This window comes from bacterium (assembly GCA_023150945.1).
Lineage (GTDB): Bacteria > Zhuqueibacterota > Zhuqueibacteria > Zhuqueibacterales > Zhuqueibacteraceae > Coneutiohabitans.
Window position 1 is genome coordinate 1 of the sequence record JAKLJX010000028.1, and the last position, 57,671, is coordinate 57,671.

38 protein-coding genes and 1 pseudogene (1 of these 39 running past the window's edge) are annotated in these 57,671 nt (G+C 57.4%); 6 read left to right on the forward strand and 33 right to left on the reverse strand.

Going from position 1 to position 57,671, the window contains the following annotated elements; genetic code table 11:
• Window positions 1-253: 253 nt before the first annotated feature.
• From cas4 to L6R21_24685, 15 genes are all read right to left on the reverse strand, one after another.
• Window positions 254-853 carry a CRISPR-associated protein Cas4 gene (gene cas4 / locus L6R21_24615; GenBank protein ID MCK6562395.1) on the reverse strand — a complete coding sequence of 200 codons (600 nt, stop codon included), beginning with the start codon at window positions 851-853 and terminating at the stop codon, window positions 254-256.
• 86 nt (window positions 854-939) lie between these two features.
• Window positions 940-1,230 (reverse strand): CRISPR-associated endonuclease Cas2, encoded by a 291-nt coding sequence (gene cas2, locus L6R21_24620; protein MCK6562396.1) that lies wholly within the window; start codon window positions 1,228-1,230, stop codon window positions 940-942.
• A gap of 69 nt (window positions 1,231-1,299) precedes the next feature.
• Window positions 1,300-2,364 (reverse strand): CRISPR-associated endonuclease Cas1, encoded by a 1,065-nt coding sequence (cas1, locus tag L6R21_24625; protein ID MCK6562397.1) that lies wholly within the window; start codon window positions 2,362-2,364, stop codon window positions 1,300-1,302.
• 380 nt (window positions 2,365-2,744) lie between these two features.
• Window positions 2,745-5,249 (reverse strand): CRISPR-associated helicase Cas3', encoded by a 2,505-nt coding sequence (gene cas3 / locus L6R21_24630; protein MCK6562398.1) that lies wholly within the window; start codon window positions 5,247-5,249, stop codon window positions 2,745-2,747.
• Between the two features lie 81 nt (window positions 5,250-5,330).
• Window positions 5,331-6,104: a CRISPR-associated protein Cas5 gene (cas5, locus tag L6R21_24635; protein MCK6562399.1), complete on the reverse strand. Its 774-nt coding sequence runs from the start codon at window positions 6,102-6,104 to the stop codon at window positions 5,331-5,333.
• Window positions 6,105-6,274: 170 nt separating this feature from the next.
• Window positions 6,275-7,183, reverse strand: coding sequence for a type I-B CRISPR-associated protein Cas7/Cst2/DevR (gene cas7i / locus L6R21_24640; GenBank protein MCK6562400.1), 909 nt, complete (start codon window positions 7,181-7,183; stop codon window positions 6,275-6,277).
• 2 nt (window positions 7,184-7,185) lie between these two features.
• Window positions 7,186-9,021, reverse strand: coding sequence for a hypothetical protein (locus L6R21_24645; GenBank protein MCK6562401.1), 1,836 nt, complete (start codon window positions 9,019-9,021; stop codon window positions 7,186-7,188).
• 257 nt (window positions 9,022-9,278) lie between these two features.
• A complete protein-coding gene (locus L6R21_24650; protein MCK6562402.1) occupies window positions 9,279-9,965 on the reverse strand; it encodes a hypothetical protein in 687 nt (228 codons plus the stop codon).
• A gap of 270 nt (window positions 9,966-10,235) precedes the next feature.
• Window positions 10,236-11,171 carry a WYL domain-containing protein gene (locus L6R21_24655; GenBank protein MCK6562403.1) on the reverse strand — a complete coding sequence of 312 codons (936 nt, stop codon included), beginning with the start codon at window positions 11,169-11,171 and terminating at the stop codon, window positions 10,236-10,238.
• A 465-nt stretch (window positions 11,172-11,636) separates the two neighbouring features.
• A complete protein-coding gene (locus tag L6R21_24660; protein MCK6562404.1) occupies window positions 11,637-12,275 on the reverse strand; it encodes an O-methyltransferase in 639 nt (212 codons plus the stop codon).
• A gap of 144 nt (window positions 12,276-12,419) precedes the next feature.
• On the reverse strand, window positions 12,420-14,504 hold the full coding sequence (locus L6R21_24665) for a carboxy terminal-processing peptidase (GenBank protein ID MCK6562405.1): 2,085 nt from the start codon (window positions 14,502-14,504) through the stop codon (window positions 12,420-12,422).
• A gap of 73 nt (window positions 14,505-14,577) precedes the next feature.
• On the reverse strand, window positions 14,578-14,880 hold the full coding sequence (locus L6R21_24670; protein ID MCK6562406.1) for a glutaredoxin family protein: 303 nt from the start codon (window positions 14,878-14,880) through the stop codon (window positions 14,578-14,580).
• Between the two features lie 8 nt (window positions 14,881-14,888).
• On the reverse strand, window positions 14,889-15,428 hold the full coding sequence (locus tag L6R21_24675) for a DUF255 domain-containing protein (protein MCK6562407.1): 540 nt from the start codon (window positions 15,426-15,428) through the stop codon (window positions 14,889-14,891).
• Window positions 15,429-15,546: 118 nt separating this feature from the next.
• Entirely contained in the window at window positions 15,547-19,575 is a 4,029-nt protein-coding gene (porU, locus tag L6R21_24680) for a type IX secretion system sortase PorU (protein ID MCK6562408.1), read from the reverse strand.
• Window positions 19,576-19,619: 44 nt separating this feature from the next.
• Window positions 19,620-19,811, reverse strand: coding sequence for a hypothetical protein (locus L6R21_24685; protein MCK6562409.1), 192 nt, complete (start codon window positions 19,809-19,811; stop codon window positions 19,620-19,622).
• Window positions 19,812-19,847: 36 nt separating this feature from the next.
• Here L6R21_24685 and L6R21_24690 point away from each other — a divergent pair, with 36 nt between their 5' ends.
• Complete coding sequence (locus tag L6R21_24690) at window positions 19,848-20,384, forward strand: hypothetical protein (GenBank protein ID MCK6562410.1); 537 nt, start codon at window positions 19,848-19,850, stop codon at window positions 20,382-20,384.
• Between the two features lie 415 nt (window positions 20,385-20,799).
• Here L6R21_24690 and L6R21_24695 read toward each other — a convergent pair whose 3' ends face one another.
• Entirely contained in the window at window positions 20,800-22,008 is a 1,209-nt protein-coding gene (locus tag L6R21_24695; protein MCK6562411.1) for an aspartate aminotransferase family protein, read from the reverse strand.
• Window positions 22,009-22,265: 257 nt separating this feature from the next.
• On the opposite strand from L6R21_24695, the gene L6R21_24700 reads away from it, so the two are divergent.
• Window positions 22,266-22,481, forward strand: a complete 216-nt coding sequence (locus L6R21_24700) for a hypothetical protein (GenBank protein MCK6562412.1) — start codon at window positions 22,266-22,268, stop codon at window positions 22,479-22,481.
• Complete coding sequence (locus L6R21_24705; protein ID MCK6562413.1) at window positions 22,481-22,921, forward strand: type II toxin-antitoxin system VapC family toxin; 441 nt, start codon at window positions 22,481-22,483, stop codon at window positions 22,919-22,921. The genes L6R21_24700 and L6R21_24705 overlap by 1 nt, the downstream gene beginning before the upstream one ends.
• A 138-nt stretch (window positions 22,922-23,059) precedes the next feature.
• On the opposite strand, the gene L6R21_24710 is transcribed toward L6R21_24705, so the two are convergent.
• The 4 genes and pseudogenes from L6R21_24710 to L6R21_24725 all read right to left on the reverse strand — a co-directional run bounded on the left by L6R21_24710 (window position 23,060) and on the right by L6R21_24725 (window position 28,674).
• Window positions 23,060-24,367 (reverse strand): ATP-binding protein, encoded by a 1,308-nt coding sequence (locus tag L6R21_24710; protein MCK6562414.1) that lies wholly within the window; start codon window positions 24,365-24,367, stop codon window positions 23,060-23,062.
• Entirely contained in the window at window positions 24,364-25,728 is a 1,365-nt protein-coding gene (locus L6R21_24715) for a sigma-54 dependent transcriptional regulator (GenBank protein MCK6562415.1), read from the reverse strand. Before L6R21_24715 ends, L6R21_24710 begins: the two co-directional genes overlap by 4 nt.
• Before the next feature lie 399 nt (window positions 25,729-26,127).
• Window positions 26,128-27,027: pseudogene (locus L6R21_24720) on the reverse strand (TerC family protein).
• 432 nt (window positions 27,028-27,459) lie between these two features.
• Window positions 27,460-28,674 carry a phosphoglycerate kinase gene (locus tag L6R21_24725; GenBank protein ID MCK6562416.1) on the reverse strand — a complete coding sequence of 405 codons (1,215 nt, stop codon included), beginning with the start codon at window positions 28,672-28,674 and terminating at the stop codon, window positions 27,460-27,462.
• A gap of 534 nt (window positions 28,675-29,208) precedes the next feature.
• On the opposite strand from L6R21_24725, the gene L6R21_24730 reads away from it, so the two are divergent.
• Entirely contained in the window at window positions 29,209-31,269 is a 2,061-nt protein-coding gene (locus L6R21_24730; protein ID MCK6562417.1) for a chloride channel protein, read from the forward strand.
• A 254-nt stretch (window positions 31,270-31,523) separates the two neighbouring features.
• Here L6R21_24730 and L6R21_24735 read toward each other — a convergent pair whose 3' ends face one another.
• Window positions 31,524-32,003, reverse strand: coding sequence for an RNA methyltransferase (locus tag L6R21_24735; GenBank protein MCK6562418.1), 480 nt, complete (start codon window positions 32,001-32,003; stop codon window positions 31,524-31,526).
• A gap of 746 nt (window positions 32,004-32,749) precedes the next feature.
• Between L6R21_24735 and L6R21_24740 the strand changes: the two genes are divergently transcribed.
• A complete protein-coding gene (locus tag L6R21_24740; GenBank protein MCK6562419.1) occupies window positions 32,750-33,859 on the forward strand; it encodes a leucine dehydrogenase in 1,110 nt (369 codons plus the stop codon).
• Window positions 33,860-33,945: 86 nt separating this feature from the next.
• Complete coding sequence (locus L6R21_24745) at window positions 33,946-35,340, forward strand: DUF2851 family protein (protein ID MCK6562420.1); 1,395 nt, start codon at window positions 33,946-33,948, stop codon at window positions 35,338-35,340.
• On the opposite strand, the gene L6R21_24750 is transcribed toward L6R21_24745, so the two are convergent.
• The 12 genes from L6R21_24750 to L6R21_24805 form a co-directional block, all read right to left on the reverse strand.
• The gene (locus L6R21_24750) at window positions 35,330-38,725 is read right to left on the reverse strand and encodes a T9SS type A sorting domain-containing protein (GenBank protein ID MCK6562421.1); all 3,396 of its coding nucleotides are present in this window, start codon (window positions 38,723-38,725) and stop codon (window positions 35,330-35,332) included. The genes L6R21_24745 and L6R21_24750 overlap by 11 nt on opposite strands.
• 198 nt (window positions 38,726-38,923) lie before the next feature.
• A complete protein-coding gene (locus L6R21_24755; protein MCK6562422.1) occupies window positions 38,924-40,723 on the reverse strand; it encodes a T9SS type A sorting domain-containing protein in 1,800 nt (599 codons plus the stop codon).
• A gap of 95 nt (window positions 40,724-40,818) precedes the next feature.
• A complete protein-coding gene (locus L6R21_24760) occupies window positions 40,819-41,916 on the reverse strand; it encodes a hypothetical protein (GenBank protein ID MCK6562423.1) in 1,098 nt (365 codons plus the stop codon).
• 288 nt (window positions 41,917-42,204) lie between these two features.
• The gene (locus L6R21_24765; protein MCK6562424.1) at window positions 42,205-44,004 is read right to left on the reverse strand and encodes a T9SS type A sorting domain-containing protein; all 1,800 of its coding nucleotides are present in this window, start codon (window positions 44,002-44,004) and stop codon (window positions 42,205-42,207) included.
• Window positions 44,005-44,417: 413 nt separating this feature from the next.
• Window positions 44,418-48,230 (reverse strand): right-handed parallel beta-helix repeat-containing protein, encoded by a 3,813-nt coding sequence (locus tag L6R21_24770; GenBank protein ID MCK6562425.1) that lies wholly within the window; start codon window positions 48,228-48,230, stop codon window positions 44,418-44,420.
• A 27-nt stretch (window positions 48,231-48,257) separates the two neighbouring features.
• The gene (locus L6R21_24775; protein MCK6562426.1) at window positions 48,258-49,892 is read right to left on the reverse strand and encodes an FG-GAP-like repeat-containing protein; all 1,635 of its coding nucleotides are present in this window, start codon (window positions 49,890-49,892) and stop codon (window positions 48,258-48,260) included.
• 139 nt (window positions 49,893-50,031) lie between these two features.
• Window positions 50,032-50,919 (reverse strand): hypothetical protein, encoded by an 888-nt coding sequence (locus tag L6R21_24780; GenBank protein MCK6562427.1) that lies wholly within the window; start codon window positions 50,917-50,919, stop codon window positions 50,032-50,034.
• Between the two features lie 35 nt (window positions 50,920-50,954).
• Window positions 50,955-52,592 carry an FG-GAP-like repeat-containing protein gene (locus L6R21_24785; protein MCK6562428.1) on the reverse strand — a complete coding sequence of 546 codons (1,638 nt, stop codon included), beginning with the start codon at window positions 52,590-52,592 and terminating at the stop codon, window positions 50,955-50,957.
• 469 nt (window positions 52,593-53,061) lie between these two features.
• Window positions 53,062-55,098 (reverse strand): Type 1 glutamine amidotransferase-like domain-containing protein, encoded by a 2,037-nt coding sequence (locus L6R21_24790; protein MCK6562429.1) that lies wholly within the window; start codon window positions 55,096-55,098, stop codon window positions 53,062-53,064.
• A gap of 218 nt (window positions 55,099-55,316) precedes the next feature.
• Entirely contained in the window at window positions 55,317-56,312 is a 996-nt protein-coding gene (locus L6R21_24795; GenBank protein ID MCK6562430.1) for a PorV/PorQ family protein, read from the reverse strand.
• A gap of 45 nt (window positions 56,313-56,357) precedes the next feature.
• Complete coding sequence (locus L6R21_24800) at window positions 56,358-56,765, reverse strand: four helix bundle protein (GenBank protein ID MCK6562431.1); 408 nt, start codon at window positions 56,763-56,765, stop codon at window positions 56,358-56,360.
• A gap of 145 nt (window positions 56,766-56,910) precedes the next feature.
• Window positions 56,911-57,671: the end of a hypothetical protein gene (locus L6R21_24805; protein MCK6562432.1), read on the reverse strand. The gene runs 1,783 nt beyond the window's last position; only the last 761 of its 2,544 coding nucleotides appear in the window; the start codon falls outside the window, past its right edge; it ends in the stop codon at window positions 56,911-56,913.

Consider the following 57,671-nt stretch of genomic DNA (forward strand, 5'->3'; position numbering starts at 1 on the left):
CGACACTGCAAAACAAATTCGCCTCATCAATCACAAGAACGTTTCAATCCTTGTTTTGATGGAAGGGGCTCACCGACTGCTCTGGCTCCAGCAAATCCCTGTTTTTTCGCCTCTAAACCTCCAAGTTTGCGCCGGCAAATGTGGTTCTTTACTCCGCCATTCTGTCACAAATAACCCCTCAACCGCACTCGTCCGCAGCAATCTCATCGGGCTCAACTCCTGTTCTGGCGGCAGCTTACCGCCGGCGGCCATGTTATACGCAGATATTTCGATAGCAGCAATCCACACAGCGGCTTTTGTGGGGCGTGCGCCGCGGCAAAAATCCAGTGCGCGAAATATCAAGAATCGCGGCCAGAATGTCAATCGCTTTTTCGAAATCATTCGTGGCAATGTCCACCGGCACCACCAGATTTTGGCTGCGGGTGTAAACCAGGAAACCGCGCTGCACCGGCTTGCCATAATTCTCCCGAAGCAGCAGGCCGTAGAGCACGAGCTGCATGCGGTAGCCCGCGTACAGCCGGTTTTTCCATTCGGCAAATTTATAATCCAGCGGCGCCAGGCTGCCGTCGGCCAGGGTGAGCACCTCATCCACCTGGCCGCGCAGGTGATAGCGCGGCGCAGAAAGGTAGACTTCAAACTCGCGCTTGACTACCCCCAGCTTCTTGCGCAAGTAGGCGCGGTTGCGAATTTGCTTCTGCCGGTGCACCTGCCGGCCCTGCACGACTTTGAAGCGCTTTGCCTCCTGTTGGGAAATGCCCAGTACATTCATGAAATAAATGTAGCGCGGGCAAAACAGGTATTCGAGTACCTCCGAAGGAGTGATGGTGACGCTGTCGCTTTCGAGCGTGGGCATGGGTGCTGCCTGCTGCAAGGTTGGTGGGGGAGATTCCTGGAGCGCGGGATGGTCACGCCCGCCTGTGCCAGGCCGGCAGTCTGCGCTCACAGGAACAACTCCCGAATTTCATTGGTGACCAGTTTTTTGTCAAACGCCTCGCCGAGCAGCCGCACTTTGGAGAAATCTTCCTTGCACATCGGAAAAATGTAAACCCGGTCGGTCTCCTCGTCGATGAGCGACTTGATTTTCAAGCCCAGTTCGTCGATTTCATTGGCGTTCAAATCGCCGAGAAAGACGGAATATTGCACGCGCATGATGCCGGCGCGCTGGCAGGTTTTGGCGACTTGCGTGCGCGGCTTGTCTTTGACGATGTCGTAGATGACCCAGGTGAGCATGCAAGTTGCAAGTTTGCAAGGGGCAAGTTCTTCTTTGTCTCCCCATTCCCCCATCCCGTTCATCTCCCATCATTCCGTTTCCGGTTCGCGTTCCAAATCGATCTTGAGCAGCTCCTGTGCGAAGGCTTGACAGTCGAACTGAATGATATTGCGCCGACTGATATTGCGGCCCTGGTGGCGGAGTGCGGCGTCCAGGCGCTCGTTGAATGCGGCGATCACCACTTGCTTGCCTTCTTTATTGAGCGTCATGCCGTTTTGAATTTTGTCGAACATCTCTTTTTTCACCTGGCGCTGGCTGAAAAGATAGACGGTGGTTTCTTCGGCCCAGATACGATAGGGCTCGATGAGGTCGAAGACCAGCGACTTTTTGTTGTAATTGTCGGCATGAAAGAAACCGAGATAGGGCTCGAGTCCGGCGAGCATGCAGCCGCGCTCGACCAGGCCATAGAGCACGCCGTAGCAGTAGTTGAGGATGCAATTAAACTCGTCTTTCGCGGGCTGGCGCGAGCGGCCGTGAAAGGGAAATTGTTCCGGCTGCACGAAGCTGAGTGCCTCGAAGTAAATGCGGCCGGCAGTGCCTTCGAGTCCGCGCAGGGAGTCGGCGGCGAGGGGCAAGGGGCAAGGCGCAAGGGGCAAATTGGAGGTGTTGGCCGAATCGGCTTGAGTAGGAGTGCTTTCATTTTTGATGTCAACGATTTTCAGCTTGTCGCGAATGACTTGGATTTGGCTGATATAAACGCCGAGCTGCTCCTGCTTGGCCGGGCGCTTGTTGGCGAGGGTGGTGAGAAAGTCGATTTGGTTGTCGAGCTTCTGCTGCACCCAGCGCATCGCATAGCCGAGGCCTTCGCTGCTGGTGCTGGCGACAAGCTGGCCGCGGCGAATGCGGGTGGTGGAGCCGAGCTTGGCATGCCAGAGCCGGCCAAACGGCGCGCCAAACTTGTCGAGAAACACGACGTCGATATTGTTCTCGACCGCGAGCTGCAAGGCCGCGGAGCTGAGCTTCACCGCCGAGCTGATGAGCATGCTCTCGACTTTCTTGGGCGAGACGAGCTTGCTTTCGTCTTCGACGGTGATGTGAAAGCAGCCGTCACGGATGCGCAGGTAGGCGCCGGGGCTGTTGAGAACGAGTTGCATGGGAGGCAAATGGCAAGGGGCAAGATGCAAGAAAGCAAACAGTTAAAATTGGTCTGTGCCGCAGCACCTTGGGAGGTGCCGGGTTTCAATTCTTGTTTTGGACGGCATTATCCTTCCGCTCGTTCCATCTCTCAATCTCCATCCTTGTTATGATCGAAATCAGCTCTACTTCCTAAAGTGACGCCCCAGTTCCGTGTTTTAATGCACTTTGTGCCTTGACGAGTGTGCCAACTGGTTAAGGGAGTCGCAATCCGGCATGGCGCGGCCGAAAGGAGGTGATGCCCTCTGAAACTATAGCGTAGCCCGTGGCTGAAGCTTGCGCAGGCTCGCTACGGGCCTTGTGGGGCAGTGCCGACGCTGCCCCTTTGTTTTTCAATCACTCAAAAAATCTCGGTGTGTTTGAGGCTCTCTTGCGCCGGTTTGGGCAATTGCAAACCCATTACTTCGTCGTAGGGTAAATCGACCCAGTAAAAGGACTCCAGCTTTTTTCCTTCGAATTCCAGTGGCATGGCGTTGCCCTGGCTGTGCAGGAGCTTGCGGCGCCAAAAGGGGATTTCGACGCTGTACATGGCGCGTTTGACGGGACTGGCAAAAAACTCGCGTTGCTCTTTCTTGCTGAAGCCGTACCAAATTCTTTGTGGAATGACCGGCACGCGCTCTTCTTTGATCCAGCGGGTTTCCAATTTTTCATCTTCGGCGCCGTGATCGAAAACATAACCCAGGCGGTGTTGTTGATGCTTGAAATCGCGTTCGGCTTCCTGATATTGCGATTGTGAGGAGAGATTGGTGGCGGCATACACTTCATTTACCCAATCCAGCAAATCCTGCTCGCTCATGCGACGCGGCGGCGTGAGCCGTTGCGACAGCGTTGCGGCGCTGCGCACGAGGATTTTGTCGACGCCGAATTTTTCCTGATAAACCTTGTGCGAAACCTCGTCGGCTGCCAACACGGTAATGGTGGCATTTTGCTTTTTGCGGGCGCGATTGCAGCGACCGGCGCGCTGCACCATGGCATCCGGCGGGCACAGCTCGCTGACGAGGTGATCGTAATCGATATCGAGACTAACCTCGACGATTTGCGTGGCGACCAGGCTGGTTTTGCTGCTGCTTTTTTCCGCTTTGAAAATGTCCTTTTCAATTTCGCGGCGATCTTTCTGCATGAATGCGGAGTGCAGCAGACGCACTGGCGCGTCGAACTCGCGCAATTGTTCGAATGTTTCCTGCGCGCCGCGCACGGTGTTGCGCACGATGAGAAAGCGCTCGCCCTGCATCCGGCGCGCGATTTTTCGCAGGAAGGATTTATCCGAGAAATCCGTATTGCCATGAAACTGCCATTGACCGCGCGCTTCGGCAAGCAGGCTGTGGTCTTGCACCTGCTGTGTTGCCGGAAACCAGTTTTCAAAAAGCCGGCGCAGCGGTTGCGGAAAAGTTGCCGAGAGCGCCAACACCGGCACGTGCAGCAAACGCAATTGCGGCGCAAATGCGCCGAGCAAACCCAGCGTGTACGGATCGAAGGCGTGCAGCTCATCGAGAATCACGGCAGATTGCGCCAGCGCATGATTGCGAAACACCCAATATTTACCGTGCAATCCGGCGAGGAGAAGTTGATCCAAAGTCGCGACCGTGATGGGAGGAAAGAAAGCGGCTTCGGACAGCACGTTTTGGCGCACCTCGCCATTATCTTCTTCGGACTCCCCTTCATTATCTTCGCGCAGCAGCTTGGCTTTGCTGTGGGCCAATCCGACGAGCGCCATTCCGAAAAGATCACTCAAGCGTTTGTGGATGGCATTGGCCGTGGTGGTCGTGGGCAGCAGATAGAGAATTTTGGAAAGATGCGGATGGTGGCGCATGCGGTTGAGCGCCCAAAGTATTGCGGCTTCGGTTTTGCCGCTACCCGTGGGCGCAATGCAATAGGCATAATCGTCCAAACCGGCTACGTGCTGTTGAAATTCGCGCCAGGAAATGTTGGCTGACTTGCTCGCCGCCGCGCTTTTCTTGGCGGTTTCGAGTTTTTCTTTCAGCCAGGTTTGCGGTTGATCTTGCGATTGAACCGGCGAAGCCGGCAGCTTGCCGAGGCCGTAGATTTCGCGGCGTTCCGCCGACGCCCACCAGTCACAAATTTGCAGATGCGCTTTGAAACTGGCGCCAAACCAACGGAGCAGAAAGCGCGCTTCGGGTGAATTGAAGTTTTGCAGGCTTTCGCGCAGCTTGTCTTTGCGGTCGACAAATTTGCCTGCCAAGCCATCTTGCGCCCATTTCGCACCTTCTTCCCAAAATCTCAACGGCAAATCGCGGCACGATTTCATGTCGTCGGTGAGATATGCGCTCACCCAATCCCATGCTTTGTTCTGCAATTGCGCCGGCTGCAACACGCCAAAAGCAGGTTTGAAGAGACGGGTGCGCTCGCGCTCGAACAACGTGTTGTCCAGCCGTTTGTGATGGCCCATCACCGCCACGGCTTCCCAGGGCAAATCGCACGGCAACGGGTTCATTGCTTGGGAGAGACGTTGCGCCAGGATCGCGGTGAAGGGCAAGCTCAGCAACTCGTGGCGAAAGTGCCAGTCGCGATTGACTGGTTTGTCATCGCGCGCGGCGCACATGTAAAGATGAAAGCCTTGATTGAGCTTGCCGATGTCATGCGTGGCGCAAGCCAGGCGCAGGCCGGCGTCGACACGCTTCATGAATGCCGGCAAATCCGCCGCAAACAGGCGCTGCGCAATCAGCAGCGTTCCGAGATGCGACCAATAATCTTGCGTCTGCGGCCACAATTCGAGATGTGCCTCCAGCACGCGCTGCACGTGTTGTCGATAGGTTTGGCGCGGCTTGGCGAGGGGTTCCTCGCTTGCGGGGAGAATCCAGAAATTCATATAATAGCTTCTCGCCATAAGCGTAGTCCTCGCCCCTTGTGGGCGAATGGTGTAGTCACGGAATTTTGCGGTGTGACTACGACCCACAAGGGGTCGCGACTACGAAGAACTGAACAGCCATTTGTCAAACGGCCCGAGCCACGGCAAGGCCAAAGCCTCGCCGGAGGGCCCGAGCTCGGTCTGCACACATGGGATTGGCTCCTGCAACTTCACGCTCGTCGTTAAGAAAGTGAACGGCGCGAAGGCCGCGGGCAAGCGCTCGCCTTTCTTGCCGATTTGCCAGGCGAGCGGCAGGTTCCAGCTATTGGGGCCAGCCACGGTTTCGAGCAGTGAGGTGTTTTTTAATGCTTCGGCTTCGATTTTGGCTTTGCCCCAGAGCGAGCCGGGCGCAATGCAATGATGCAAACGAACCGCCGGTTGCAGCGGCAGTTCATCCACAAACTCGGCGCGCATGACGGCAAGCAGATCGGCCGGCCCGGCGGAAATCGGATAATGCGGTGCATTCACCGCCTCGTGTAAAACCCGATCTTGTTCCGCCGTCGCGCATTGCACGACGATGCGACAGATGAGATCGACGTGCAATTCACGCAACAAGATGGTAGAGAATTCATTCGGTTTGATTTTGCCGCCGGCGCCGACTTTGCGGATGGTCATCAGCTCGTTGCCGCCGCCGTTGTATTTGCCGCCGATGCCGAGTCTGGGCTGGGCTTGCCGCAGCCAATGGTCGATGCCGGTTTCGTCCAAACCCATGGCCGCGCCGAGCATGCCGAGCACCGTCGTTGGGGGCGGCAACGGAAAACTGCGGTGATAATTGTGGTGCAACGGAATACGGAAACACGCCATGGGCGCGGAGAAATCTATGATGATGGGCATAACGTTCTCGTCAAATTATTGGTTCGTAGTAACTCCTTGAGGAGTCAACGCGTCTGGACGGGAGAATGCCTGAAGGCACCACTACGAACGCTTGATGTTCGTAATAACTCCTTGAGGAGTCAATTCGTCAGCACGAGAGGATGCCTAAAGGCATTACTACGAGCCATTATTCACTCAAACAATTTCGTCGTGATCCAGCCCGACATCTTCTCAAAAGCCTCGCCAACGGTCACCGGCTCGCATTCTTTGGGAATGAAGGGGCGATACTTTTCCGTGCCGCCAAAAATCTTCGAGACGATGATGTCTTTGCGGTCCGTCGCCGCTTCGGCCAAACCGTTGAGATTGAGCTTGCCGTCGCTGCCGATGAAAACTGCTTCGAGAAAGAGCGGCACTTTGGCGGTCATCAACGCGGCCGCCACGATTTTGGGCGTAAGATCGCCGAGAAAGCGGCTTTGCCGGCCCGAGAGCCAAAGATCGCGCGTGGCTTTCAACAACTTCTGAACGCGATCGACGCGCTTTTCAGGCTGGTCTTCTTTTCCTTTGGCATAGCCTTCATCGCAACCAATGCGATCCAACTCAACGAGCAACGTGCCACGGTAGAGGCCGCCGTCGATCTCCGTTTCAAACAAATTAGGTTTGCCGTCCACATCCATTTTTGAAAAGTTGGCGCCAAAATCGGTTTCGCCCTGCCACGGCGTAAGGCTCATCATGGGCGCGACGCGCACCGGCGCGGTGCGTTTGTTGGCGCTTTCCGCCTGGCCTTTGCGGGCGATCATGAAGCCGAAAAGATCGTCGTCGATGAACTCGGCCGGTTTGCCTTGGGTATGCGCGGTCTGTTTAGTGTCCTGACCTTCTTCCACATGCACCAGGCTCAGTTTTTCGCCCATGTCTTCCAGACGGTCACGCAACGCGCGGCGCACGGCCTGGCCGGAGATGTAAATGTATTGGCCGTCCTGGCGGGTGATTTTTTTCAAGCTTACGAGATTATCAGCTTCCTTGTCGCCGGCGTTGAAGGAGGCGAGGCTGGCTTCCGCAAGCCAGGTGATGGTGAGGCAATTGGGTTTTGCGGTGGGTTTCATGTTCAGGCTCCTTGTTTGGATTTGGCAAAACTCATTTTGTTGAATTTGTTCAGCGCGCTCAACAGACAAAAGCCGCGGAACTCATCGTAATTTTTTGGCGCCAGCAGGCCGGTGGTCAGTTCCTCCGGCACGGTGAGGCCAAAACGCTCTTGCAGCGTGTTGATCTCGCGCAGAAAATCCGGCAGCGTGAGCGCGCGGCGCAGCTTGTAGAGGCGGTTCTTGCGGCCATTGTCGTGTTGGTGCACGACGATGGCGACGTGCTCGCCCAACTCTTTCGCAGCTTTCAAGAATTGATCACGATTTTCGATCATGTCTTTGCTCCAAAATAATGGTTCGTAGATTTCGGCAAATTTTAGCAGCTCGGAAATCGATGCGGTTTTGCCCGACTCGCGGTTGATGGAGAACGCGTGTGTGACCAAAACCGGCAGCACGCGCTTTTTGCCGAGCAGATGGCGCAGCACCAACCGTCGCGTCAACAATGCCGGTGGTGTGCCGTCCTGGCCGCCGCGCTTGGTGTGTCGGGTCGGATCCCACAACTGCTGCAAAAAGCGGCTGAAGTTGAGTTGGACTTGCTGCCAATGCCGATCGTCGTTCTCTTCTGCATTTTCATTCAAAACGATTTCTTTTGCGTTGGGGTCGCGCACGTACATGCGGCTAAACAAACGCAAAAGATAAATGGGGTCTTGAAAAACCTCGCCGTGCTTGATGTCCCACTTGGCGCCTTTGTGTGCTTCGATCAAGAGAAACGCGGTAGGTGCGCCGTTGTTGATTTCTTCCGGCAAGGTGAAGAATTCGTAATCGCTGAAATTCTCCAGGGGCTCATCGTTGCGTGCTTGCAGGGTGAGATGAAAGAGCCGCTCGAAAAAGGCAATGAAGCGTTCTTCTGGCTCTTTAGAGAAGCGCAGGGCTTTGAGCTTGATCTCGAAATTGCCCTGCAAGCTCGGGTCCTCGTGGAGCATGGTTTGAAGATAGCGCACATTGCGCTGCAGGATTGTCAGGTCGCTGGCCACCGGCAGCGCGCCGATTAAATGTGGATCGCCGTGTCCGCCCTGCCAGAATGCGGCCACAGGCGCGAAGAGAGAAATGTAGGCTGTTTTCCAACCCACTTTTTCATTACCGCCCCAATCAGGAGTGAAATTGACATGACCGCTTTTGCCGACAGTGAAAGGGAAATTTTTCCCGTCGATATCAGAGAGAGCGCCGACTGCTTCTCCGGAAATACTGCACACGCCTTTGGTTTTGGCATCGACGGCCCACAGGTCAATATCAGGAATGCGCAAATTGGGCCGACCCCAGAGCATAACTTTGGTGCCGCTTTTCGGACGCGCTTTGTCCTTTTGCCACAAGCCAGATTCCAACAGAAAGCTGTCGAGCAGACTTTGCAGATCGCTTTTGAGGCCAGCTTTCTTTGCCCATTCGCGCGCTTGCGCCGGATCAAGCCGGGAAGTCTCCTGTCCCGTTTTGCCGTCACGATCTTTTTTTGAATCCCATGCCGGTCCTTCGTAGTCACGTGCCGCTGCATCGAACAACAGTGCAGCCAGGCCTTTGGGCAGAGATTTGCCAAAGCGTTGAAACTTGCGCTTATCCGGATCAAAGAAATAACCCGAAGATTCTTCCTGTTGTTTGGCGCTCGAGGCATTGTACCACTCTTCAACGAGCCGGCGGAATTGCGTTTCCAAAATGGCTTTGAGCGCCTCTTCTTCACCTTCCAGTTCGAGACGATCCGGCAACACGCGCAATGCCACCGCGGCCGGCACCTCAAGTTCGACGAATTGCGCAAACCCGATCATGCCGGCGTCAACCCACGGGTTGTGCGTTTGAGGAAATTTGAGAATCATCGCTTTTTCTCCTTAGTGAAAACCCGACGCCTAAAGGCGAAACTACGAACTTATTCCCGTAGCGCAGGTTTGCAGCCTGCGAGCGAGAACAACTTGGCAGCTTGCGCTACAAGGCCTTCATCGGCATGATAGTTTTTCCAAAGTAGTGCTCCTGTGATATACAACCTACCCCTGACAACTGCCGTCAGTTGAGTTATCCGCAACACCTCTGGCGAAGAATCGTCGGGTTGCCAATGCTGCCACGTTCCAACGCTCCGTCACTCCATTCTCTGGGTAATCACCACCCCATTCCCCCGGCTGGATTGCTTGCCGAGGCCCCACAGCGGCGGGGCGGAAAAGGTGATCTCGCCGTTGGCGGCGAAGCCGAGCAGCAGGCCGCTCTCCTCCTGCTTGGCGCGCACCGGCTCGGCGTGCCAGTTCTCGATACGGGCCTGCAATTGGGCGAGAATGCTGAGACCCAGGCCTTTGGCAAAACTGAGAACGTTGCCAATGAGAATGCGCTCGAGCAATTGCCGGATCGCGATGGTCTGGTCGTCGTCCCGAAAAAGGCGATAAAGCCTGTAATTGTCTTCATTGAGCGCAAGCCAGGGCGTGGCAAAGTGAAAACGACGCGGGGCGCTGAAGTCCGGTTCGTAAATTTCAGAAATCACGCGAACGTCCTTGAATTCGACCGGGGCATGATTCAGCACAAGCCGGCGCGGCGGCTCCAGCGCTGCCAAGAGTTCCGCCCCAACGCCGAGACCCACGGCCATGGGAATGCCGTTGATGACCTTGTATTGCACCAGCGGATGCTGATAAAGATACTGCCGGCCGAGGTGTTGGTGCATGATCGACCAATCGCGATAGAGGCTGGCAATTGCCCCGCGTACTTGATGCGCCTGAAAACGGCCGGGCGTCTCGGGCAGCAACTCCCAGCGCAGGTAGGGGATGATGGGGGTGATCATGTTTTGGGATCCTTTTTTTAGTGGAAATGTGACCTCGCAAGAGGGCGATGGCTTCCCGCCTGAGAATTTACCGCGCCCAGAACCGCCAATCAGTCCGCCGTGCGCCGCTGCTCGGGCGATTTCGACAGGGCGCTGGTTGGAGAAAACATAGGGAGAACCTCAGAGAAAGACACGCTTGACAACGTTGTCGCAATATAGTCTTCCCCCCTGACAACTACGGTCAGTCTTCTTTGCAGAGCGCATGGCGCAGAGGGCATAGCGCAACGAATGCTATGCGCTATGCACTTTGCGCTCTGCGACGTACATCTGCAAGCCCTCCCGCAGCATCGCCACCGCTTTCTCCCGCAGCGCTTGCGGCTCGAGGATTTCCGCCTCGCCGCCAAAGCCGAGAATCCAGCGCAGCCAGAGAATTTCACCCTGGATGGTCTTGTCGAGAATCAGCGCGCCGTGTTCTGCGCGCATTTCCGCGGGCGGGAAGCGGCCGTCTTTCTTCACGATTTCCCTGGCCAGGCCGGTGAAGCGCACGCGCAGGCGTTGCGGCGCATCGACGACGGCGCCGAACGCGCCGCGAAAATATTCGTCAGGATCGAACGGCCGCGGCGTGAACGTTTCTTTTTCGATCCGCAGTTTATCGATGCGGTCCAGGCGGTAGGTGCGAAAAGCATTGCGCTTGAAGCTCCACGCCACGAGATACCAGGCGCGATCCATGAAGCGGAGGTGATACGGCTCCAGGCGCAGGTCTTTTTCATCTTCGTCGGCGAGCTTGCGGTATTTGACGAAGGTCACCAGCCGGTGCTCGTCAATCGCCCGTTGCAGCCGCGCAAAGACACCGGCTTTGAGCGGCCCGGCTTTCGCCGTTTCGAGCGCAATGCCGCTGCTTTCCACCGGTTGCTCGAGCAACTTGTTGAGCACGCCGTTGGCAATTTCTTCGAGTTCTTTGTCGAGATGGAGCGGCAGATGGCGCAGCGCCAGGGTGACCACCAGTTGCTCGGCGCGGGTGAGATTGAGCTGCGGCAGCACGTCTTCCGCGATGACCTGATAGCCGCCGTTGCAGGCGAGCGTGACGCCCATTTCACCCAGGGCCTGCAGATCCCGGTAAATCGTGCGCTCATCGACGTCGCACATTCGAGCCAGCCGGGACGCCGTCATCATGCGTTTGTCGCGGCACAGTTTCCAGATTTTGAGGATTCTGATTGATTTTTGCATGGCGAGCATCTCCTGGAATTATCCTTGGCGAATTCGTGTCACCCAACGGGAGTACGCCCCTCTTCGCTACCCCTGCAATCCGCCGGGAGGTTCAAGGACATGAGTGAGACATCGAAAAAGCCGTTTCGTGCCACGGATTCCAGCCGTGGAGCTGTTGGATGGCCGGTGCTGCCCGATGTGGCGCAAGCTGGAAATCCGCACCTTTTTGTATAGTTGTCGAAATAGCTTGAAAAAACAGGGGAAGGTCCCGGCGCAAGTATATAGAAATTCCGCAGAAGTTCGCAAGCGATTTGTTGAATTGCGGACCGGCGAGCGCTGGTGAGGCGATTGAAAACCGCGGTGAGCAGGAAGCAGCCTGGAAATTGAAAAAGCCACGGTGCAACCGTGGCAGAACAAGGGGGACGTTGCTGTTCAAGGAGGGGCAAGCAGGTTGAGCGTAGCACGCTTGCATGAGCTGCCGGCGCGTTATGCGTTCTGCGGGATTTTCCAACTCACCGCCAAACCATCGCGCACGGGCAGGATGGTGGTCCACAGTGTGGGGGTGTGGAAGGCGGTTTGATTGTAAGCGATGATGCCGCGGGTGCCGCGATCGGGATGCTCCTGCGTCACGCGGCCGTGGAACAGGGCGTTGTCGCTGATCAGCACGCCGCCGGGCCGCAACTTGGGGAGCGCGATTGCCAGCGCGCGCGGGTAATCCTCCTTGTCGACATCGTTGAAGATGAGATCAAACGGCCCCTCGGCGTTGTGCAGCAGCTTGAGCGCATCGCCGGTTTGCAATTGCACTTTGGGCAACAGTCCGCCGGCTTTGAGATAATCTTCGGCGAGATCAACATTGTTTTGCGAAGCTTCGGAGCAAATGAGCTTGCCGTCCTCCGGCAGGGCCAGCGCCAGCCAAAAGGCGGAATAGCCAAAGCCGGATCCCATTTCGAAAACACGGCGCGCGTTGATGAGCTTGACATATTGATACAACACCCGGCCGGCTTGCGGACCAATGATCGGAAAGTTGCGCGTGCGGGCGAGGGCTTCCATCTCCAGCAATTTGGGATGGCGTTCCGGGAGGAGGGCGTCGAGGTAACGGTTGATTCCGGGGGAAATGATTTCCATGTTGTCATTCCGTGGCGTCATTCAGGTGTTGCAGTCAGGCTTTCTGCGATTGAATGCCGGATATCCGGCCAGGCAAGAAAAAAATCGGGCACAGAAATGCTTCCGTGCCCGATTCGAAATGAAACGCTTCCAGTCTGGCCGAGCTTATTGCTCAACCACTTTGCCGTGATACTGCGGCTGGGAGAGCAGCAGCAAATCCATCACGATATGCGCGCTTTCCTCGAGTTGCGGGTCCGGCGCGTTTTCGATGGTCGGAACTTTCTCGCCTTTTTTCAGCGGCGGCAGGTCGCGCAGCGCGCGCCGTCGGTTGACCAGCGCCAGTTCTTCGTCTTCCTGGGCTTCGCGCTCGCGCAGGCGCCGGCTCTCCTGCAGCGAAATGGTGGTCTTGGCGCGTTCACGCTGATAGCGTTCGATTTCTTCTTCCATCAGCCGGAACTCGGGATTTTTGGCGGTGCGTTGCTGCGAGCGTGTGCGCAACTGGGGCAGGAACTGCGCCACCACGTTCCAGCGGCTGAAACCGGTGGGCTGGATTTGATCCCAGGGCAGGGCGTTGCGTTCCGCGCTTTCGCCGGTTTCACTGTCTCCCGGGTCGCCGGGGAAGATCAGGTCCGGCGTCACGCCCTTGTGTTGCGTGGTGCCGCCGGCGATGCGATAGAATTTGGCGGTGGTGAGCTTGACCTGGCCGAGTTTGGCCTCCGCCGAGGGAATGAAGCGATCCAGGCTGATGAGTTGCTGCACTGTGCCCTTGCCGAAGGTTTGGCTGCCGATCACCAGGCCGCGATCATAATCTTGAATCGCGGCGGCAAAAATCTCGGAAGCGGAGGCGCTGCGGCGATTGACCAGCACTGCCAACGGCCCGTCATATGCCACTTCGTTGTCGTGATCCTTGAGCACTTTCACCGAGCCGTCGCTGTTGCGCACCTGCACCACCGGGCCGTTGTCGATGAACAGGCCGGTCAGCTCGACCGCCTCCTGCAGGGCACCGCCGCTGTTGTAGCGCAGATCAATGATCAAGCCGTCGATATTCGCTTTCTTCAGTTCTTCGATCTTCTGACGGACGTCGCGCGTGGTGCTCTTGTAGTCCTTTTCATCGCGCGCCTGCGCCGCCATGTCGGAATAGAATGTCGGCAGACTGATGATGCCGATGCGATAAGCGTGGCCTTCATGGGTGATTTCCAGGGTGTCGCTTTTGGCTTCGCGGTCGGTAAGCACGATCTTGTCGCGCACCAGGGTGAGTTTCTTCGGCGGACTGCCGGCCGACGCCTCGGCGGGAATGATTTCCAGGCGCACGGTGGTGCCCTTTTCGCCGCGAATCATTTGCACCACGTCATCCAGCCGCATGCCGACCACGTCGACCATCTTGCCGTCGCTGCCCTGGCCCACGCTCACGATCTTGTCGTTCGGCCACAGCTCCCGGCTGCGATCGGCCGGGCCGCCGGGCAGAATGCGCACCACCACGGTGTGTTCGCCCTCGGTGGTCAACTGCGCGCCGATGCCCTGCAGCGACAGGCTCATTTGAATGCCGAAATTCTCCGAGGCGATGGGCGACATGTAAGAGGTGTGGGGATCGTAGGCCTCGGAGATCGCATTCATGAAAATCTGAAACACGTCTTCTGAAGTATTCTGGTTGACGCGTTTTTGGAAATTGGTGTAACGGCTGGTGAGCGTGCCGGTGATGCCGGCGGCATCCTTGCCCGCGAGTTTCAGGTTCAAGGCCTCGCTCTTCAGGCGCAGCCGCCAGATCTCATTCAGTTCGGCCGTGGTTTTGGGCCACGGCGCGGCGCTGCGATCGGGCTGGTAGGACTCCTCAACGCTGAAGTCGAATTTCTGATGGGCGGGATTGAGGGCAAAGGCGATGCGGTCATCCACGCGATGGATGAAGGTGTTGTAGATCGCGAAGGCCGGCTGCAATTGCCCGCTGTTGACCGCTTCATCGAGCTGGTAGCGGTATTTCTCGAAAGCCGCGAGGTCGGAGGCCAGAAAGAAGCTGCGATTGGGATCGAGCGCCTGCAGGTAGTAGTCGAACGAATGGCTGGAAGCCGAATCATCGATCATCATTTGGCGATAATGATGATAGCTGAACAAGCGTGCAATCACTTTGCTGACCACAGGATGCTGCCGCTCCGGCAGCAGGTCTGCCGCCCAGGCGAGGCTCGCGTAAATGACGGTCCAACCCAGCCAAAAGATCATGTTCATGGTTCCAACCACGTGTCGAGAAGTTCTGTTCATGCTGCATTCGTCCTTTCAAGTGCAAAGCCGCTGCCGCTGGTGCTGGGAGAGACTTCGCCTTCGGGTAAAACGTTCATCGGCTCGCCCTGAGCTTTTGCAGGAAGGCCCTTTCTTCCACGCGATACTTGCAGGCGAGGCGGCCGTTGATCCACACCAGCGGAATGCGCGTGCCATATTCCGCCAGCAGCCGCGCATCGGCGCTGATGTCGACCTCACGCAGCGCAAAGCCATGCCGGCGCTGCAGCCGCCGGAGTTGCGCTTTCGCCTCCTCGCAAAGATGGCACTCCGGTTTGCCGTATACTTCGACCACGACCCCGGCGGCGTTGTGGCGCCGCAGCCCCCGGCGTGCCGCCCAGTTTTTGAGAAAAGCGAACACGCCGCGCCTCAACTCTTGCGCTGGTTCAAGAATTCCTCATACTTCATGCTTTTGTAATGGCCTTCTGCCAGGAATTCGAGAATCGGGAGAAACTGGTCCGGCGCGATGAAACCCGAAACCAGCGTGAGGAACTCGCCCTCCGGGCTGATGAAAACAGTGGCAGGATAACCGCGCACGCCGAACGCCAGGGCCAGTTGCTGGTAGGTCAGGCTCCGATCTTTGTAACGCGTCAGCGCACCGGATTCGGCATTGACTTTCGCCATCACCAGCCGCGCCTTGGCATACTTGACCACCTCGGCGTTGGCATAGGTGTCGCGATCCATCACCTTGCACCAACCGCACCAATCCGTGTAGAAATCGACCACCAACAACCGCCGTTCTTTCTTAGCGGTGGCAACGGCTTTCTCAAACTCGAGCCAGGCGATGCCGTCCTTCTTGTCCTTTTCATCTGCCACCAGCAGCGAGGCAGTCAGGGTCAGCAGGCTGAGCGTGAGGCCGGTGCGCGCCCGGCTGCGCCGTGAGGAAGTTTTCATTTGCGTGGTGGACATGATTGCTTCTCGCTGTTCAACTCTTGTGTCAAAAAGCGCGCCGCTGTCCCGGCTCCCGGAAAACACCTGCCGTCCTGGTGGTCTTCGAGGAATGACTTGGTGAGCATCAAAATCGCGTTCAGCGCTGCACCACCAGCTTGCCCAGTTCTTCTGCATGCAGGGTGCCGCCGCTGCCGTTGCTCGCGTGCGCGGCAATGACTTTGTAAAGGTAGACGCCGTTGGCGACCTCATCGCCGTCCTGATCGCGGCCGTCCCATTCCAAGCGGTTGAAGCCGGCGATCACTGCCGTGGGCGGCATCTCCAGCGTGCGGATCAAGCGGCCGGCGAGTGTGTAGATTTTGATTTTCACCTGCGCCGCCGGCTGATTGATCTCGAAGGTGAATTGCGTCTCGTTGCGGAAGGGATTGGGATAGTTCATGACTTCGCGCAACACCAGGCGGTCGGCCGGCGCAACCACGAATTCCGCCGCGGCGATGTTGGAGTTGTTGAAATTGTCCCACGCTTTCACTTCCACGGTGTGGCGGCCTTCCGAGAGGCCGCTGAGCGGGTACAAGAGAGTGCCGGCGGTGAAATCACCGGAATCGTAATTGAAGAAATCCGTCACGTCGATTTTGTTGTCGCTTTTGCCGTCCAGCGTGAGCGTGATTTTGTGGCCGATTTCGCCGGCGATATTGATGCCTGATATACTGTCTTTCAGGGCCACTTGCAAAACCGGTTCTGCGCCCACGTAACCACCCGAGACGAAATCTTTCACGCCCTGAAAGCCCAACTTGATTTCCGGGCCCTGGTTGTCGGCAAAACCGGCAGCGGTGCCGCCGATGGCGACATTGTTGCGATAGCCGTTGCCGTCGGTGGTGTCATTCCAGAAATACAGGCTGAAGCGGCCGCGCGTGCCGCCATAGGTGAGGTCTTTGGGCGCGATGAACTGCAAGTCAAACCTGCCGTTGGTGACCCGGGCTTCGCCGCGGAAGAGGGAATTGCCCGGCAGCGTGTAATTGATGCTGAAGCTCGGGCCGCTGCGATAGGTAACAAAGCGCTCGGAGTCGAACGCTTCCACCCGCACCTTGCCGTTGAAATCCTGCCAACGCTGGCCGTTGCGCAAAACCGTGCCGCTCACCGTGGCGACCGCCAGCGCCTTGATGGTGTCGGGTGTGGTCAGTTGCGCGCTGTAGCGCGGAATCGCCAGCCGCATGCTGGGATCGCCATACAAATGGAATTTCTCATCATTGACGGTGAAGCGGGTTTGCACGCGCGCATACACCAGCGCCGTGCCCAGGGCTTCGGAGACCTGCCCGGAGCGAAACAGCGAGCCGTAGTACGCCTGGTTGAGATTGGCATTGGCATTGGCGTACACCTGGCGCGAGGTGGCGAGCACGGCAATGGCACCGCGGCCCGGCACCAGCAGCAATTGCTCGCCGAAGCTTTGGCGGTCGATCAGATCGAACTGGCCGAAGGTGCAGGTGGCGGCAATCCAGACCGCCTGCAGGTCGCCGTTTTGGATGCGATCGAAATCCGAGGCATATTCCAGCAGGCGTTCGTGCGCCCACACGGTGGGGTTGCCGTGGCCGGCATAGTTGACGATCAGCGCGCCGCGGCGCAACTGCTGCATGAACGCGTCGGTGGCGGCGGGCTTGCGGATGCCGGAGATCGAGGCGCTTTGCACCGCGGGATATTCCGTCAGGTAGAGCTTGCGAATGTCGAAATAGTCCGGCGTGCGCAGGTTGATGAGATCTTCGATGTCGTTGATGTGAAACGCCTCCAGGCCGTAGGGCGAGTTTTCATCATCCGCGACCATGAGCAGGCTGTTGCGCCAGGCGCCGAACACCGGCGCGGTTTCGTATCTGACCAGTTTGTTCACGAATGCCTCGGCCTCGGCCAGCGTGCGCGCCGGAATGCGGCCAATGGCGAGATCCATCACCGCATCGTTGCCGCGCACGTAGGTGAACCAGGCATCGGTCACCCGGCTGTCGTCGAGGTTCAGCTCGTCCGTGTGATAGCTGGGGATCCAGTTCTTGTCGCTTTTGTTGCGCAGGTTTTTGGGATCGTAGTCGCTGTCGCCCATTAACAGCACGTAGGCCGGCGCCTTGCGCCAGTTTTCGTAGGCATATTTCAAAAAGTCGCGAATCGCGACCGGATCATACATGCCGCAGGAGAACTCATCGAACACGTCTTGGATGTTGGCGACTGCCACACTCAAGCGGGAGGTGGCGCTGCCGGGCTGCCAGTTTTCGCGCAGACTTTCCAGCCGCTGCGCCTGCGAGAGAAAATCCTCATGGGTGATGATGATCATGTCAGCTTCATGATCCGGCGAGCGCCAGTTGGAGGCGGCATCCTTCACGATCGCCTGCGGTTCGAGGTTCACGAAGCCGGCGGCGGTGCTGACCGCATAGCGCCGCGGCACCGGCGTGGCGGCAACATCGGCAAACGTGATCTGGCTGCCGCTCACCTGCCAATTCTCCGAACTCAACAAGCTGACGTTGCTGAAGTCGGAAATATCGAACAGCCACAAGCCGTTGGGATTGGCGTTCTCCAGCCGGTAAGCCACGGGTCCGGCGCTGGGCGTGCCCAAAAAGAACAGGCTCGGCCCGGGCAGGCGCAACTGCCGCGGATAACTCAGCTCGAAGTAGTCGATGTACATGTTGGCGGCATCGCCGCTGCCGGTGTAAGTGAGCAGCAGTTCGTTCTCACCGTTTTTCAGCACGCCGGTCCGCTGCAGGGTGTAGAACTGGCGGCGCGAGCCGTTGCCGGGAATGACGAACTCGGTGATCGGCTGCTGGTTGAAAGTGACGGCCATGCGGTGGGGAATGCCGGAGAAATATTGCGCATAGAAACCGAAGTACATCCGCGCGGTGGCATCGGTGACGGGATCGGGAAGCTGCAGTTTGTAGGTCTTGTTGCTGTTGCCGCGCGTGCCGAAATTGAAGCCGAACCACGATTGGGTGGATTCATAGAGCGGATTCTGTTCCTCTTCGACGAAAAGATACTGCTGAAAGCTGGTGGCGACGGTGGTGGCATTGGCGACCGGCAGCGGCGCGCGGCTGGCCATGCGTTTGCCGGTGCTGCCGTCGCTGGCGGGCGCGACCGAGAGGAAATAGTAGTTCTCGTAACCGTATTTGTTGAGATAATGCGCGGCCACGCCGTTGGTGGAATCGAAAGTGAAGCCGTCCACCCCGCGGCCATAGAACAGAATGTAATCACTCACATCAAACCGGCCGTCATTGCCGTCGGCAACGTAGATGGCGTTTTCGATCAACCCCTCGGGCCGCGACGCCGTGAGACTGCGCGGCAATTCCCGGCCGCCATTGTTGTACAGGCGAATCTGCGCCGGCTGCACGGAGGCAAGATCGATGCCGGCGCTTGCCAGGGTCTGGCCGGTGAGGCGATAGAGGCCTTCATTCCGTACGGCGATTTTGTAAAATGGGCCGACGGCAGACGGCGAACTGACCTTGCGCAGCGCCTGGCCGGTGCGCGGCGAGCGCAGCGGCCGCGCCGCTTCGTAGTTGAAAATCACCCCGCGATAGAAGGACTCTTCCACCGCCGCGGCCGGCGTGACTGCCGGCGCGTCGAAGGAGGCGCTGCTCACCGCTCGACCGGCGTGCCGCACCACCAGCCGCACTTCCCGGTGAACGCGCAGCGTCTTTTGCACGGGATTATATTGCACCGGCGCGACGGCCACGCGCACGATGCGCTGCTGGCGCAAATTCGCCGGCGGATCGAGCGTCACTAGTTCCGCTGGATAATAGGCATCGCGGCTGTAGATGGCAGCCTTGGGCAAATAGGCCGCCCCGGTTTCGCCTGCGCTCACTTGCGCCGTCGGAAACGGGGCCACACTCATCTCCCGCATTTCCTCGAAAGCGCCGGGCATTGCCACGGCCTCGACGGTCGCACCTTCCGGCACACCGAGCACAAAGACGCGCACCGGCAGATTGGGCGCACCGGCTTCAGCCAGGGAGAAACTGTTGGAGAATTTGGGAATGACGCTGTTCGGGCTGCCGGCGAGGTTGAGCGTATCGAGTTTGAATCCCGTGAGTTCGAAGGCGATGACGGTCTGTTGGGCGGTGGCTTGCACAAGGTGAGCATCAGTTTCGGCGGAAAACAGCGGATCGGCGGCAAACAGCAAAGCCAGCGAGCAAATGAATGGTCTCATAAAGGATAGGGAAGAGAGGTGTACGGCCATAGGGTGATTCAAGATCATGTTTCGTGACGTCGTTGGCGCAGGAGCAACGCGGTGACCATAATGATCCCGGCATAGCCTGCAATGAGGGGCCAGCGCACTGGCTCGACTTTGATGAATTCATACCCGATGCCAAACAGGCTGATCGCGATATACAGCAGCCGCAACAGCGTTTGGGCGGGAAACTTCGCGCGTGTTTGCTCTAACATGCCAGTGCGGGGGGCGTCAACAATCTTAGGAGCCTGATGCAACAGCCAAGCCGTTGCGGGAAAATTTTCTCAACAGCTCACAATTTCAAATGGATACGATCCAAATCTGACTCAGAGCCTGAAACGCCAACCGCGCAGCTTCACTGGGTCCACGAAAAGCGCAGCCACAATGTCGCCAGTGAACATAAAATCCCTCGCTCGATGGCTCCGCTGTCGAATCGCCGCAGTCTGAGCTTGCTGCCTGAGTGTCACAGCCAAGGCTTGCCGCTGATGCTCCGTTTTCTGGCAGGATCATCGCGCTGCGAAGCCGATACTCAACTGCTTCCGCCGTCAAGCGCAGTAAGTAAACAAGATTCTGATTTTAAATGTTCCGTTGCGAAAGCATTGGCGCTGCAATATAGCCAAAATGTGGGATTTTGGGCAAGCGAAAGTTCGTCTATATGGAGAGCAATTTCTTGCCAAGCCAGGAAGTGCTCTCAGATTTCAAGCCTTGGCTTCTCGCCTCAGCTTGCTTCTGCAGCAGAAATTGCACACAACTTATCCACACTCGATTTCCTTGGCTTTGCCTCCTGAAAATGCACATTGGTGATTTGCGGAAAGCGACCAGAAGAAAATTTCAGCCAAGAATACATTGGGTTGTGTGTCACGGCTCGGTAACCACAACGAATAGATATGACAGCAGAAGACAGACGCAAAATATTGATTTTAAACATATAATCCGGTTAGGATGTTGTTAACAAAGAGGCCTGAATTGCGGCAAAGTACCTTGGCGGAGGCCCAGCGGCACGAAGGCGGCAAAGTGAATTTTCTGCAACAAAGCGATTACGATTTTTGGCAACTACACTGCCCGAAAGTTATCCACATTCTAATCACATTCGAATATCGCAGCAACTCGGCTGGAGGCTGGCTGAAAACCGAACCCTCGGCTAAAATTGCCACCTAACTTGCGTATCTGGGTTGGTCAGCGAGATCGAAAAATTCATGAACCTCACTCCTGTTCACCACAGCTCGCTGCTGCTTGCAGCAGAATCTCGAGGCATTCGGTCAGTTCGTCTGCAGTCAAACAGAGCGGCGGGGCCGCGCGCACAACCGTGGTGTCGTGCAGAGTCCACCCGATGATCAGTCCGCGCTCCCGGCACTCGGCCACGAACCGTTGGGCGCAGGAGGCGTCGCGAAACTCGATGGCAAAGAAACCACCCAAGCCGCGAATATCCGTGACGAATTCTGCCTGCTGCAGGCCGGCGCGCAACTCCTGCAGGCAGCGGGCGCCGATTTGCGCGCTGTTTGCGATCATGTTTTCTGCGAGCAGCACTTCCAGAGCCGCCAAGCCGGCGGCGCAACTCAACGGATGCCCGCCGCAGGTGGTGACATGCGCCAGCGGCGGATCGTGCGAGAGCGTGTGCATGATTGCGCGGCGGCCGATGAAGGCACCGAGCGGCAATCCGCCGCCCAAGGCCTTGGCGAGACAAAGCAGATCGGGACGCACGTTCCAATGCTCGCACGCGAAGAGCCTGCCGGTACGGCCGAAACCGGTCATGACCTCATCGGCAATCAGCAGCGCGCCGGTTTCGTCGCAGCGTTGCCGCAGGCGGGGCAGAAAATCCGGCGCGGGAATGCGCACCCCGGCCTCACCCTGCACCGGCTCGAACAGCACGGCCGCAGTGTGGTGATCGATGCGCGCGAGGCCGGCGGGATCGTTGAAGGGAATGAATTCGAAGTCAGCGAGCAGCGGCTCGAAGGGGCGGCGATAGTATGCGCTCGACATCGCCGACAACGCGCCGTAGGTGTCGCCATGATAGCCGCCGGCGCAGGCGAGGTACTTTTTGCGGCCGGTGAATTTGCGCGCGGTTTTGAGCGCGCCTTCGATGGCTTCGGCGCCGCTGTTGCAGAAGAAGACCGTGCCCTCGGCCACCGGCGCGAGTTCGGCGAGGCGCCGGGCATAGTTGACTTGCGCCGCCTGCACGTATTCGCCATACACCATCACATGCAGATGTTTCTGTGTTTGCGCGGCGATGGCAGCCTGCACCTTGGGATGGCCGTGGCCGATGTTGGCCACGCCGATGCCGGAGATGAAATCAATATAGCGCCGGCCCGTGGGCGTGAAGAGATAAATGCCCTGCGCGCGCTCGATCTGCAGACCCAGCGGCGCAGGCGAAGTCTGGCAGACGTAGGTAAGAAAATCTTGCAGCATGTTCATGGCAGTGATCCGATGGTCGTTTTGGTGCAAGCTGCCAGCTTGCTCTTGGCGACAGGCTGGTCGCCTGTGCTACACAGCACGAACTGGCGGCCAAGGATTCGGTCTCCTTGACCAGCGCCTTCCATAATTCATGTTGACCGGGGCTCTCTCGGTGCTTATTTTTTGGTGAATTTATTCACACGGAGAAGTGTCGGACTGCTCCGGCGCACATTCATCCGTGCAAAAACAGACAATCGCCAAAGTGGAAGGCAAAAGCGATGTCCACAGTACAACTCATTCAAGCTGCCGAACGCTTGCCCCTCTCGGAGCGGCTTAATGTAATCGAGGCCCTTTATGCTTCCATCAAGCGTGAGTTGGCGCAACAGATGGCAGCGTTTCCCCCAAAAGAAGAGCCCTTTGAACTGATTACTTTCAATCTCGGTCAGGAAGTGCAGGTCGACCGCGACGAAATCTACGCCGAGCGAGGCCTGTAATGTTCACGCTTGACACGAATATTTTGATTTATGCGCACAACGAGGTCCCACCTTTTCACAAGCAAGCGGCGGCTTTTGTGAAGCAGGCCCTCGCTGAACGGGATGAGCAGGGCCGGCATGTTGCCGGGATAGCCGCGCTGGTGTATGCCGAGTTTATCAATGTGATTACGCGCCAGACGATTGAGCAGCCATTGTCTTTGGCGGACGCGGTGCTGGTGGTTGAAAAGTACCTCAAAGCCGGCACCCCGACGATTTACGCCCAATCCACTCAGATGCACACTTTTCTTGACTTGGCCAAATCCACAACCACGCGAAAAAAGATTTTTGATCTCTTCCTGGCAGCGACGTTGAAGGATAATGGTATCGATCGCCTGTATACCGTCAATGTCGATGACTTCAAAGATTTTGCCTTTTTGCAGGCTGCAAATCCTCTCGTCTAGTCGTCTAGCCCCTCGCGCACGGCGCGTTGCATGAGGCTGTGGAAGAGATGCTCCAGCTCTTGCTCGGACTGGCGCTGCCTGGCGGCCAGGGAGGCGACGCTCCCTCCAGCGCCGGGGGCTCGTCATGTTTGTGGCGTTTCAATCCAAATAAATCACAAACTGCGTCGGCTGGCCGGGCGGGGAATCGAGCGAGAATTCGAAGCCGTGCTGGCTCAGAATTTCCTGGATCATGGTCAAGCCCAGGCCCTGGCCGTTGGGTTTGGTGCTGAAGAACGGCGTGAAAAGCTGTTGCCGCACTTCCGGCGTGATGCCGCTGCCGCTGTCCGTGATGGCCACGAAAGTTTTGCCGTTTTGCCAGCCGCCGCGCACCGTGATCACGCCGTGTTCGCCGATCGCCTCCATCGCATTCTTGAAGATGTTGATGAAAACCTGCTCCATCTGCTGCTTGTCCATCGCGCGCGGCGGCAGGTTCGGCGCAAAGTCCCACTGCCAGCGAATGTCGCGCTGCCGGCTCTCGGCCTGCAGCAACAGCGCGATGCCCTCCAGTAGCGGGCGGAGCGCGCAGGGCTGAAGGTGCGGCGGCGGCAGCTTGATCACCTCCGCAAAACCGCGCATGAACATGTTGAGATGGTTGATGCGCGTGATCGCCACCTGCAGCGCGTTTTCGTAGTCCGGCTGATCGCCCGGCTGCAGTTGCGGCGTGTAGGTCAGGCAGGAATGCAGCAGCGATTGCACCGCGCCGGTGGAGTTGTTGATCTCGTGCGACATCATGCGAATGAGCTTTTCATAGGCGGCTTTTTCGGAGCGGCGCAATTCTTCCGTCAGTTCTTCCAGCAAGAAGAAGGCGCGCGGGAATCCCTGATCGAAAAACTGGGAGCGCTGGCATTTTACCCGGCGCCGGCCCTGCACCGCCAGCACGTGTGACTCCCCCGGCTGCAAGCGGCTGAGCGCCTCGGCCAGCCGGCTGTCCAACTCCGGGAGTTTTTTGCCCAGCAAAGCGTCCGTTGCCATCTGCAGGATTTTTTCGCCGGCGGGATTCACCAGGACGATGCGGCCGTCGAAGTCGCAGGTGAGGATGCCGGAGGGCGAAGCCTGCAAGATCCGTTCGAGAAAAAAGTGCTGCTCAGCCAGGCGCGTGCGCTCTTCGCGCAACTCGTCGATCATGCGATTGTAAAGCGCGATGAGCTGATCCGTTTCCTGCTGGCCGACGGCCAGGAACTTGGAAGAGAAGTCGCGCTCTTTCAGAAAGTCCGCGCCGGTGACAGCGAGCGCGAGCGGCTGAACGAGATTGTTGAGCAGGCGCACCGCCACGAAAAACGAGAGCACAAAGAACGCCTCGACCGCCAGCAGCCACGGCCGATGCTGCCACAGGCTGAAGGCCGCCAGGCCGGCAAACAGCAGGTGAATGGCGAGAAGATAAAGGATGAATTTGCGGCGCAGGCTCACAGGGGGATTCCGAATTTCTCGCAGCGGCGATAGAGCGCGGCACGGCTGAGGCCGAGCGCCTCCGCGGCTTTGCTGATGTTTCCGCCATGATGTTGCAGCGTCTTCGCGATCATGGCCTTTTCCATTTCTTCGAGCGTCATGCTGCCGACCGCGGGCAGACTTTCCTTTTCAGCGGCAGCCGGCTGCATCTCCAGGGCGGAGCGGAAGTCGGCGGCCGCGATTATGTCCGGGCCGTGCATCAACACCGTGCGCTCGATGACCTGGCGCAACTGCCGCACGTTGCCGGGCCAGGGCTGCGCGGTCAGCCATGCTTCTGCGTCCGCGCTCAGGCGCAACTGCGGCCGGCGGTAGACTTTGCCGAGCGCCTCCAGGAAATGATGCGCCAGCAGCGCGATGTCGCCCGGCCGTTCGCGCAGCGGCGGCACATGCACGGCGATCAGATTCAAGCGGTACAGCAAATCTTCGCGGAACTCGCCGCGGCTCACCATTTCGGCGAGGTTGCGGTTGGTGGCGGAGATGACGCGCACCTCGACGCGGCGGCTGTGGCTGGAGCCCAGCGGCTCGAAGGTGCGATCCTGCAGCACGCGCAGCAGCTTGACTTGCGCGCTCGGCTCGAGGTCGCCGATTTCATCGAGAAAGATCGTGCCGCCATCGGCCAGCTCGAAGCGACCTTTGCGGTCGTAGCGCGCATCGGTGAACGCGCCCTTGACGTGGCCGAACATCTCACTTTCAAACAACGCCGGCGAGATGCCGCCCAAATTCACCTTGACGAACGGCCCCTGGGCGCGGCTGCTGTTGCGGTGCAGCGCTTCGGCGAGCAACTCCTTGCCGGTGCCGCTTTCGCCGGTGAGCAGCACGGCGGCCTCGGTGGCGCTCACCCGGCCGATGATTTCCAGCACGCGCAGGAAATTCGGCGCGCGGCCGATGAGGCCGCTGAAGTCATAGCGCGCCTCCAACTCTTCCCGCGCGAGCGTGCCGCCGCCGGCGCCGGCCGCGGACAGTGCCAGCGCGGTTTTCACCGACTGCAGAAGCTGTTCGTTCGACCAGGGCTTGGTGATGAAATCGGAAGCGCCGGCTTGCATGCCCCGCACTGCCAGGCCGATCGAGCCCCACGCCGTGATCAGAATCACCGGCACCTGCGGCTGGCGCTGCTTGAGCGCGCGCAGCAAAGCCAGGCCTTCTTCGCCGCTGGTGCTGCGGGAGAAATTCATGTCCTGCAAGATGAGATCGAATTTCTCCTGCGCGATTTTCTGCAGCGCCTCGGCGGGCGCCGCCGCGGTGTGCGAGGCAAAGCCGGCCTGCTTGAGCAGCAAAGCCAGCGAAGCCGCGACGGAGAAATCATCGTCGATGATGAGAATCATGGGCATGTGGGATTGCTCGCGGTGCGTGGCAGGAATCGCCTGCTTGCCTCCCGGCGGTTCCTGGACCAGTATTCGTCCGAAGAGGTTTCACGCTCGGCCTGGCCGAGGTTTCCAAACTTCGGTGGGCGTGGAAATCCTGCCTGGATCGCACCGGCAAGCTACAGATTTTCGCGGGAAGATGCAACGCCGGCGTCACAGCGACGGCGGGGTGGAGGAGGGCTGGGCGAGCGCTTTCTCCGGCAATTGCTGCTCGACCCTGCCCGCTGGCGCGGGTTTCGGCATTTGGTATTTGCCGTTCACCGCGGCGTTGGGCTGCGCGGGAGTGATTGCCCCTCCCGCCTGGCCGGCGGCCGGTTGGGCGGCGGCGCGCCGGGCTGCGACCGCGGGGCGGCGGCGCCACAGCGAAGCCGCGATGGAAATGGCGAGCGTGAGGCCGATCACGCTGAGCGAAACCCATTCCGGCAGTTTCACCACGTCCGCCATCAGCATTTTCACTGCGACGAACAACAGAATGAAAATGATGCCGGGTTTGAGATATTCGAAATGCCGCGCCATGCCGGCCAGCACGAAATACAGCGCGCGCAGGCCCATGATCGCGAAGATGTTGGAGGAAAACACCAGGAAGGGATCGGTGGTGATGGCAAAGATGGCTGGAATCGAATCCAGGGCAAAGATCAAATCCGAGCTTTCGATCACCAGCAAGACGAGCAGCATGGGCGTGGCGTGCAGCACCCCGTTTTCGCGCACGACGAAGCGGTCGCCGGAGTAAGTGGTGGTGACGTGCATGAAGCGCCGTAGCAGCCGGATGAGGTTGTTGTTACTGGGATCAAAAGTCTCGCCGTCGAGAAAGATCATTTTGATGACGGTGTAGAGCAGCAGGCCGCCGAAGACGTACATCATCCAGTCGAAGTGATGAATCAACGCCGTGCCGGTGGCGATGAGCAGGCCGCGCATGATGATGGCGCCCAAAATGCCCCATTTCAAAATCCGCGGCTGATGCTCCGGCTTGACGTTGAAATAGGCAAAGATCATGATGAACACGAAAAGGTTGTCGGTGCTGAGCGATTTCTCCACCAGATAGCCGGTGAGAAACTCCGCGGCCGGTTTGGGGCCGAGGAAGAAACCGATGCCCACATTGAACAGCAGCGCCGATGCGATCCAGATGATCGACCAGATCGTCGCTTCTTTCATCGAGGGGGCGTGTGATTTGCGATTGACGATACCGAGGTCGATGAGCAGCATGACGATGACGGCCACGCTGAAGAGTCCCCACATGAAGATTTCGGAATGTGGTGCCATGATACTTCACTTCGGTGAGAATACTGCCTCCGGTTTCCGCCGATTTCGGGCAGACCGCCGGCCCAATGCTTTCCAAAACTGTACCAGCAAACGCAGCGGCTGCGGTTCCTGGTGCAAGCGGGTGGAAATGATCGAATTGCCTTCGCGAAGTAGCAGCCGGGCGGGAGGGGAGAGATTAGGTGATTTTATCAATATTGGGATGCGCTGCCTGGATTTGTTTCATTATTGAACACTACACGAGACCGCGGGCCCACAGCGCAAATCCAACTTGAGAGTTCAGCCAGACTCTCAAGCTGGATCGACGCGGGCTTTAGACAACCATTTTGTGTCGGTTCATCGCAACAAAGCAACCGCCCGGGCGCGCGCACAAGCCGAACAAAACGCTCACTTGCTCCTGACGAAGCGCCCGAGCGGGGCGTTTGGGGACGGACTCTATTTCGTCGGCGCCTTGGTCAGCGCCACCACGCCGGGCAGGTCCTTGCCACCGAGGAATTCCAGGGAAGCGCCGCCGCCGGTGGAGACGTGGGAGATTTTGTCGGTCAGCCCGGATTTGGCGAGCGCGGCCACGGAATCGCCGCCGCCCACCACGCTGAAAGCGCCCTTGCTCGTGGCCTCCGCCACGGCCTGCGCAACGCCCATGGTACCGGCCGCGAACGCGGCTTTCTCGAACACGCCCATTGGGCCGTTCCACAGGATGGTCTTGGCCTGCAAGATCAGCGCGCGGTAGCGTTCCAGCGTTTTCGGGCCGATATCGCCCGCCAGTTTGCCGGCGGGAATATCGACCGCGTCGAGCGGCGTGGCCTCGGCACCTTCCAGGTTGCCGGCGATGATATGATCGTTGGGCAGTTCCACGCGCAGCGGTTTGCGCGGATTGTGATACTCCGCCACCCGCAACACGTTCTTGGCCACCGCGAGCTTATCCTCTTCCAGGAGGGAATTGCCGATTTCATGGCCCTGTGCTTTGAGGAAGGTATAGGCCATGCCGCCGCCGATGAGCAGATGCGAAACTTTGGTGATGATGGTGTGAATGACTTCGATTTTGTCCGAAACTTTGGCGCCGCCCAGAATCGCGACGTAGGGCTTGGGCGGATCGCCCAGCATCCTGCCGAGGGCGCTGATTTCGGCTTTCATCAAGTAGCCGGCCACCGCGGTGTTTTTGAGGATTTTCGCGATGCCCTCGGTGGAGGCATGCGCGCGGTGGGCGGAACCGAAGGCGTCATTGACGTAGACCTCGCCCAGCGCCGTGAGTTGCTTGGCAAAGGCGGGATCGTTTTTCTCTTCCTCGGGATGGAAGCGGACGTTTTCCAGCATCAAAACGTCGCCCGGCTTCATTGCCTCCACCATCTTTTCCACGTCGCTGCCGACGCAATCCGGCGCCATTTCCACATTCTTGCCGAGAAGCTGGGTGAGACGGTTGGCCGCGGGCATGAGGGAGTATTTCGGGTCAGGCCCGCCCTTGGGCCGTCCGAGATGTGACATCAGAATTACTTTGGCGCTGGCTTGCAACAGCTTTTGAATGGTGGGGAGGGAGGCGCGAATGCGCGTGTCGTCGGTGACCACACCTTTTTCCAGGGGCACATTGAAATCAACCCGCACCAAAACCCGCTTTTCCTTCAGATCAATATCATCAATCGTCAACTTATCCATAGAAATCATCCTTCTGCATAATGGGAATCCATGACTGCAATCTGCGCGTTCGCGCTGTTACGCCCGCCGGGCCACGTCGGCGGCTTCGGGACTGGCAACAAAGCATGAAAAATAGGCTTTTTGGCCTGAATGTCAAGCCATTCTTCGCCGGCGCGCCAGCGTCATTTCAGTTGGAAATTACCCGTCCGGCAGCGGCCGGCAAGCCGGCCGGGCGAAAATTGTATAAACACAATGTTCCGCCAGAATCGCGGACGCTTGAGAAAATGTTCCTGCAACGGCCTGGCCGTTGCATAGGAATCCTCAGCGTTTTCGCCGACCCCGGAAAGGCGTGCAATCTCGGCCCAGCCGAGGCCGGAACTTTCTCGGCCAGACCCGAAATAAATCCGGAAAGGGAGTCGGGGCACTTGCCTCGCTCGCCAGAAATCTTATATTCTCATTTCACACAACGAACTCGACCATGGTTGAATCCCCTTGCCTCTCACTGTCCTATTCTCCCGTCGCCGTCAGGTCCGCCGCTTCTTGCAGCGTCTCCCCGTGCTCGGGCAACTCCGCTTGCAACGGCTGGTGCACCGCCTGAAATTGCCGGAATACACGCTCTTTGCGTTGGCCGCGGTAGTGACCGGTGGCTTGGCGGGCCTCACGGCGGTGGGTTTTCACAACGCGATTGAATTCTTCCGCGAGCTGTTCTTCAGCCGCAGCCGGGAAGTCATCGGCTTTCTCGGCAGTCTGCAAATCATCCTGCTGCCGGCGATCGGCATGTTGCTGCAGGCCGGCATGATCATGCTCTGGCCCAACCTGGCGGCGCGCAAAGGCGTGCTGGAGGTGATCAAGGCTGTCACCGCGTCGGGGTACTATATTCCGCTGCGCGTCACGCTGTTTCATTTGATTGCGCCGGCGATTTGCATGGGCTCGGGCGGCACCGTCGGTCCGGAGGGTCCGGCCGCGCAGATCGGCGCGGGTGTGGCTTCGCGCTTCGGCCGCGCCTTGCGGCTTTCCGACGTGCGGCGCCGCATTTTTACGGCTGCCGGCGCGGGTGCCGCGATTGCCGCGGTGTTCAACACTCCACTCGGCGGCGTGTTCTTCGCGCTCGAAATCGTCCTGCTCAACGACTTCCAAACCGGCACCTTCAGCGCCCTGCTGCTGGCTTCGGTCGCCGCCAGCGCGGTGTCGCGAACCTTGTTGGGCAACGAACCGGCGTTTGCGATCACGGATATCGCCATCGGCCCGGTTTGGCATCTCGCGCTGTACACACTGCTCGGCCTGTGCGCCGGCGTGCTGGCCGTGCTGTTCTTGCGCTATTCCGATTGGCTGCACAGCCGGCTGCGGCCGCATCTCAAAGGCTGGCGCCAGACCGCGATCATGACGGCCGCCGGATTGCTGGTGGGCATCGCCGGGTTCTTCCTTCTCGATTTGCTGGGCATCGGCTATGACGGCATCAACCGCGTGCTGCGCGGTGAAACCGTCTGGCAGGTGGCGCTCGCGCTGTTGGTATTGAAATTCCTTCTGGTGCCGCTGATGCTGGAATCCGGCGGCTTCGGCGGCGTGTTCGCGCCCTCGCTGTTTCTGGGCGCCATGCTGGGGCTGCTGTTTGCCACCGGTTGCAACCTGCTTGCGCCCGCTTTCGGTCTCCGGGTCGAAGTCGACGCCTTCGTGTTGGTGGGGATGGGCGCGATGTTGGCCGCCATCAACAGCATCCCGCTGGCGGCGATTCTGATTCTGTTCGAGATGACCAATGATTACAGCTTTATCCTGCCTTTGATCGTGGGCGTGGTGGCCAGCTCGACGATCGTGCATCTCGCGTGGAAGGACAATATCTACGCCCGCAAGCTGCGCAAGGCAGGCTACCGGCTGCAGTCGCCGCGCGCTGCGGACTTGCTGCAGGGCCTGACCGTGCGCGATCTCATGCGCCGTGAAAAGGTGGACATTTTGGAGGAAGATGCGCCGTTGCCGCAGGTCATCCGGTTTTGCGCCAACAGTCCGCGCGCGAGTTTTTATCTCAAGAACAAGCGGGGTGAATTGACCGGCACCATTACCATGAACGAGCTGCGGCAGATCATCACCGAGTATGAGAGCCTCAAACAGAGCCGTTTGATCGCCCGCGATATTGCGCTGCCGGGCGTGGTTACGGTGGCGGAGAATGATGAGCTTGATTACGTTTTGCGGCTGTTCGGCAGCCATCCACTGGAGGAGTTTCCAGTGGTGGCCCTTCACAATCCGCGCGAAATTCGCGGCAGCCTGCAGCGCCGTGACGTGATCAATGCCTTCAACAAGGCAAGCCTGCAGCAGAATCTCACCGCCGGTCTGGCGGGCAGCTTGCGCACGCTCGCAACCGTCAAGCACGTCAGCGTGGCCAAAGGTTATTCTCTGGTGGAAAAGATTGCGCCCGCCGCGTTTGTGGGCAAATCACTCGAGGAGCTGAGAGTACGCAGCCGTTTCGGCGTGGAGGTGATTTTGATCAAACCCGGCCGCGATCCGTTGCAACTGGAGGAAGACGGTGCCGCCCTCATGCCCACGGCCGGCTACCGGATTCGCGCAGGGGACGCGCTGGTGCTGTTCGGAGAGGATGAGAACATCGCGGCCCTGGAGCAGATGTGAGAGAAGTCGCGAGGACGAGAACGGGGCTTGGGGGAAAGGAGGTGGCCGCCGTTTTTGATGACGGCAGCGAGGTGGCAACGCCGGCGATTTCCTGCTGATGATCAAAGCAAGAGGTGAGGGCGGAATGGACTTGGGAAACGGTGAGCCGGGACCGGGTCGCGAGGATCTCATCGACTGCCATCCCCATTTGATAATCGCCTGCCATCGTGCGAATTGAGAATTTGATCCCCTCACAGATCGGCGCACCGCCGGCGTCATTTTTCCTCAGCACTCAGCCGGCCGGCGATTTCATACGCCGCGATGCCGAAGGCCACGGCCACATTGAGCGAATGTTTCCGGCCACGCATCGGCAACGCAATGACGCCGTCGCATTGCGCCAGGATTGCGGGACTGATGCCGTCGAATTCATGGCCGACGATCAACGCCAGCGGAAAGCGGTAGACGCAGGCGCGATAATCCCTGCTGGTGGCCGTGCTTTCCAGCGCCAGCAGCGCGTAGCCGGCGCGTTTCAGCGCGGCCAGTGCCTCCTGCGTCGTTGGGAAATACTCCCACGGCACGCTTTCCTCCGCGCCCAATGCCGCTTTGCGAATCTCGGCGCGCGGCGGGGTGGCGGTCATGCCGCAGAGATAGAGCTTGCGCACGCCGGCGCCATCGGCGGTGCGGAAAATGGCGCCGACATTGTGCAGGCTGCGAATGTTGTCGAGCACAGCGACGAATTCAGGCAAGGGGTTCATGGCGCAGGTTTTTGCATCAATTTACTGCGGTACATTCGGACTCGTTGCCCACGAAATACGCAAAAAGCACGAAAGGCTTGTCGGAGTCTTTCGGGTGCTCAAACTCTCTCCCAAAACCGTCCAATGATCCTGGTGCACTGTTGCCTTGATTTCCAGGAGTACTTTTTTGACGTGTTATCCTGGCAGGGTTCTATGATTTACCCGGCATCATGCCTGCAACTTCACAAGCTCCCTACCGGATGACAGGCACAAGCTGATAACCTCTTCAAACACAGAATTGAATTCTGAAAGATAATTGCCAACGAAGAGGACGCGAAGGCAGGAAGAAACAGAAGTCATGCCATCAAGCTTTTCTTGGTGACTTTGTGCCTTCGTGGTGTCCCAGATTCATCGAGTTCATTGAGGGCTTTAGATTGCAGCTTGATTAGAATCTGGTGTAGATCCTTCACGATAACAGTGCACCCAAGCCCCGCTCAGGACTCCGGCACGATCATCCTGCAACGCATATCCCTGCCGCCGGTCTTCCGGCAAAAATCCTTTGACGATTTCCCGGTCGGTGTTCTATGCCGCGGCAAGATAGCATGACGCCACCTGCAGCGCAATGGAAATCATCACGGCTGCCCGCGTGGCCCGCTGGTGGAGGGGATTATCCGGCCCGCAGCAAAGCCCGCTTGACCTTTGCGCAATTTTTTTTTACCCTTCCGCAAATGGCTGCAGGAAGGTCACATAATTGAAGGTGGATGAATATGCGACTGTTTGAAAGTATGAGCGAGTACAACCACGAAGAGGTTGTGTTTTGTCACGATCGTGACTCGGGATTGCGGGCCATCATTGCCATTCATGATACCACACTTGGACCTTCGCTGGGCGGCACGCGCATGTGGCCCTACAAGACCGAAGAAGAAGCGCTGCATGACGTTCTGCGGTTGTCGCGCGGCATGACGTATAAAGCCGCGGCCGCGGGTTTGAACTTGGGCGGCGGCAAGGCGGTGATCATCGGCGATCCCGCCACCGACAAGGATGAAATGCGATTCCGCGCCTTTGGCCGTTTCGTCGAAGGGCTGGCCGGCCGCTACATCACCGCCGAAGACGTCGGCACCGATGTGCACGACATGGAATGGGTGCGCATGGAAACGCAGTGGGTGACGGGCATTTCCGAAGCGCTGGGCGGCAGCGGCGATCCCTCGCCGGTGACTGCGCGCGGCGTGTATCACGGCATCAAGGCCGCTGCCGAAGAAGTGTTCGGCACATCTTCCTTGCGCGGCCGCAAAGTCGCGATTCAGGGCGCCGGCCACGTCGGCTATTTCCTCGCGGATTTTCTCACCAAAGAAGGCGCCAAAGTGTTCATTGCGGACATCAAACCGGCGCGGGTGCAGCGCGCAGTCGACGAATTCAGCGCCACGGCCGTGGAAGCAGATAAAATCTACGACGTCGACGCGGACATCTTCGCGCCCTGCGCGCTCGGCGCGATTATCAACGACCAGACCATCCCGCGTTTCAAATTCCGCCTGATCGCCGGCGGCGCCAACAATCAGCTCGAAGACGAAAAGCGCCACGGCAAGATTTTGATGGAGAAGAACATTCTCTACGCCCCGGACTATGTCATCAATGCCGGCGGCCTCATCAACGTCGCCAATGAGATCGAAGGCTACAATCGCGAAAAGGCGCTCAAAGACGCCGAGGGCATCTACCACATTCTGCGCGAAATCTTTGCTATCGCCAAAAAGGAGCGAGTGCCCACCAACGTGGCCTCCGACCGGCTGGCGGAACGCCGCATCGACCAGGTCGGCAAGCTCAAACGCATGCACGTGATCAGGCCGCCGCGCCAATTCCGCAGCCAGCGCTACGCGTGGTGAAGCCGGACCGCGCGCGCCAGGCTGGCTGCGCTCCGCGACGCGTTGCGCGGTTGATTTGAAAAAAACGAACCAATGGAGGGGGTGCCATGTCTGCACCGGCAGCATTCTCCGAAGCCGCGCTGCACGAGCTGTGGCAGCGCCAGAGCATTCCACCGGAATTGCTGAAAACCACCGCAGGCGAGGGGATCGAAGTCGTGACCCCGGGCCGGCATAACCGCGATGCCGGCCCGGACTTTTTGCAGGCCACCCTGCGCCTCGCCGGCCGCCTGCTGCAGGGCGATATCGAACTGCATCTCGACGCACGCGATTGGACCAACCACGGCCATCATCAGGATCCCGGCTACAACAATGTCATCCTGCACGTCGCGCTCGCGGATGACAACCCCGCGCCGGCCGCACTCACCATCACGCGCGAAAACGGCCTGCCCGTGCGGCAACTCTTGCTTCCCGCTGCCGTGCTTTCTGCCCCTTCTCCGCCACCCGCGACGCTGTTGGATTGCCCGCTCAGCCGCACCACCCCCGAAAAAATTCTCGCCACCGTGCGCCACGCCGGCGGCCTGCGCTTCGCGGCCAAAGCGCTGGCTTTTGCCGAACAGGTCAAAGAAGGATCATGGGATCAGGCGATCTATCGCGGCTTGTCCGAGGCGCTGGGGTATGATAAAAATCAGGAGCCGTTTCGGCGGCTGGCGGATTTGCTGCCGATTGATCTGATCTTCGCGGAGTTGCGCGCCAGTCGCACCCACCCGCCGGCCGTTTTGGTGGAAGCGCTGATCTTCGGCGCGGCCGGCCTGCTGGCTTATCCTGCGGCGGAGGGCGAGGCCGCAGATGCCGCGGTCACCGCCTATCGTGAAGCGCGCCGCGAGATTTGGGAGCCGCTGCGCCACAGCCTGCAGATTCGGCCGCTGCCCGCGGCCGGTTGGCGTTTCTTTCAACTGCGGCCGCAGAATTTTCCCACGCGCCGCCTCGCCGGCTTGTGCGCGATGATCCTGAAGTTCTATCGTCACGGCATTCTTGAGCATCTTGCCAGCCTGCTGGAGGCGCCGGGCAGCCGGCCCGCCGCCAAAGCGCGGGAACTCGTGCGCTTTCTGGTTTGTCCGGCGCAGGGCTTTTGGCGCCAGCACTACAGTTTTCGCGATCGTGAAACCACGCCCGCGGCCAAACCGGGAGATTTGATCGGCCGCGACCGCAGCCGCGATATTCTCGTCAATCTTTTGCTGCCGGCGCTCTGGCTTTACTATCGCGAAGCCGGCAACGCCACCCGCCAAAATCAAGTGCTGGAGATTTACAGCCACCTGCCCCGGCTGCAGGAAAACCGCCTCACGCTCGCCATGCAACAGCAACTCAGCGCGGTGCATCCGCTGGCGCGCGCGCTCGCTGCCTCCGCCAGAACGCAGCAGGGCTTGCTGCATTTGCAGAAGCTCTACTGCCGGCCGTTGCGCTGCAGCGAATGCCTGGCGCTGCCGGGTGAGGTCAGCGCATGAGCGTCATTTTCACCACCTTTCTTTCCTCGCCAGAAGCGACATGCGTGAAGTACGTGCCGCTGGCCACGGCCCGGCCGTGCTGGTTGCGCCCATCCCACGTGATCTGATGCGTACCGGCCTGACGCCAATCGCGGCTCAATTCCCTCACCATCCTGCCATACACATCATAGACCTGCACGGTCACCAGGCCGGCAGTTGGAAGATGAAATTGGATTCGCGTAGCGGGGTTGAAGGGATTGGGATGGACGTTGACGGAGAACGAAGCCGGCAGCGGCGCCAACAGCGCGGCTGCTGCTGCCCGCGCCTTTTGCGCGGCGTCTTCTACGGCTTCATAAACATGAACCAGCGCACCGCCGGCTTTAGCCAGATCGAGATTGGAGAATTTCGGCGCCAGAGTGATTTTTTGACCGCGCCAGGCTTGCAACGGAAAGACCAAGCGCACGCTTTGCTTTGTCGTGCCGGTTGCTGCGAGCGAAGGCAAAGCGATATTGGCAACTGGCAGACCCGTTTCCGCTGAAGAAATCTCAAACGCCACTCCGGCCGTGAGATGATCGTCTCTCCGCAGTTGCCCGGCATTGCGACTCGAGAGGTGGAGGGTGAACGCCAGACTATCCGTGTTTGCCGGCAACACCACGCCGGACAAACTCACGGTCGCCGCCAGGTCACTGCTCAGCAGGGAGTCTACGCTGATCTCGGGAAAGGCGAGGCTGTTTTGGCTTTCCCCTGCGACGATTTGGAAAGCGTCTATTTGCAGCATCAGGTTCGTGGAATCATCCCAAAAATATGCGATGCGGCGATGATAGACCAGGTCCTCTTCGCTGCTGCTTTTGCTCAAGCCTCCGGCAGGCCCCACAATCAACGCATGAGGAGCAGAGCCGGCGCTGCGCCACAAGGCCAATGATGCCGCGCCCGGGGGATTGGCGATCGCCAGCGAAACGTCGGCGCCGTTGCTGGCAATGATCGTACCCGCGGCCGAGCCTTCCCAGCTTGTGCCATTGTATCTCCGTTTGCGAATGTTTTGGCCGCCGCTGTTGTCCTGGCAAACAGCGGTTGCGGCGCCGCCGGTGTGGCCGGTAATACTGGGGCGAAGCTGATCGTAATTGTTGCTCACCAGCATGGCGACGGCGTTACCGAGGTTCCTGTTGTGATAGATCACCTGGCGAAAATAGACCTCGGCTTCGAGCGCTTGCCAAACAACATGACGATCATTGTTTGCGGAAATCGCATAGGAAGAGTATTGATTGCTCGAGGCGAAGGGATCGGTGCTGATGTCGGCGGCTGCGGTCCATGAGTTCAAAGTTCCGTTGTAACTCTGATGATAGATGTCGCTGCCTTGATCCCAGGTGACATGGAATCGGTGCGTGGGCACGTCGTCATCTCGCCTGTAAATCAGGCTCGGGTTGCGCGCATTGGTGTTGTTGGTAACGGCAATTTCGCTGAGGCCTGGCCAGTTGCTTTCCGCGGCATTGGTGGAGCGTTTTGCTCTCAGGCCGGCACTGCTGCGATAGATTACCATCATTTCAAAATCTGTCGCCGGTTTGCTCAGGGCGATGGCCGGCAGCAGAGCGTTGGCGGAAGTAATGGCCGTGGCGCCATTGATGGTTTGGATGCCGTCCCAAGCGGATCCGCTGAAACGGCGATACTTGAGGTCGTAGGTGTTCGTGCCGGTTTTGCGCTGCCAAACGACATACAGTTTGCCGGAGTGCTCGGCGAGGCAGGGATATTTGTTGCTGCCGTCGCCGCTGCTCAGCCGCCGGAATTCGCTCAACGCGCCCGTGCCGGTCAATTTCTCATAGCAAATCTCGCCGTCGGTCTCGAACACGAGATGATAATTGCCGGCGGCATCGCGCACCAGCTTGCGGCTGTTGTTGAACGCCGTGGCCTCGCTGCTGTTGGTCACATAAATCTTGCCGCTGCCGCTGGTGACGATCGTGCCGCCGCCGGACACCGTGGCGTTGGAAGGCAACACCAAGGCGCCTTGCACGGTCAGCGTGGCGCCGGCAGCGATGATGACATTGGCCCCGGAGGCCAGGGTCAACGTGGCGGCGCTGGTGACCGTTGCATTCGCGTTGACGCACACCGTTCCCGGCCACGTGGTGTTGGAAGAGATCGTGCCACTCCAATTGCCGAGGTCTTCGAGCTTGAGCAGCTTGCCCTGGCCCGGGCCGAGCGTAAAGGTATAAGTGATCGTCGTTGCATTCGCAGGCAGGAAGCGTTTTTGATCGCCGGTGAAAAGATCGGTAATGAGATACGCGTTCGCGCTCGTGCTTTGGAACCTCATCGTAATCTCGCGGCTCTCCGTGCTCGTGCAGCGGCGGTTGACCACCATGTAGTGATTGGTCGCGCCGCTTTGCAGCACGCCGGTTTCGACGTAGGTTTCATTCCCTGCATCCCAACCTCCGCCAGGCACTTTGCTTTGAACGTCATAGAGTTTGTAAGTGCTACTGATCGGCTCGGTGGTGTTTTGGTGAATGGAGAAGCCGGCTTGCCATGAGAGCGGGAGAAAATTCGCGCCGATATTCACCAAGCTTTGGCTCATGCCTTGGTAGTTGTTGTGGATGGATTGTACGGAAGTGTATCTGGAGGTTGGATTGCGATTAGCATCAAGCAATCCTTCTTGACCATCGGCCGTCCTCGTATAAAGATAATAAATGATTCCATCCGCGCCATAGGCTAGTGCCAAGTTGATTTGACAAAGGATTTCCTCCAGGCTTGGAGAACGATAGTTGTACCTGCCCGAGGCTTGATGAGCCTGAATGATGGCGTAAAACGGTGTGCCGGGCTGATGCGTTCTGATTGCTGTTGCCGCTTCACCAAATTGGCTCGCCGAGGTCTGGAGTGCATTCTGAAAACCTAAGCCACTAGTAGGCGTTCCGGTGGGGAAGGGATAATTGCAATGCATGAAGACATCCAAGCTGCTTGCCGTCTGCAACAGTGCATTCAATGCTCCCGGCGGGAAGGGGCAAGTTTGTACGGCTGCCAGAACTCCTGGCGCGCGGACATGAACGGCATTCGCGAGATATTCCGCCCAGGGATGTTTGTGCAGATAGGAGAGCGAATCTTCCGCGGAAGAAAGAAAACTATGGAGACCGGCATGGCCACCGTGCAAATTATACATGGAAGTAAAGCCATTGTTGACTCGGGCTTCCCAAGCAGGGTTGCCAGGCCCGCCGGTCTCGTAAATTGCCCTCCATACCTGGTAGGGAACTCCGGAGGAGGCATTGGCAGGCGACCAGTCCGCCGTGGTTTCAAACTCTCTGGGTGCCGGGGCCGTGGCGAGCGAATCGCCCATGAAGATCAGGGCTTGCTCGGCTTCGATACCGGTGCAAGCAACGAAGTAATTCAAGCCGAGGTTGAGGAGCTTGTCTCGCTCGTTTGTTCTCACGCGCCAAACATTTGAAACTGGAGAATAAATCGGATCGGGTCCGATCCCTGGGCGAAAACACCAAGCACCGAGTCGAAACACAGATTGCGCCGAGCCATCTGCGGCGACGGCAAGAATAACGCTGAATGCGGCAAAGCAGCGAAGAAGGGTTTTGTAACGCATGATGGACCTCCTTGTGATTTGTTTGAGAGTGAGAGATTATCTTAATACCAGAAGTTTTTGCACAGCTCTAAGCAGGCCTACCTGTACTTGAATGAAATATACGCCATCGGGCAGAAGGGCCGAGTTCTGGTCTTGGGTATTCCAAGCCAATGAAATGGCCGTCTCTGTATTTGCAAATACCCAATTGCGAACAAGTCTGCCCGTGACATCGAAAACATCGATTCTAACCTCGTGCTTTGAGCCGTTGGGAAATTGTAACTCAATGTTTGCTCGACTCTTTGCCGGATTGGGGTAAATAGGCAGGAACTCAAACTGAATTGGCGTTGAAGCAGATTTTGGGGCATCGACTCTCGTTGCATAGCTGCCGTTGGCGACAACGTAAAAGAGACCATTGGCAATCCCGATCAAATCGAGGTCGCCGTCGCGATCGAGATCAACCGCGCGAAGCCCCCGACTCAGAGGCCGATCAAAAGGCAAAGGCACTTGGCTATGAAATGAAAAAATTCCACATCCATCATTCATGAAGATACAAACGTCCGGTGCATATCTTACCGGCATAACTGATGTCAAATTGCTGTTGGCAAAAGCCAAATCAATGTCGCCATCTCCATCAAAATCCCCGCCTTCCACAGTTTCTGCGTAACGGGCTAGCAGCGTATCAACTTGCAAGCCTGAGGGATTCAATTGACCGCTGCCATCATTGAAGAGAGTCAGATACCGACCGGCTGCTCCAGGCACAAAGGCATAATCAATATCGGCATCTTGATCCAGATCATTTCCATAGAAATGGGTTTGCTCATGAGGAAGCTCCTGCACTTGAAGGATTTTCAAGCTGTCCGACTCGGTTGAGCGAAAACTTGCAAAACCAACTCTAGTTTTGTCAACTATTGAACCGCCAACATAGACAAAATCCGTTTTCCCATCGTTATCAAGGTCATAGGATATGCCAGGATGATAGAAAGTCGGTTGAGGAATCGGTGGCTTGGATTTTAGAAGCATGTTGAAGGATATTCCATTTTGACTCAAGCCAAAATACAACGTATCTGATATCACACTTCCAATGACAAAATCCATTATGCCATCATTATTGAAATCCTGGGCTTTTGCAAAGCCATTCAACCTGAAGGGAAAATTCTTTTCAAAAAAATTGCCGGTTCCATCATTCAAGACGGAGCTATTGCCGGTATATGGAATATCCTGATCACCGTCACGATCTAGGTCTGCTGTTTCGTTACCAGGGCCGATACCAATAGGATCATTTTTGTGATTAAATCGAATGATTCCCTTGCCGTCGTTGAAGTACACGAGCATTTTGTAATCAATATCCGCGTTGCCAATCAAATCTGGCCAACCATCGTTATTGAAATCTGAAACAATAAAGCTTGTTGACAAAACACCTCCAAACAAAGCTTCTACTTTAAAATCTCCACCGTGGTTCTGCCGCACCGCTACAGTGTAGTGCCAAGTGAATCCTTCAAACGACCTTCCGTCGGCGTAGCGCAATCGCGTGGTCAATGTCACAGTCACTCGTTCGCCGGCATTGAAAGCCGGTCGGTTATTCAAACGCCAGTGGCGCGGCACAATGCGCAAATCCCGGTTGCCGTTCTCCAGCGTTACGGTCAATCGGTGCAAGCCGGTAATGTCGGACCAAACGTAAATCGAAGAGTCCGAGAGTGAAGTTGGGTCAAGCGGCGTTTGCAAGCCCACGCGCAGCTCGGCATCAACAGGAATATTCAGTCCGTGCTGCGGCGGGTAAAGAGAAGTGATAAAGCTCGGTTGGGCGAAGAGTACAAATGGTAAACAGGCGGCAAGGAAAAACGCGGAGAAGGAATGCATGGCTCACCTCTATAGCTTGAGGTTCGTTCACAGTGGATAAGACGCATTTTTCATTTCGTCACTCACAAACTTTTTGAAACAGTCATTCTCCCAGATCAAACATTTCGCTCGGCGCGCGAATACGCGTTCGCGCTCGTGCTTTGGAACGTCATCGTAATCTCGCGGCTCTCCGTGTTCGTGCAGCGGCGGTTGACCACCATGTAGTGATTGGTCGCGCCGCTTTGCAGCACGCCGGTTTCGACGTAGGTTTCGGCTTCCGCGTCCGTCGCGCCGCCGGGAATTCTGGCGGTGACGTCGTAGAGCTTGTAGGTGCTGCTGATCGGCTCGGTGGTGTTTTGGTGAATGGAGAAATCTTCTTTCCAGGCGAGATTGAGAAAATTTGCGCCGATGTTGACGAGGGTTTGACCGGTGCCTTGATAGTTAGTGTTGATGTCTTTGACGCGATTGTATTGCGCCGTGGTGTCGCGTGCTGCGTTCAGCAGGCCGGTCTCGCCGGTCGCGGTAACGGTACTATAAACATAGTAGCAAATTGCCTTGGCGCCCGTGGCAAGGGCCAAGTTCACTTGACACAAGATTTCTTCTTTGGTCGGCAGGCGTAAACTGTCTGCGGTGGATTGTTGCGTTTGCAACACCGGAAACGGCTTGGCAACGGAGACTGAATCTCTGATGCCTCGCGCGACGTCTCTGAAGCCGGACACCAACAAGTCGAGGCGCGCTTGAAAGGGGGAGCCGCTGTATGAAGTAGTATCTCGCAAGACATACTGTGACAGCATGAAATGATCGGCGCGCACGAGGCGCTTGGCCATGTTGTAAGTGGTTTGATCGTGGCAGCCAAAGGGCACGTTGACATAGCCGGTTTCAAAGAAGGAGTCGATGATCGTGCTGTCAGCCATGAAATTGAGGCCGGGAAGCTTGCTCCATTGGCTCATGCATCCTTCCGCGGCAATGACAAAACTATGCACGCCATCGATCCTGGACAAGTGGCGGTTGTACATCGCGCGGTAACCCGCGGCGACACTGTCATCCCAAGCCGAGGTCGGATTTGTATAAAGCTCCGCCCGCAACGACCTTTGCCATAATTGATAACCGCCGGGGAATGAGGCTGGAGGAAAATATGGATTCGAAGGCGGCGTATATTCCAGCGTGGACTTGAAATCTTTGCGCACGGGCGCGGCGTCGAGCGAATCGCCCATGAAGACTAGGGCGTCTTCTGCTTCTAAACGATAAGCGCATGCAACGAAGTAGTTCAAGCCGAGGTTGAGGAGCTTGTCGCGTTCATGAGGAAAAACTCGCCATACACCGGGGCTTTGCTCGTAAATTGCCTGAAGAGCTGGCTGCGGTTGATGTAAGCACCAAGCACCTACACGAAACACGGATTGCGCTGAAGCGTTTTGATTTGCCAGAAACACAACGAGCAGCGCAGCGAAGAAAAAAAAGCGTTGACGCATGGTACACCTCCGTTTGATTTTAGCTGTGAAAAATCATCTCAACAGCAACAGTTTCTGTGTTGAATGAAATGTGCCCGCTTGGGCCTTGACCAGGTACAAACCATTGGGTAAAAGCTTTGACATTTGATCTCGAGTGTCCCAAGTGAAATGAATCTCTTGGCTTCGCCCATCAAACCGCCAACTACGAATGAGTTTGCCGGTAACGTCAAAAACTGTAACAACAGTCTCAACGTCGATATTTTGTGATAGATGCAACGTGATATTTGCAGACCGTTTGACTGGATTGGGATAGATTGGATCAATGGAAAATCGAATCGGGATTGGCGACGAATTTTGATCGTCTACATGGTTCGGATAGTCGCCATTCGCCAAGATATAGAAAAGGCCGTTCCCCGTAACACCTATCAGGTCAAGGTCACCGTCACGATCCAGATCTATGGCACGCAGAACTAAGCTGACAGGCAGATTAAAAGGAAGAGAAATTCGGCGGGCTAATGAAAAATTACTGTTGCCGTCGTTCAAATATATAGAAACATCCGGGGCAAGACGCAGCGGCATGACGGAAATTGTATTAGTGCTGGCAAAAGCCAAATCCATATCACCGTCGCCATCAAAGTCACCTCCCTCAACTGCTTCAGCCAGTCGCGTATCATTGGGATCGCGTTGCAAGCCGGAGGGATTCAATTGACCTTTTCCGTTGTTAAAGTGAGTAATGTAATTGTCCATTCCGCCGGCAACAAAGGCATAATCAATATCGCCGTCGCCATCAAAATCGTTTCCATAAAAACTCCCTTGCTCATAAAAAAACTCTCTAATTTGTAAAAGCTTTAAGCTGTCAGAAGCGGTCATTTCAAAACTTACAAAGCCAGCGATGACACCACTGCCGGTACCAGCTACGTAGAGAAAATCGATTCTGCCATCATTGTTCAGATCGTACGAAAGGCCATGTCGATAAAAAATCGGCCGGCGAAGGGGAGTGATCACTTTCTGCAATTTTTTGAAGGATTCTTCATTCACGCTTAGACCAAAATAAAGCGTATCCGACAAAACATATCCAATGACATAATCTATCTTGCCATCGCTATTAAAATCATGCGCCTTTCCCTGACCATTTGGCCAATCAAAATAGTCTCTCTGGATAAGATTGCCTGCGCCGTCATTTAGGATGACACGCTGGAATCCGAAAAAAATATCTTGATCGCCATCTTTATCAAAATCCGTTACCTCGCCTGTTGACCCTGTAATGTTAGTCATGTGATGAAATACTATTCCCCCTTTTTGATCATTCAAAAAAACAATCATCTTGCGCTGCACCCCATCATCATTGCCGACAAGATCGCACCAACCATCTCCGTTAAAATCGGAAACGTAGAAATAGGTTGACGCCCCGCCTCCAAACAAAGCCTCTACCTTAAAAACTCCACCGTGGCCCTGCCGCACTGCAACGGTATAATGCCAAGTGAATCCTTCAAACGATCTTCCGTCGGCGTAGCGCAATCGCGTCGTTAGCGTCACCGTCGCGCGCTCGCCGGCATTAAAAGCCGGGCGGTCGTTCAAACGCCAGTGGCGCGGCACAATGCGCAAATCCCGGTTGCCGTTTTCCAATGTCACGGTCAACCGGTGCAAGCCGGTAATGTCGGACCAAACGTAAATCGAAGAGTCCGAGAGTGAAGCCGGGTCGAGCGGGGCTTGCAGGCACACACGCAACTCGCTATCGGCACGGATGTTCAGGCCGTGTTGCGGCGGGTAGAGCGAGGTGATGAAGCTGGGTTGGGCAAAAAGTGTGAATGGCAAACAGGCGGATAGGAAAAGCTTCTTGAAAAAGAATGGCATGGCTCGCCTCCAGGTTGTGGGTTGTTCTAATGGAAGAGAAGCATTTCTCGTTTCAGGAATCGTGACTGTCTGGAATGAAGGAGCGTCAAGGGGCTCGGAAGCTAGGGTCGGAAGGCGAAAGCGAAGCCGGAGAAATTCGAAATGCGCTCAAAACCGGATTACTGCAGGCACGGAGCCCCTGACAGCAGTTCCCGCACTGATCTATGGAATCCGCAAAATACAGACCATAACCACGGGCAGAGCCGGTTTCCTGATAAACGCAATTGTCCTGGCAATTTATGCCTGACCAGCCGCGTCAGCACGATTGCGCCTGATGCGCACACACGAGAATTCTGACTCGTTTGTTCGCAAATCTGCCAAGCTCTACTGCCGGCCGTTGCGCTGCAGCGAATGCCTGGCGCTGCCGGGTGAGGTTAGCGCATGAGCGTCATCTTGATTCTTTGCTTCTGTCCGTCCGCGCGCAGTTCGGCGAAATAGATGCCGCTCGCGGCAGGCGTCCCGCTTTCATCACGTCCATCCCAACGCACCACGTGTTCGCCGGCGGAGTAGAATCCGCTCAGCAGCCGCCGCACCAGGCGCCCGGAGAGATCGAAAATGCGCAATTCTACCTGCTGCTCCCGCCTGAGATCGAATCGGATGCGTGTTTCAGGGTTGAAGGGATTGGGGTGATTGGGATGGAGTGCCGGCCGCCCTGCGGCAAATGCCGGGCTCTGATGGGCAGCCGGCCTTGCCAGTCCCTCCATCCCCAGATGCGACAGCTCCAGTTCGGCAACCAAGGCATAGTCCGAATCGGGGTATTTATCGAGCAGCTCCTGGTACAAATCCGCCGCCTGCCGGCGATTGTTTTCCGCATCACCGCTGCTCATGAGCTGGTACAGCGAGGCGGCACGAAAGAGATAATCCGCCTCCCGGCTGGCAAATTCCCGGTTCTGCTCGAGCAGGTCGAGCGCCCGGTCCAACGCTTCCTCGCAGCGGCCAATCTGCACGAGATACGGCAGGCTGTGATCCTGCGCGCTGGTGGCCAGCGCTGTCTTGGGGAATTTTGCAATCAGGTCATCCAACCGGGTGACGATGTCCCCGCGACGATCGAGGCCGATATAGCAACGAATCAAACCGCTCACCCCAAAACCGGCGTTGGCGGCCGCGGGATCGGATTCGAGCAGTTTCGCGTACAAATCCGCCGCCGCCTGCAAGTCATCCTGAATTTCCAGGGCAAAAGCCTCGGCAAAATCGGTGGCACCTTTTTTCAGAGCAGCATTGGCATTGCCGGCTGCGAGGCTGGGAATCTCCGGCAGCACCGGCAGATAGTCAACCGCGCCGGTAAATTCCTCAGCCGGCGGAATCACCGGTACGTCGTGATTGGCGGACCAGTAATTGCGTTCGGCTTTGATCGAATTGCTGCCGCTGCCGTTGATGATTTCGTCTCCGCTATTGTCGTGGATCTCGTTATAGCCGTATTTGTCCTTCACGGAATCCACTTGCACATCATGGCCGAGCGAGGGATAGGAGTTGTTCGCCGTGTTCACCCCTGCGCCGCCATTGTTCGTGATGAGGTTGTTGCCGTAGTCCGGCATTGGCAACACGCTGCGCACGATCGGGTCACTGTTGGCGTTGCAGGAAATGCCGTGTTGCGCATGACCGGTAATCGTATTGAAGCCGATATAGGCATCCGCGCCATTGTACAGGTAAATGCCATGATACGCGCCGTTCGCCGCGATGAGGTTGGAAAGGATCTTCATCATTCCCGCAGCGGCTGAGGAGACGACCCAGATGCCGTATCCCGAGTTGTTTTGAATGGTGGAATGTTGAATCGTGAACGGACTGGAGTATTCCGCCATGAAACCGACATAGTTGTTCGTGAGCGTGGCATGGTCGATCGTGACCGCACCCGGGGTGTTTTTCAAGCGAATGGCATTGCCGGTGTTTCTGACGGTGCAATAAGCAAGATTGGAGGCAGCGGTGGCGTTCTCTATCCAAATGCCCGACCACGTGCCGGTGGTGCCGCTGCGGTCAAAGATGATGCCCTGTGAGCTTGTGCCGGTCGCTTGCAAGCTGCCCTTGATGGTGAGTCTCCTCCCCTGCGCAAACGCGACCGCCGTGGCGCGCTCGATGGTCAGGGGCACGCCGCTATTGACAGTCAAATTGTTGTTCACATACACTTCGCCCGACCAATAGCGCGCAGCCGCGAGGGTGTCCGACAAGCCGCTGCTGACACGAAACAGCCGGCCTTCGCCGGGATTGAGCGTGACCACGAAATCGGTTTCGCCGGCATCGAGCGTGCGATAAGCCACGCGGTTGGAATGGCCATCCCACGGCATGCGGCTGGCGAGCACGTCTTCGATCAGGCGCCGGCTGCCGCTGCTGGTGAGCGTGACGGTGAGGGTTTGCGTGTCGCCATCATCGCAGCGGCGGTTGACCAGCAGGAAATAGTTTTCACCGCTCGTCGGATGAGTGAAGTCACCGATCTCGATATAATCGCCACCGACGATATTTTGCACGATGCTGCCGCCGGGACTTTCGCCGGAAGTGTGCGCGCCCTGCCAGTCCAATGCCGCCAGCTCCGGCCCCACGATTTGCAGATTGCGGTTGGTTTCGGCCACGGCCTGATACTTGGCTTGATAGCCGGTGAACACGTTCACGTTGTTGAACGTGTCGTAGTTGCCGGAATGATCCGGGGTGCCTTGCTCACTGCCCTCGGCCACCAGACCCGGGAAACGCACGGCAGCGCAACCGCCAAAATTCTGAACGGCCCAGGTTGGATAGGCGAAATAGAAAACACCTTTGGCGCCGTATGCCAGGCTCAAGTACACCATGGCGCGAATTTCCGCCGGCGAGGGCGGACGTAACATGGCAGCGCTGTTGTCGCATCTGCGATAGCGCCCTAAATTGAAATCCAATTCGCCATGCACCTGGGCAATGTACCACCACCCCAGACCCTGGCTGATCGCGGTTTCAATGGCCGGCAGCAGGGAGTTGGCAATCATGTCATCGAAGGTGCCTTGCAGCAACGCGTTGTAATTGCCGCTGCCGGTATAGGGAGCCACCCCGGCGCTGTCGGCGGCGCCGGCCGGCATGAAGCTTGTAGGCGCCGGAAGGCCCGCATGAATGGGATAAACATCGACGAACAGCTCGTAGGGCCGGCCGTCGTTCATGAAGCGGGTGAAACCGGCGTACACATTCGACGAGCCCTGGGCATAATTGGGCGTGGCGGTAATGCCGCGGCCGCGACCATCTGCAATGCCCTGAATGCCGGCATTGTTGAGGATGAACTGATCGGCGTAGTTGAAGGGCTGGTAGCCATTGTAGCGCGGCTCGTCCTTGAGATAGAAGCGCTGCAACAGGGGATAGGTGGCATCTGAAGCGAAATGCTGCGCATCCAGCAGCATGAGTGAGTCCCGCTCGCCGCGAAAGAGCTGGTAGGCGCCGTTGTAATTGGGATGAATGACGCTGTCCTCCAATACCACGTAGTCGAGATAGGTGTTGACCTGATCATACCACCACACCCGCACGTCGATGCCGTGATCCTGTTGTTGCAACAGCAACTCGGGCTCCTGCAAGCTGGCGGAGACGGGATACTGGTAGGCGCGCGGTGTTGGCGTGAACGGCAGGGTGTAAGCGAGCTCGAACTCCCGGAAGGCCGCGCTGCCGCCGAATTCGCCTTCGGTGATAATGCGATCGGCGATGAGGTTGCTGTCGGCATCGAGGATTTCCAGGCGCACCACTTGGTCAGTAGGATTACCAGTGGGATCGATGCTGATGTTGGCAGTCGCCACCCAATGCGTGCGCTTGTAGAAATACTGATTGTCGGGGTCCGGGTTTTGAGCTATGTAGCCCGCGGCATGGCTGGTGACGAGAGCACGCCAGCGATCTGGGTTTAACGGATCCAGTTGCCCTGTTTGGTGCGACGCGAAATAATTCCGAGTTCCGTTTTGGCTGTCGGTTCTCTCAGCCTGATACTCCATACGTTGAGCGAAAGATGGATTATGGATATTACGCTCAAGGATAGCCGCGACGTTCAGGTTGCGACTGTTTTGAAGGATCGTTGCGCTGAAGCTGTTGCGATCCCACCCGCCATAGGCTTGAATCCAAGTGAAGCCCATGGCATGAACTGAATCGATGGCATTTTGGTTACCGCCGAACCAGATACCGATGGGGAAATTTTGTGCGAAGAGATGACCGTACATGACGAATAAAACGGCCAGCGGGAAGAAAGCTTTGCGGATCATGACTTCTCTCCATTTTTTTGATTGGGTTCATCTTACAACCATGAATTTGTTCGTTTGCTCAAAGAGCAAATGAGAATGATCGGATGCAAAGGCTCGCATCCGAACAAAGTAAATGCCGGACGGAACGATCTCGCCATCACGATCGCGGCTATTCCAAACAACACGATGTTGACCGGCAAGATATTCCACCTCCGGGAAAGCTATCACCTCCTTACCAAGAAGATTGTAGACTTTTGTTTCAACGAAAGCCCGTTTGGACAACTTGAATTCGATTGTGCTATGCGAGGTGAGCGGATTAGGATAGATGGGGCCAAGAATAAAATCCGCAGGTGGGGTTTCAGAGTTTCTTTCTGCAACATGCGTTGGAATACGAGCATCTCCCCAAAAAATTCCGAAGTACCCTTCATACCTGCTCCACGGCTGCAGCGGAGCTCCCACAATAATATCGTCGTACCCATCATGATTGACATCGCCAACGCCATCAATGCTAGCTCCAAAATTCCCTCCACGTGATTGTCCTCGTGCTGCATCGAATTTATCATCCAGTGCTTTACCAGCAGTGTAAACGAACACAATGCCGTTTTCCTGTCCGGTGCTGTATGCTGCGATCAGAATATCTTCATCGCCATCGCCATTCATATCACCGGCATTGGCTATCTCGTTACCAAACTCGCCGCTGCCAAAGGGTGCGGGAATGACAAAATCGGGCGCGACTTGAAAACGTTGAGCGAAATCGGCACCGCCGAAGTGGATGTAAACGAAATTCTGTGAAGTAAGAGAATCGGAATACGTCCACAACAGATCGGTCTTGTCATCGGCGTTGGCATCAAAAGCAGCCAAGCCGCCACTTGTTCCAGCGCCTCTTCCTGCTCTAGGACTGGTCAAATCAGCAATTGTATCAACCTGTGCACTAGCCAAATAGATGTTCAGATATCCAAAGGATTCGGAGCCTCCAATCCTTGCTTGATCATAACCTCGAATCGCCAAATCGTTAAAACCATCGTCATTAAAATCACCGATGGCACATCGTGAACCGAACCCTGCATAAGGACGACTTCCAGTTATCGTGAAATCGGGAGTTGAGTTCATGTTGGGATCGCCGAAATAGGCATACACTTTTCCATTATTTCCAAGAGAAACAGCATACCCTGGCGCTGTTATCACCAAATCATCGTTCCCATCGTTGTTTAGATCGCCGATGCACATTTTTAGGCCAAACCCAGATCGCTCCTGTTCCTCCGTCAATTCGATAGCAGCAACAGTATCAATTCCTGCGGCATCGCCCAAATAGATTAACACTGAACTATTGCGCCCCATATTCACGCTTTTCCAAACGGCAAAATCTGTATATCCGTCCCCATTGAAGTCACCGTCTTCGACATCAGCACCGTAAGGAATAATCCAAAGGGGAGTTGTGTCTTGCGGTGTGGAAATGCTATAGAAACTCAGGCCCGTCGGGTTATTGTTGGAGGGCGAACTTGCTACAGCTATATTGTATGGATTGTTCGGTTTGCTCCCAACGAAGCCTTTCACGCGAGCACCAAGGGCGGAGCCTCGCACATGCCCGAAATACTGCAAATAAGGCTGCAGCACCCATTGGGTTTGGGCGTGGGCCAGCGGCAATTGGGCAAGCAGCAGGAGCAGAAAAGTTTTGGTTTTCATTGTGGTTCTCCAGGTTGAGGTCGCGCGTAAACACGTTTGAAAGGGCGGCAGGCAATGAGATGTGAAATAGTGTCTTGCCAGGTTGGCTCTTCTTACACTAAGCTATGATAATTTTTGTTCGCATAAATTCCGAGAATTTTTAATCGGTTTTTTTACTGAGAAAAAGGCTGGAAGCGTTGTTGGTAATGGCCGTATCGCGCGCACCGCGAAAGAGCTGGTAGGCGCCGCTGTAATTGGGATGCATCACGCTGTCTTCCAGCACGACATAATCAAGATACGTGTTGACCTGATCATACCACCACACCCGCACGTCGACGCTGTGATCTTGTTGTTGCAACAGCAGCTCGGGCTCTTGCTGGCTGGCGGAGACGGGATACTGGTAGGCGCGCGGTGTTGGCGTAAAGGGCAGGGTGTAAGCGAGCTCGAACTCCCGGAAGGCCGCGCTGCCGCCGAATTCGCCTTCGGTGATAATGCGATCGGCGATGAGGTTGCTGTCGGCATCGAGGATTTCCAGGCGCACCACTTGGTCAGTAGGATTACCAGTGGGATCGATGCTGATGTTGGCAGTCGCGACCCAATTTACGCACTGATAGAAGTATTGGTTGGCGGGATCCGGGCTTCGCACCATGTAGCCGGCGGCGTGGTCAGCGACGCTGGCGCGCCAGACATCAGGATTAAATGGGTCAGAACCTCCCGTGGGATGCGCCGTGAAATAGTTGCGCGTGCCGTTTTCGCTGTCGGACCTTTCGGCCTCGTAGAACATTCTCTGTGCGAACGACGGGTTATGGATGTTGCGCTCGAGAATAGCGGCTACGTTGAGACCACGGTTGTTTTGGAGAATCTGGTTGTTGAGATAATTGCGATCGTATCCACCATAGGCTTGAATCCAGGTGAAGCCCATCGCATCGACCGAATCGATGGCATTCTGATTACCACTGAACCAGATGCCGATAGGAAAATCCTGGGCATGGGCAGTGCCCAATGTGGCAAACAAAGTCGCCAGCACGAAGCAAGCTGTGCGCTTCATAATTGCACCTCCATTTGAGTGTTATATGATTAAACTCATTTCACAACCGTGATTTTTCTGGCATGCTGAAAGAGCAACTGCGAGCCAGCGATAGAGTGAGCCTGCATGCGAATGAAGTAGATACCGGTAGGAACGATCTCTCCGCTTTCACTTCTCCCACTCCACCGCGCCTGATGCTGTCCCGCAAGACGCTGAGAATCCAACAAGGTAATCACCTCCTTTCCAAGAATGTCATAGACTTTGATTTTGACCACCGCCTTTTGCGGTAGAGTGAACTGAATAAGGCTTTCGTAGCTAAATGGATTGGGATGAGCATGAAGAAGTGCAAAATCGGAAGGTGGAGTTTCTGTGCTCGGATCGGCGACACCAGTTAGAATGCGAGAGTCACCTAAGAAAATGCCGAAGTAACCCTGGCTTCTATGCCACGGTTGATTTGGAGCGCCGACAATGATGTCATCGTAGCCATCGCCATTAATGTCACCGATGCCGTCAGCAGTTGCACCAAAATTCCCTTCCCGCGACTGTCCGCGAGCGGCATCATATCCATCGTCCAGCGCCTTACCGGCAGTATAGACAAAGACAATACCATTTTCCTGCCCAGTACTATATGCTGCAATAACGATATCCTCATCCCCATCGCCATTCATATCGCCACCGTTGGCGATCTCATTGCCAAAATCGCCGCTGCCAAAGGGTGCGGGGATGATAAAATCCGGCCCGGCTTGAAAGCGTTCAGCGAAATCGGCGCCGCCATAGTGGATGTGAACAGACTTTCGTGAAGTCAACGAATCGGAATACGTCCACAGCAGATCGGTCTTGCCATCGGCGTTGGCATCGAAGGCCGCCAGGCCACTGACGATGGTGCGGTACGACCGCGGGCTGGTGAGATCGGCAACGGTGTCGAATGGCGCGGCGCTGCCGAAGTAGAGGTTGAGGTAGCCAAAGAATGCCTCCTGGACTGTCACATCTTGGCCGTGAACCACCAAATCATCAATGCCATCGCCATTAAAGTCAGCGATTGCACACCTGGTGCCCAGTCGCGCGCCGGCATAGGGTCCGGTAATGGTAAGATCAGGTTTCGACTTGAGGCGGTCTCCACCGTAGTAAACATAGACTCTCCCATGCGGCAACTGGCTGGCCTGCAAATAGACATCTCTCGCGGTGATCACAAGGTCGTCGATGCCGTCGTTGTTCAAATCACCAACGCACATCCTCCACCCAAAGGTCGACCGTTCTTGCTCAGCAGGCAATCTGTAAGAGGCAGTTGTATCGATGCCAGTCGGGTCGCCAAGATACACCATCACCGTATCGTTGCGATCCGTGTTAACGCTCTTACGAACGGCAAAATCTGTCAAGCCATCGCCGTTGAAGTCACCATGATCGACGTTATTGGCGTATGGAATAACCCAACGGGGGGTCGTGTCTTGCGGTGTGCTAATCCGATAAAACAACAGTCTTGGATCTTCAAGGACGGGGTTGCGCCCTTCTGCAACGGCAATGTTATATGGGTTATTCGAGCGGCTGCCGACAAAACCTTTCACTCGCCCGCCCAGCACGCTGCCGCGCACCGTACCAAAATACTCCATAAACGCCTCGAGCCGCCAGGGCGTTTGCGCTTGCACGGCCGGTGGCAGGGTCATCCAAAGCAAAGAAAAAGCAGAAGAAATGAGCACCGTTTCATGGCTTTGCTCCTTTGAGAAGGTGTGGTTGAACTGTGAGAATTTCGCTTCAGAAAGTGCGAATGCGAGATGTGATCGAACCGGAAAGGAACTTCAAAGGCCCATGGCCAAAAGTCGGAAGGCGAAAGCGAAGTCGGAGAAATTCGGAATGCGCTCAAAACCGGATCACTGCAGGCACGGAGCCCCTGACAGCAGTTCCCAAACTGATCTCCAAGGTTTTCAATAAACGGGCCACAATGCTCGAAATGATGACCATCGGGATAAAGTCAGCAGTTCTGCAAAGTTGTGCTTTGCCGTCCGCATTAGATGGTCGAGTTTGATTCGCATATTTGAGAATCCGGGCCAATGCTTTCTTAGATTTGCGGATCTTGTCGGCAGCCTCAGGCGCTCGGTTCGCCCCTTTCTTTACATCAACGATGCCGGCCGTTGCGCTGCGCCGAATGCCTGGCGCTGCCGGGTGAGGTTAGCGCATGAGCAGCATCTTGCGCGACGCCACTCGGCCACCGGCCTCAAGGCGATACAAGTAGAGGCCGCTCGCCAGCGCCGAGCCGTCAAAGCCTACGGCATGTGTACCGGCCGCCTGTTGCGCCTGCACCAGCGTTGCGACTTCCCGGCCCGCGAGATCGAAAACCCGCAGAGTAACCGTCGCTGCCTCGCTCAGGTGGTAGCGAATGAGGGTATGGGGATTGAAAGGGTTGGGATGGTTCTGTTCGAGATGAAAAAGCAGCGGTGAGTTCTCAACGGCATGCCTGCTCTCGACCTGCACGACGGCACCGTTGTTGAAATCGAATCGGCTGCCGTTGGGCAAAACGTGAACGCGTGCATGATCCAGTGCGGCGGACTGCCGCGGCCCAACGCTGCTCGCAGCGCGATAGGTCGAAAAATCCCGCCATTGCGCCGGCCGGCTGTCGATCACCAGCGCAGGCGTGAGGCCGGTAAAGAGGGCCACGCCGTTTCTGCAATCCAGATGACTGCCGGCATCCAGCAACACGCCGAATGCGGCTTGCGCTTTGGCCATGCCCCACAGCAAACCGCTCAGCCGGTTTTCATGATAATCCGAATCCTGCCAGGCGCGCGGCATGATGATCGTGCTGCCGAGCAAACCCAGTCCGTTGCAAAGCGTGAGGCGGCCGCGATAAGCCGCCGTGGTTGAGACTTCCGTTTGCCCAACGCCGGTGCTGCCCGCGAGTTTGGCATCATTGCCGAGAAACAACATCGCACGTCCCGCTTGCCTCGCTGCGGCGAACGCCTGTCCGGTGGCGGTGGCCGGCGCGAGATGAACCGCAACACTGTCCAGCAAATTGCCGGCGAAAATGAGACCGGCACTGCGTTGCATCCGCGTGGCAGTAAGCTGGTCATTGCGCGTGGAGGAATCCAGCCACAGCAGGTGGGAGGAAAATCCGCGCTGTGCGAGCTGTTGCGCAACCGTTTGGGCATTCGCGCCAACCGCCGGTGAGGAAATGATGCCGAGCGTGTCTTGGCCTGCCGTGAAACCGTCGAGAAATCCCGCAAAGCTGCCGCCGGCAGCGAACCAGTCACTTGACTGATCACTGCCCTCCAGCCAGATGCCGGCGCCGTTTGCTTGAAAAGGAGAAGCTGAGAAACTCGCCGCGCCGGCCGCAGGAGTGAGAATGTGGCCGGCCGCCAGATCGAGGCGAAAGCCCGCGGTGAATTGCTGCAATTCAAGCTCAGAGAGCGCCAGCGGCTGATTCATTTGCACGGTGTAAGCGATGCGTTCGCCGGCTCGCAGCAGGGTCACAACGCCGGATCCAAAGACTTCAGCGCTGCCGTCCGGCGCAATGGCGAGCGCGGTGCGGTCGTCGACGCCGAGGCCGGTGAGCCAGCGGCCCTGCTGGCTGTGATAGACGGCCAGCATCGCTGCCAGCCGGCCGAGACGGCCGCGCTCGTAGAAGTGCGTGTCGGCCAGCACATTCGGCACCAGCGCGAGAAAACCGGCAGTGAAGGTGATGCCGGCGCGCAGGGGATTGCGCAGCGCCTGGCGGGGATCGACGGAGGTCGTGCGTGCGTCGAAGACGATTTCGCTCAATACCATCGCGCCGGCGCTGGTGCCGCCGATCGCGCCGCCGGTTTGAAAGACCTGCTGAATCGCCTGGCCGGCGAGCGTGCCCTGCCACAACGAGACATACTGCCATTGATCCCCGCCGCGCAGAAACAGTCCGCCGGCCCGCAAAATGGCGCGATAGTTGGCCGAGTCATTCGCGCTGCTGCGGCTGTTGATCACCAAATTCGCCGCGTTGGCGGCACCCAGGGATTTGAAGTAGTTCGGCAGGAAGGAGGAAGGGCTGTCATAATGCAGAATCAGAATCTCGCCATTGGGCGCATGCTCGACCAGCCAGCGATAGGGCGCATCCGACCAGTCGTTGTAGTTCTCGGAGCCGCCGCCCACCAGCAGCACACTGCCCTGCGCCAACAGGCTGCGCAGCAGCAGGAGTTGAGTAAGCAGCAGCCACCGGCCGGTTTGCCAAACTGATTTCAGCATGGATTCGAACCCCTCCGCCGCTTTCGTGAGGCCTGCTGCTTGGACAGACACTAAATTCCTCAGGGCACCGGACACGAGTCTCGGAATTGGCGCTGAGCACATTTGGAATTGTACCACGAAGCACACGAAGAATTCTTTAGTGTATCTCGTGTGTTTCGCGGGCTACGTACCCAAGCCTGGCCGCGCAGAATGCGCACTAAATCTCGTCATCCCAAGCCTCAGAATTCCAGCCCCACGGCGAAGCGGTGCACGTCCGGCAGCAGATCGTGGCGGGCGTAGGCATAATCGATGGCAAGATGGCTGTTGGCCATCGGCCAGGACAAGCCCACACCGAAGCAGAGATCCTCGTCATCATAGTTGTAGCGATAGCCGCCGCGCAGGAACAGCCGGTCGAACACGCCCAGCTCGGTGCCGAAGTTCACGCGCTCGCTGTTGTCGTTGGGATGAGTGACATCCGAGGCCAGCCGCCACGCCAGCGTGCGGGAGCGCAGCAGTTCCAGCGCCAGACCGACTTGAAAGTGCAGCGGCAAGGGATAGGCTTCGGTTTCGAGCATGGCGGGCGCCAGGCGGTTGCGCGGCGCGTTGGGATCGGTGTCAAACCGGTACGACAAGTCCCGGCCGGCCATGCGAATGTCGCCGCCGAAGTTGCTCAGGCTCATGCCGATCACGGCCTCTTTGAACCACAGGCGATACTGGGTACCGAGGTCGAAAGCGATGCCGGAGGCGGTTTCATTCCAGATTTTTTGCTGCACATACTTCGCGGTGATGCCGGTGCTGAAGCGGTCACTCAGCGCCCGCGCGTAGGTCAGGCCGATCATCAAGTCCTGGGCATCGAAGAACTCGCCGGTGCCGTCCTGGGCATATTCAGTGGTGACTTCCATGCGGTCCATCGACAGCACGGTGACCGCCACGCCCACGCTGCCAAACTCGCCGGCGCGCAGGGCGTAGGCGGCGGAATTCAATTGCATGGTGGCGCGCCACGGGGTGTGCGCAAAGTAAACTGATTGCCGCGCAAGGTTGGCAATGCCGGCGGGATTCCAAAACAGCGCGCCGGCATTGGCCGCGGTCGCGACGTACGCGCCGGCCATGCCGGTGGCCTGCGCGCCCACCGGAATTTGCAGAAACTGCGCGCCGGCCGTGCCAAGATTGGGATTCTGCGCCTGCGCCGCAATCGCGACACACCATCCCAGCAGCGAAAGTAGATGCTTTTTCATATCAACCTCGGGGTTTCGGTCTCCCTGCTTGTCGTCCTCTTCCTCCTACTCTTCCTCCAGCTCCTCCCCTCCATACGCCACGCCCTCCTCGGCGATGCGATTCTGAGCATTGTTGCGCAGGCCGATAATCAGGCCCGCGACGCGTTTCAAAATCTGTTTGCCGGCGGCCGACTCTGCCGGCGCCAGGTGTCCTTGTGCGCAAAGGACATCGAGTGCCGCAGCGCATTCCATCGTCGAGCCGCTGGCGATTTCCAAATAGCGCGAGCGTTCCTTCATCGAAAACCTGGCGTTGCCCTCAGCCAGGTTGAGTGCAATCGAAGTGCTGGCGCGCTCGAGTTGATCGTGCATGACCCGGCATTTTCTAAAATCCTCGAGCCGCGGCGCCAGCCATGCCACAAATTGAATCGCCTCCTGGTAAGCCTTGAGCTTCTCGTGATCAAATAGGTATTCCATGCCTGACCCCCATGCCTAATTGCGTGGTTCCGGTTCAGCTTTTCTTACTCCTACTCCTACTCCTACTCCTACTCCTACTCTTACTCTTACTCTTCTCAGGAGTAGGAGTATGAGTAAGAGTAGGAGTAAGAGTAAGAGTCGAACCTCACTTCACCACCGCGAAGCGGTCGAGCTTCTCCGCGTTGTCGGTTTTCACGAGATAAAGATAGACGCCGGTGGCGATCTCGCGGCCCGAGGCCGAGCGCAGATCCCAGGTGGCGACGCCGGTGCCGTCGTTATGCTCGATGGTCTTGACCAAATCGCCGTCCAGCGTGAACACATGAATCGTGCAGACCGGCGGCAAATTGATGAAGCGCAGCACGCGCAGCGGCTCGCGGCGCAGTTGCCCGAATTCCTCTTCGAAACTCGAAGCCACCAAATAGGGATTCGGCACGACGCGCACCCGCCCCAGTTCGCTCTTCACCGTGTTGGCATTGACGCTCGGCGAGCTGGTGGAAAACTGAAAGCGATCTTTGTAGGTGAGCGGCTGGGGATTCGCCGCCGGCGGCACGATCGTGAAGATCAAGCCGTTGCCGGTCGCATAGGGTTTACCCTGTGCCAGCGGCCGCACCGGCAGCACCACCGCGCCGCCGCTGCTCACTTGCACACCAAGCGAAATCACGACTTCATCGCCGGCCTCGGGAAAGAAGTCGAGCGGCTCGGTGGGCGCGGGATTGGTGATGGTGATCTGCAGACCCTCGAACGTGAACGCCGTGCCCGAAACATAACTCTGCGCGCGCACCAGCGTATCGCCGGTGGCGGCATCCAGGAGATCGAAAGCCGCGTCGGAAAGGAAGCGCAGCGCGTAGCGGCGCGGCACGGTGGCCTCGAGGTCGGCAATGGCGGCTTCAATTTTGGCAGAGAGAT

Excerpts from the sequence above, each read along its gene's own strand:
- L6R21_24695 (MCK6562411.1), bottom strand. The coding sequence starts at position 22,008 with ATGAACATGCTGCAAGATTTTCTTACCTACGTCTGCCAGACTTCGCCT.
- L6R21_24715 (MCK6562415.1), bottom strand. The coding sequence starts at position 25,728 with ATGATTCTCATCATCGACGATGATTTCTCCGTCGCGGCTTCGCTGGCT.
- L6R21_24800 (MCK6562431.1), bottom strand. The coding sequence starts at position 56,765 with ATGGAATACCTATTTGATCACGAGAAGCTCAAGGCTTACCAGGAGGCG.
- L6R21_24770 (MCK6562425.1), bottom strand. The coding sequence starts at position 48,230 with ATGATCCGCAAAGCTTTCTTCCCGCTGGCCGTTTTATTCGTCATGTAC.
- L6R21_24745 (MCK6562420.1), top strand. The coding sequence starts at position 33,946 with ATGTCTGCACCGGCAGCATTCTCCGAAGCCGCGCTGCACGAGCTGTGG.
- L6R21_24775 (MCK6562426.1), bottom strand. The coding sequence starts at position 49,892 with ATGAAAACCAAAACTTTTCTGCTCCTGCTGCTTGCCCAATTGCCGCTG.
- cas7i (MCK6562400.1), bottom strand. The coding sequence starts at position 7,183 with ATGAAACCCACCGCAAAACCCAATTGCCTCACCATCACCTGGCTTGCG.
- L6R21_24740 (MCK6562419.1), top strand. The coding sequence starts at position 32,750 with ATGCGACTGTTTGAAAGTATGAGCGAGTACAACCACGAAGAGGTTGTG.
- L6R21_24760 (MCK6562423.1), bottom strand. The coding sequence starts at position 41,916 with ATGGGCGATTCGCTCGACGCCGCGCCCGTGCGCAAAGATTTCAAGTCC.
- L6R21_24700 (MCK6562412.1), top strand. The coding sequence starts at position 22,266 with ATGTCCACAGTACAACTCATTCAAGCTGCCGAACGCTTGCCCCTCTCG.
- cas5 (MCK6562399.1), bottom strand. The coding sequence starts at position 6,104 with ATGCCCATCATCATAGATTTCTCCGCGCCCATGGCGTGTTTCCGTATT.
- L6R21_24655 (MCK6562403.1), bottom strand. The coding sequence starts at position 11,171 with ATGCAAAAATCAATCAGAATCCTCAAAATCTGGAAACTGTGCCGCGAC.
- L6R21_24660 (MCK6562404.1), bottom strand. The coding sequence starts at position 12,275 with ATGGAAATCATTTCCCCCGGAATCAACCGTTACCTCGACGCCCTCCTC.
- L6R21_24650 (MCK6562402.1), bottom strand. The coding sequence starts at position 9,965 with ATGATCACCCCCATCATCCCCTACCTGCGCTGGGAGTTGCTGCCCGAG.
- L6R21_24780 (MCK6562427.1), bottom strand. The coding sequence starts at position 50,919 with ATGAAGCGCACAGCTTGCTTCGTGCTGGCGACTTTGTTTGCCACATTG.
- cas1 (MCK6562397.1), bottom strand. The coding sequence starts at position 2,364 with ATGCAACTCGTTCTCAACAGCCCCGGCGCCTACCTGCGCATCCGTGAC.
- L6R21_24690 (MCK6562410.1), top strand. The coding sequence starts at position 19,848 with ATGCAACAGCCAAGCCGTTGCGGGAAAATTTTCTCAACAGCTCACAAT.
- L6R21_24705 (MCK6562413.1), top strand. The coding sequence starts at position 22,481 with ATGTTCACGCTTGACACGAATATTTTGATTTATGCGCACAACGAGGTC.
- L6R21_24790 (MCK6562429.1), bottom strand. The coding sequence starts at position 55,098 with ATGCTGAAATCAGTTTGGCAAACCGGCCGGTGGCTGCTGCTTACTCAA.
- L6R21_24795 (MCK6562430.1), bottom strand. The coding sequence starts at position 56,312 with ATGAAAAAGCATCTACTTTCGCTGCTGGGATGGTGTGTCGCGATTGCG.
- L6R21_24725 (MCK6562416.1), bottom strand. The coding sequence starts at position 28,674 with ATGGATAAGTTGACGATTGATGATATTGATCTGAAGGAAAAGCGGGTT.
- L6R21_24645 (MCK6562401.1), bottom strand. The coding sequence starts at position 9,021 with ATGATTCTCAAATTTCCTCAAACGCACAACCCGTGGGTTGACGCCGGC.
- L6R21_24665 (MCK6562405.1), bottom strand. The coding sequence starts at position 14,504 with ATGAACAGAACTTCTCGACACGTGGTTGGAACCATGAACATGATCTTT.
- L6R21_24735 (MCK6562418.1), bottom strand. The coding sequence starts at position 32,003 with ATGAACCCCTTGCCTGAATTCGTCGCTGTGCTCGACAACATTCGCAGC.
- L6R21_24675 (MCK6562407.1), bottom strand. The coding sequence starts at position 15,428 with ATGTCCACCACGCAAATGAAAACTTCCTCACGGCGCAGCCGGGCGCGC.
- L6R21_24765 (MCK6562424.1), bottom strand. The coding sequence starts at position 44,004 with ATGCCATTCTTTTTCAAGAAGCTTTTCCTATCCGCCTGTTTGCCATTC.
- cas4 (MCK6562395.1), bottom strand. The coding sequence starts at position 853 with ATGCCCACGCTCGAAAGCGACAGCGTCACCATCACTCCTTCGGAGGTA.
- porU (MCK6562408.1), bottom strand. The coding sequence starts at position 19,575 with ATGAGACCATTCATTTGCTCGCTGGCTTTGCTGTTTGCCGCCGATCCG.
- L6R21_24755 (MCK6562422.1), bottom strand. The coding sequence starts at position 40,723 with ATGCATTCCTTCTCCGCGTTTTTCCTTGCCGCCTGTTTACCATTTGTA.
- cas3 (MCK6562398.1), bottom strand. The coding sequence starts at position 5,249 with ATGGCGAGAAGCTATTATATGAATTTCTGGATTCTCCCCGCAAGCGAG.
- L6R21_24685 (MCK6562409.1), bottom strand. The coding sequence starts at position 19,811 with ATGTTAGAGCAAACACGCGCGAAGTTTCCCGCCCAAACGCTGTTGCGG.
- cas2 (MCK6562396.1), bottom strand. The coding sequence starts at position 1,230 with ATGCTCACCTGGGTCATCTACGACATCGTCAAAGACAAGCCGCGCACG.